The 57671-nt window shown below is 63.6% G+C and carries 49 protein-coding genes and 1 pseudogene (2 of these 50 cut by a window edge); 22 read left to right on the top strand and 28 right to left on the bottom strand.

Translation table 11 applies throughout. The features are described 5' to 3' along the window. The 9 genes from AC0L2H_RS04740 to AC0L2H_RS04700 all read right to left on the bottom strand — a co-directional run. Positions 1-1368: the 5' portion of a S8 family serine peptidase gene (locus AC0L2H_RS04740; protein ID WP_473589119.1), read on the bottom strand. It extends 93 nt beyond the left edge of the window; 1368 of the gene's 1461 nt are visible here — the first part of the coding sequence; it begins with the start codon at positions 1366-1368; the stop codon falls past the left edge of the window. A gap of 42 nt (positions 1369-1410) precedes the next feature. Then, the gene (locus AC0L2H_RS04735; RefSeq protein WP_473589118.1) at positions 1411-2079 is read right to left on the bottom strand and encodes an anti-sigma factor; all 669 of its coding nucleotides are present in this window, start codon (positions 2077-2079) and stop codon (positions 1411-1413) included. Beyond that, positions 2076-2642, bottom strand: coding sequence for a sigma-70 family RNA polymerase sigma factor (locus AC0L2H_RS04730; protein WP_107649250.1), 567 nt, complete (start codon positions 2640-2642; stop codon positions 2076-2078). The genes AC0L2H_RS04735 and AC0L2H_RS04730 overlap by 4 nt, the downstream gene beginning before the upstream one ends. Positions 2643-2922: 280 nt before the next feature. Beyond that, entirely contained in the window at positions 2923-3762 is an 840-nt protein-coding gene (locus AC0L2H_RS04725) for an alkaline phosphatase family protein (protein ID WP_473589117.1), read from the bottom strand. 87 nt (positions 3763-3849) lie between these two features. Further along, positions 3850-5505: an ABC transporter ATP-binding protein gene (locus AC0L2H_RS04720; RefSeq protein WP_473589116.1), complete on the bottom strand. Its 1656-nt coding sequence runs from the start codon at positions 5503-5505 to the stop codon at positions 3850-3852. Then, positions 5505-6329, bottom strand: coding sequence for an ABC transporter permease (locus tag AC0L2H_RS04715; RefSeq protein WP_107649114.1), 825 nt, complete (start codon positions 6327-6329; stop codon positions 5505-5507). The genes AC0L2H_RS04720 and AC0L2H_RS04715 overlap by 1 nt, the downstream gene beginning before the upstream one ends. Positions 6330-6339: 10 nt before the next feature. Further along, entirely contained in the window at positions 6340-7299 is a 960-nt protein-coding gene (locus tag AC0L2H_RS04710; protein ID WP_473589115.1) for an ABC transporter permease, read from the bottom strand. Between the two features lie 16 nt (positions 7300-7315). Next, positions 7316-8902 (bottom strand): ABC transporter substrate-binding protein, encoded by a 1587-nt coding sequence (locus AC0L2H_RS04705; RefSeq protein WP_473589114.1) that lies wholly within the window; start codon positions 8900-8902, stop codon positions 7316-7318. Positions 8903-9056: 154 nt separating this feature from the next. Next, positions 9057-11042, bottom strand: a complete 1986-nt coding sequence (locus AC0L2H_RS04700) for a CocE/NonD family hydrolase (protein WP_473589113.1) — start codon at positions 11040-11042, stop codon at positions 9057-9059. A 182-nt stretch (positions 11043-11224) separates the two neighbouring features. On the opposite strand from AC0L2H_RS04700, the pseudogene AC0L2H_RS04695 reads away from it, so the two are divergent. After that, a pseudogene (locus tag AC0L2H_RS04695) lies at positions 11225-11480 on the top strand (BrnT family toxin). Then, the gene (locus AC0L2H_RS04690) at positions 11467-11778 is read left to right on the top strand and encodes a BrnA antitoxin family protein (RefSeq protein ID WP_473589112.1); all 312 of its coding nucleotides are present in this window, start codon (positions 11467-11469) and stop codon (positions 11776-11778) included. Before AC0L2H_RS04695 ends, AC0L2H_RS04690 begins: the two are co-directional and overlap by 14 nt. Positions 11779-11802: 24 nt before the next feature. Here AC0L2H_RS04690 and AC0L2H_RS04685 read toward each other — a convergent pair whose 3' ends face one another. The 4 genes from AC0L2H_RS04685 to puuE are packed head-to-tail and all read right to left on the bottom strand — an operon-like array spanning position 11803 to position 15197. After that, positions 11803-12396, bottom strand: coding sequence for a nucleoside deaminase (locus AC0L2H_RS04685; protein ID WP_473589110.1), 594 nt, complete (start codon positions 12394-12396; stop codon positions 11803-11805). Next, entirely contained in the window at positions 12396-12899 is a 504-nt protein-coding gene (locus tag AC0L2H_RS04680; RefSeq protein ID WP_473589109.1) for an ureidoglycolate lyase, read from the bottom strand. The genes AC0L2H_RS04685 and AC0L2H_RS04680 overlap by 1 nt, the downstream gene beginning before the upstream one ends. Continuing rightward, complete coding sequence (locus AC0L2H_RS04675; protein WP_473589108.1) at positions 12896-13762, bottom strand: bifunctional allantoicase/(S)-ureidoglycine aminohydrolase; 867 nt, start codon at positions 13760-13762, stop codon at positions 12896-12898. The genes AC0L2H_RS04680 and AC0L2H_RS04675 overlap by 4 nt, the downstream gene beginning before the upstream one ends. A 10-nt stretch (positions 13763-13772) precedes the next feature. Beyond that, positions 13773-15197, bottom strand: coding sequence for an allantoinase PuuE (gene puuE / locus AC0L2H_RS04670; protein WP_473589107.1), 1425 nt, complete (start codon positions 15195-15197; stop codon positions 13773-13775). A gap of 196 nt (positions 15198-15393) precedes the next feature. Here puuE and uraH point away from each other — a divergent pair, with 196 nt between their 5' ends. The 4 genes from uraH (at position 15394) to xdhC (ending at position 20650) form a co-directional block, all read left to right on the top strand. Then, on the top strand, positions 15394-15768 hold the full coding sequence (gene uraH / locus AC0L2H_RS04665) for a hydroxyisourate hydrolase (protein ID WP_473589106.1): 375 nt from the start codon (positions 15394-15396) through the stop codon (positions 15766-15768). Between the two features lie 3 nt (positions 15769-15771). Further along, positions 15772-17253, top strand: coding sequence for a xanthine dehydrogenase small subunit (xdhA, locus tag AC0L2H_RS04660; RefSeq protein WP_473589105.1), 1482 nt, complete (start codon positions 15772-15774; stop codon positions 17251-17253). Next, the gene (gene xdhB / locus AC0L2H_RS04655; protein ID WP_473589104.1) at positions 17253-19604 is read left to right on the top strand and encodes a xanthine dehydrogenase molybdopterin binding subunit; all 2352 of its coding nucleotides are present in this window, start codon (positions 17253-17255) and stop codon (positions 19602-19604) included. The genes xdhA and xdhB overlap by 1 nt, the downstream gene beginning before the upstream one ends. 62 nt (positions 19605-19666) lie before the next feature. Continuing rightward, positions 19667-20650, top strand: coding sequence for a xanthine dehydrogenase accessory protein XdhC (gene xdhC / locus AC0L2H_RS04650; protein ID WP_473589103.1), 984 nt, complete (start codon positions 19667-19669; stop codon positions 20648-20650). Positions 20651-20710: 60 nt separating this feature from the next. Here xdhC and AC0L2H_RS04645 read toward each other — a convergent pair whose 3' ends face one another. From AC0L2H_RS04645 to AC0L2H_RS04635, 3 genes are read right to left on the bottom strand one after another with little or no spacing between them, the layout of a single operon-like run. Beyond that, entirely contained in the window at positions 20711-21976 is a 1266-nt protein-coding gene (locus tag AC0L2H_RS04645; protein WP_473589102.1) for an LLM class flavin-dependent oxidoreductase, read from the bottom strand. Further along, positions 21973-22932, bottom strand: coding sequence for an LLM class flavin-dependent oxidoreductase (locus AC0L2H_RS04640; protein ID WP_473589101.1), 960 nt, complete (start codon positions 22930-22932; stop codon positions 21973-21975). Before AC0L2H_RS04640 ends, AC0L2H_RS04645 begins: the two co-directional genes overlap by 4 nt. Before the next feature lie 59 nt (positions 22933-22991). Continuing rightward, positions 22992-23912: a LysR family transcriptional regulator gene (locus AC0L2H_RS04635; protein ID WP_473589100.1), complete on the bottom strand. Its 921-nt coding sequence runs from the start codon at positions 23910-23912 to the stop codon at positions 22992-22994. 236 nt (positions 23913-24148) lie between these two features. Here AC0L2H_RS04635 and AC0L2H_RS04630 point away from each other — a divergent pair, with 236 nt between their 5' ends. The 4 genes from AC0L2H_RS04630 (at position 24149) to AC0L2H_RS04615 (ending at position 28738) form a co-directional block, all read left to right on the top strand. Beyond that, positions 24149-25366: a urate hydroxylase PuuD gene (locus tag AC0L2H_RS04630; RefSeq protein WP_473589099.1), complete on the top strand. Its 1218-nt coding sequence runs from the start codon at positions 24149-24151 to the stop codon at positions 25364-25366. A gap of 1 nt (position 25367) precedes the next feature. Further along, the gene (gene guaD, locus AC0L2H_RS04625; RefSeq protein ID WP_473589098.1) at positions 25368-26681 is read left to right on the top strand and encodes a guanine deaminase; all 1314 of its coding nucleotides are present in this window, start codon (positions 25368-25370) and stop codon (positions 26679-26681) included. A 109-nt stretch (positions 26682-26790) separates the two neighbouring features. Then, the gene (locus tag AC0L2H_RS04620) at positions 26791-27297 is read left to right on the top strand and encodes a heme-degrading domain-containing protein (protein WP_473589097.1); all 507 of its coding nucleotides are present in this window, start codon (positions 26791-26793) and stop codon (positions 27295-27297) included. A gap of 175 nt (positions 27298-27472) precedes the next feature. Further along, entirely contained in the window at positions 27473-28738 is a 1266-nt protein-coding gene (locus tag AC0L2H_RS04615; protein ID WP_473589096.1) for a glycerate kinase type-2 family protein, read from the top strand. A 14-nt stretch (positions 28739-28752) separates the two neighbouring features. Here the strand turns inward: AC0L2H_RS04615 and AC0L2H_RS04610 are convergent, their stop codons facing one another. The 4 genes from AC0L2H_RS04610 to AC0L2H_RS04595 form a co-directional block, all read right to left on the bottom strand. Next, positions 28753-30237 carry a UdgX family uracil-DNA binding protein gene (locus tag AC0L2H_RS04610; protein ID WP_473589095.1) on the bottom strand — a complete coding sequence of 495 codons (1485 nt, stop codon included), beginning with the start codon at positions 30235-30237 and terminating at the stop codon, positions 28753-28755. Positions 30238-30240: 3 nt separating this feature from the next. After that, on the bottom strand, positions 30241-31476 hold the full coding sequence (locus tag AC0L2H_RS04605) for a putative DNA modification/repair radical SAM protein (RefSeq protein WP_473589094.1): 1236 nt from the start codon (positions 31474-31476) through the stop codon (positions 30241-30243). Positions 31477-31571: 95 nt separating this feature from the next. Beyond that, on the bottom strand, positions 31572-32993 hold the full coding sequence (locus AC0L2H_RS04600; RefSeq protein WP_473589093.1) for a glutamine synthetase family protein: 1422 nt from the start codon (positions 32991-32993) through the stop codon (positions 31572-31574). 14 nt (positions 32994-33007) lie between these two features. After that, positions 33008-34390, bottom strand: a complete 1383-nt coding sequence (locus AC0L2H_RS04595) for an aspartate aminotransferase family protein (RefSeq protein ID WP_473589092.1) — start codon at positions 34388-34390, stop codon at positions 33008-33010. Positions 34391-34554: 164 nt separating this feature from the next. Between AC0L2H_RS04595 and AC0L2H_RS04590 the strand changes: the two genes are divergently transcribed. Continuing rightward, positions 34555-35007, top strand: a complete 453-nt coding sequence (locus AC0L2H_RS04590) for a hypothetical protein (protein ID WP_473589091.1) — start codon at positions 34555-34557, stop codon at positions 35005-35007. A gap of 11 nt (positions 35008-35018) precedes the next feature. Here AC0L2H_RS04590 and AC0L2H_RS04585 read toward each other — a convergent pair whose 3' ends face one another. Both AC0L2H_RS04585 and AC0L2H_RS04580 read right to left on the bottom strand, forming a co-directional pair. Continuing rightward, on the bottom strand, positions 35019-35993 hold the full coding sequence (locus tag AC0L2H_RS04585) for a WD40 repeat domain-containing protein (protein WP_473589090.1): 975 nt from the start codon (positions 35991-35993) through the stop codon (positions 35019-35021). A gap of 248 nt (positions 35994-36241) precedes the next feature. Continuing rightward, positions 36242-37309 carry a CobW family GTP-binding protein gene (locus tag AC0L2H_RS04580; protein ID WP_473589089.1) on the bottom strand — a complete coding sequence of 356 codons (1068 nt, stop codon included), beginning with the start codon at positions 37307-37309 and terminating at the stop codon, positions 36242-36244. Between the two features lie 154 nt (positions 37310-37463). Here AC0L2H_RS04580 and AC0L2H_RS04575 point away from each other — a divergent pair, with 154 nt between their 5' ends. After that, a complete protein-coding gene (locus AC0L2H_RS04575) occupies positions 37464-37925 on the top strand; it encodes a RidA family protein (RefSeq protein ID WP_473589088.1) in 462 nt (153 codons plus the stop codon). 247 nt (positions 37926-38172) lie between these two features. After that, positions 38173-38643 carry a MarR family winged helix-turn-helix transcriptional regulator gene (locus AC0L2H_RS04570; RefSeq protein ID WP_008872554.1) on the top strand — a complete coding sequence of 157 codons (471 nt, stop codon included), beginning with the start codon at positions 38173-38175 and terminating at the stop codon, positions 38641-38643. A gap of 39 nt (positions 38644-38682) precedes the next feature. On the opposite strand, the gene AC0L2H_RS04565 is transcribed toward AC0L2H_RS04570, so the two are convergent. Next, positions 38683-39552, bottom strand: coding sequence for an AraC family transcriptional regulator (locus tag AC0L2H_RS04565; protein WP_473589087.1), 870 nt, complete (start codon positions 39550-39552; stop codon positions 38683-38685). A gap of 29 nt (positions 39553-39581) precedes the next feature. Here AC0L2H_RS04565 and AC0L2H_RS04560 point away from each other — a divergent pair, with 29 nt between their 5' ends. The 4 genes from AC0L2H_RS04560 to AC0L2H_RS04545 all read left to right on the top strand — a co-directional run bounded on the left by AC0L2H_RS04560 (position 39582) and on the right by AC0L2H_RS04545 (position 43196). Then, a complete protein-coding gene (locus AC0L2H_RS04560) occupies positions 39582-39989 on the top strand; it encodes a DUF2000 family protein (RefSeq protein ID WP_473589086.1) in 408 nt (135 codons plus the stop codon). Positions 39990-40238: 249 nt separating this feature from the next. Beyond that, complete coding sequence (locus tag AC0L2H_RS04555; RefSeq protein WP_473589085.1) at positions 40239-41123, top strand: DMT family transporter; 885 nt, start codon at positions 40239-40241, stop codon at positions 41121-41123. Between the two features lie 67 nt (positions 41124-41190). After that, entirely contained in the window at positions 41191-42213 is a 1023-nt protein-coding gene (locus AC0L2H_RS04550; RefSeq protein WP_097574511.1) for a LacI family DNA-binding transcriptional regulator, read from the top strand. Next, positions 42210-43196 carry a 2-hydroxyacid dehydrogenase gene (locus AC0L2H_RS04545; protein ID WP_473589084.1) on the top strand — a complete coding sequence of 329 codons (987 nt, stop codon included), beginning with the start codon at positions 42210-42212 and terminating at the stop codon, positions 43194-43196. Before AC0L2H_RS04550 ends, AC0L2H_RS04545 begins: the two co-directional genes overlap by 4 nt. 215 nt (positions 43197-43411) lie before the next feature. Here the strand turns inward: AC0L2H_RS04545 and AC0L2H_RS04540 are convergent, their stop codons facing one another. After that, positions 43412-44185, bottom strand: a complete 774-nt coding sequence (locus tag AC0L2H_RS04540; RefSeq protein WP_473589083.1) for a gamma-glutamyl-gamma-aminobutyrate hydrolase family protein — start codon at positions 44183-44185, stop codon at positions 43412-43414. Between the two features lie 359 nt (positions 44186-44544). Between AC0L2H_RS04540 and AC0L2H_RS04535 the strand changes: the two genes are divergently transcribed. Next, on the top strand, positions 44545-45654 hold the full coding sequence (locus AC0L2H_RS04535; protein ID WP_473589082.1) for a TRAP transporter substrate-binding protein: 1110 nt from the start codon (positions 44545-44547) through the stop codon (positions 45652-45654). A gap of 253 nt (positions 45655-45907) precedes the next feature. On the opposite strand, the gene AC0L2H_RS04530 is transcribed toward AC0L2H_RS04535, so the two are convergent. The 4 genes from AC0L2H_RS04530 to AC0L2H_RS04515 all read right to left on the bottom strand — a co-directional run bounded on the left by AC0L2H_RS04530 (position 45908) and on the right by AC0L2H_RS04515 (position 50502). Next, positions 45908-46936, bottom strand: coding sequence for a zinc-dependent alcohol dehydrogenase family protein (locus AC0L2H_RS04530; RefSeq protein WP_473589464.1), 1029 nt, complete (start codon positions 46934-46936; stop codon positions 45908-45910). Positions 46937-46955: 19 nt separating this feature from the next. After that, positions 46956-48737: a TRAP transporter large permease gene (locus tag AC0L2H_RS04525; protein ID WP_473589463.1), complete on the bottom strand. Its 1782-nt coding sequence runs from the start codon at positions 48735-48737 to the stop codon at positions 46956-46958. Next, entirely contained in the window at positions 48737-49342 is a 606-nt protein-coding gene (locus tag AC0L2H_RS04520; protein ID WP_473589081.1) for a TRAP transporter small permease subunit, read from the bottom strand. The genes AC0L2H_RS04525 and AC0L2H_RS04520 overlap by 1 nt, the downstream gene beginning before the upstream one ends. Before the next feature lie 254 nt (positions 49343-49596). Continuing rightward, positions 49597-50502: a branched-chain amino acid ABC transporter permease gene (locus AC0L2H_RS04515; protein WP_473589080.1), complete on the bottom strand. Its 906-nt coding sequence runs from the start codon at positions 50500-50502 to the stop codon at positions 49597-49599. 180 nt (positions 50503-50682) lie between these two features. Here AC0L2H_RS04515 and AC0L2H_RS04510 point away from each other — a divergent pair, with 180 nt between their 5' ends. From AC0L2H_RS04510 to AC0L2H_RS04495, 4 genes are all read left to right on the top strand, one after another. After that, positions 50683-51291 carry a CGNR zinc finger domain-containing protein gene (locus AC0L2H_RS04510; protein WP_473589079.1) on the top strand — a complete coding sequence of 203 codons (609 nt, stop codon included), beginning with the start codon at positions 50683-50685 and terminating at the stop codon, positions 51289-51291. Beyond that, the gene (locus AC0L2H_RS04505) at positions 51284-51823 is read left to right on the top strand and encodes a hypothetical protein (protein WP_473589078.1); all 540 of its coding nucleotides are present in this window, start codon (positions 51284-51286) and stop codon (positions 51821-51823) included. The genes AC0L2H_RS04510 and AC0L2H_RS04505 overlap by 8 nt, the downstream gene beginning before the upstream one ends. 221 nt (positions 51824-52044) lie before the next feature. Beyond that, positions 52045-55524 carry an indolepyruvate ferredoxin oxidoreductase family protein gene (locus AC0L2H_RS04500; RefSeq protein ID WP_473589077.1) on the top strand — a complete coding sequence of 1160 codons (3480 nt, stop codon included), beginning with the start codon at positions 52045-52047 and terminating at the stop codon, positions 55522-55524. Positions 55525-55668: 144 nt separating this feature from the next. Then, on the top strand, positions 55669-57671 hold the 5' portion of the coding sequence (locus tag AC0L2H_RS04495; RefSeq protein ID WP_473589076.1) for a putative bifunctional diguanylate cyclase/phosphodiesterase. It continues 310 nt past the right edge of the window; 2003 of the gene's 2313 nt are visible here — the first part of the coding sequence; the start codon lies at positions 55669-55671; its stop codon lies off the right edge, out of view.

Here is a 57671-nt window from a genome sequence, read left to right as displayed (position 1 = left end):
GGCTAGCGCCTTCTCGATCTCGTCGGCCGAACGGTCGGGCGCGACATGGATTAGATTGGCAATCGCGCCTGTCACGATCGCCGCAGCAAACGACGTGCCGGTGACCACATCCGAGCCGGCGCCGCTCGGCGCCACCATCTCAACGCCGGGGGCGGAGATGAAGACATAGGCGCCGCGATTGGCCTGCTCCATCAGTCCGTCCCTGGCATCGGTGGCGGTCACCGCGATGACGCCGTCGAAAGCAGCCGGATAGCCATAAGGCGCTTTCGGCCCGTTATTGCCGGCGGCGGCGACCAGCACGATGCCAAGCGCGCCGGCGTTGCGGCAGGCGATGCCGAGCAGGTCGTTTTTGGGTCCGACGAAGCTCATATTGATGATGCGCACGTCTTGGCTTGCCGCCCAGTCCAGCGCCGACAGGATGACGTCCATGGTCGACTTGCCGTCCTCGAAGGCGCGGGCATGGTAGATCCTGGCGCCCGGCGCCATGCCCTTCAGGGCACCGACGCCAGCGATCAGCCCGTCGATCGAAGTGCCGTGGTCGCGTTTCTCGGTCGGCACATCGGGCATGGCGTCGAACTGGTCGGCGATGACGCCGCTTAGTGCCGGATTGGTATCGTCGATGCCGGTGTCGATGACGGCGATGCGCACATTCTCGCCGCTGGCCGCTTTCGCGTCGAGCGCGATGCGCTCGAAGGCATAGTTGACGATGCTGGCCGCCTGCTGCAGCGAATAGACATGGTTGGGTTCGCGCCGCAGGGTGCGGCCGTCGGCGGCAAGCTGCGCCAGCACGACGCCGACCGGACGGCCGTCGGGAATGCCGAAGCGCACCAGCGTGGTGCCGAGCAGTCGCGACTGACGCTCGGAGCGCACTTCGAGGCCGAACGAGGCGGCGATCTGCTGGACCGCGCCGGCATCGCCGTCGACCGTCACCAGCACTTCGTCGGGAACGAATTCGCCGACGACGGCGCGCGGCGGCTCGGTCGCGACCAGATCGGTCGGCGAAACAATCGGACCGCCCGGTACGGCTGCCGGAATCACTTGCGCATCGGCGGGTGGCGTCGGCGATGGTAGAGCGCTCGCCGGATCGCGGCGCGGGTCGGGCGTCGGCAAGGGAGTGCCCGCCGCCGGATTGGGGAACAGGTCGACGATCAGCGCCGGAAGAAAGACGGCGCCTGTCGCGGTGGCACCTGCATCGGGCTTTTCGCCTGTGCCGTCCTCTATGCAATCTGCGCCGGCCGCGTTCGTCCGGTCGAGGCAGTCGGTTTTCGTCTGCGGCTGGGTGCTCTGCGCAAAAACGGGCGTGGCGGCGATCGCCGCCAGCAGAAATCCAGCAAATCCGATGACCGCTCGATTCTTTTGTTTGAGCATGATCTTTTCCAAAAACCGGATTCCACTTTTAGGGATCATGCTCTAGCCGCCACTGGCCGGTTTCCTTCCCTCGATCACAGCATCCGCGAAAGGCTGGGCGGCAATAAGGCCGAGCACCTTGCCGTAGTCGGCGGCGGTCGTGGCCGGGATGGCGATGCGGAACACGCCATCCGCGGTCGGCCCGCCTGATATTTTCAGCTCATTCTGGCCGAGAAAGGTCGAGATGTCGGACATCTTCGCGTCCGGCTTGAACTTGACCAGCGCGAACGGCATTTTCGCCAGATCGTCCTGCGCGCCGGCGATCTCGAAATCGCTGCCCTTGCCGCCGGGCGGCACAAGCGATTGCACCATGACCAGGGCAAGCAGTGCCGCCGCCGCGGTCCAGGCGACGCCGGCGGGCACTGCCGTGAAGCGGGCCCACGCCTGCGCCAGGAAGGACGATGCGGCTGGCTGGCGCGCCTGCCCGGCCTCGGCGTCAAGCGCCTTGGCGAAGCGGCTCAACGCATCGGCCGGCGGGCGGATCGCCTCATTGGCGGCGGCGGTGCCGGAGAATTCGGCTTCCGCCTCGCCCAATGCCGCGAGTGCTGCGGGATCGGTCGCCAGCCATTCCTCGACGGCTTCGAGATCCGAGCCCTCCAGCGAGCCGTTCAGGTAGAACGGCAGCAGCGTTTCCATCTCGTCGCGGCGCGACATCTTTTCAGCGGCGCTCATGGCCACCCCCTGTCGTAACCGGCGGCCTTCAAGGCTTCGCCGAGTTTCTTGCGGGCATAGAACATCCTGGTCTTGACGGTGGCTACCGGTATACCGAGCACCTCGCCGATCTCGGCCACCGACTGTCCATGGTAATAGGCAAGGTCGATCACCGTGCGGTGTTCCTCCGGCAAGGCGTCGACGAAGCTCCGCAAGGCAGCGCCCTTGTCTTGCTTCATGGTGACGACTTCCGGCGTATCGGCGCTGTCGGGCACCTGGGCCGCGTCATCGTCGTCGATCCAGTCTTCCTTCTTCTTGCGCAGGACCGACAGCGCCTTGAAGCGCGCAATGCCGAGCAGCCATGTCGAGACTTCCGAGCGTCCCTCGAAGCCGGGCGCCTGGCGCCAGAGTTCGAGGAAGACCTCGTTCGCGATATCGTCGGCCATCATTTCCGATCCCGTCTGGCGCGCCACGAAGCGGTAGACCCGCGCGTGATGGCGCATGAACAGGAGCCGCACGGCGGCACGGTCGCCCTTCGCGACCCGGTCGACAAGCGCGCGATCGGTCTCCGTCGCCGCCGTCATGGCCGATCGAGCCGCCTGGCTCCTGCTTGCTCTGTCGTTGATCGACCCAAAAAGGTTCATCCTCCGCCAAGGAATTTTCGAAAGCTAGCCGAAGAGCGGTGAGGTTGCCAGAGCGTCTCCCTTCTCCCCGTCACTATACGGGGAGAAGGTGCCGGCAGGCGGATGAGGGGCGGCGCCAGCGTTCGCTGTTCACATCGAACCTTCGCGCTGCCCCTCACCCTTACCCTCTCCCCGTAAGGGACGGGGAGAGGGGGGACGCGAACGTTGGTGGTCGCCTCCCTCACCCCAAAAACGGCTTGGCCTTCATCGTCACCGGCACCGGCACGCCGAGACGCTTCAGCACCGTCGGTGCGAGTTGCAATTGGTCCAGCAACGTATCGGCCTCCGGACCCTTGCCGGTACCAAAATAATACAGCGCGAAATCCTGCATCTCGTCGTCATGGCCGCCATGATGCCCGCGATCGGTCTGGCCGTGATCGGCGGTGACGATCACTTCATAGCCGGCCTCTCGCCAGCCCGGCAGGAAGGCGGCCAGCATGCCGTCCATCGCATAGACGGCGTGATCCATCTCGTGGCAGTCATGGCCGAAGCGGTGACCCATCGAGTCCAGCGTGCAGGTGTGCAAAATGCCGTAGTCGATGCCGTGGCGCCTGGTCAGCATGGTCAGCGTCGCGAACAGGTCGACGTCGCTCGGCGTCATCTGGTTGCGCAGATTGTAGCCGGTCATGGTGTGGAAGCGGCCATGCGTGATCGGCCCGCCCGGCTCGTCGAACTCCATGTCCTCGACCAGGTCGAACGGATAGGCCCGGAAGAATTCCGACCAGTAGGAATGGGTGACCGCTCCGGTCTTGCCGCCGGCCTTGGCGACTTCCGAAAAGATATCCGGCTGTTCGACGCGAAACCGGTTCTCATTGGACAGGATGCCGTGCACCTGCGGCGCAACCCCGGTGTGAATCGAGGCGTAGCAGCAGGCCGAGGTCGACGGCAGCACCGAGCGCATCTTCCAAACGCGCGCCTCCCCCGACTGCACCCAGCCTTCGAGATTGCCCATCAGCCGTCGCCAGTTCCGATAGGGCACGCCGTCAAGGATGATGAGCAGGAGTTTTGTATCGAGCGCCACGGTGGCTCCATGTGGGTCTTGCCAGAGAAATCAGCACCTGGAGCAAGCCAATCGGCAGCTCCGAATGTGCCGAGAGGAGCCTGGATCCTAGTTCCCCGCGCTAGCCATGCGCCGTCCCTTTATCGCCTTTTCCAGCCAGCCGATCTCCATTTCGGGAACGGAGGACAGGAGAAGGTCGGTATAGGCGTCGAAGGGCGGCGTCAGCACCTTGCTCTTGGCGCCATAGCGCACCACTTCGCCGCGATACATCACCGCGATCGAATCGGCGATCGACTTCACCGTCGCCAGGTCATGGGTGATGAACAGATACGCGACGCTTTCCTCCTTCTGCAGTTCGAGCAGTAGTTCGAGGATGCCATGGGCCACCAGCGGGTCGAGCGCCGAAGTCACCTCGTCGCAGATGATCAGTTTCGGCTTGGCGGCGAGCGAGCGGGCAATGCAGACGCGCTGCTTCTGGCCGCCGGAGAGCTCGGCCGGGTAGCGGTCGATGAAACCCTTGCCCATCTCGATCTTGTCGAGCAGGTCGGCGACGCGTTTGTCACGCTCGCGGCCGCGTATGCCGAAATAGAACTCCAGCGGTCGCCCGATGATGGTGCCGACGGTCTGGCGCGGATTCATCGCCACGTCGGCCATCTGGTAGATCATCTGCAGCTGGCGCAGATCCTCCTTCGGCCGGTCGGCAAGCTTGTTGGCAAGCGGCCTGCCATCGAAAGTGACGGTGCCTTCCTCGGGCGGCAAAAGCCCGGTGATGGCCCGCGCCAGCGTCGACTTGCCGGAACCGGACTCGCCAACGACGGCCAGCGTCTGGCCGGGATAGATGTCCACGGAAACGTTCTTCAGCACCTTGATATGGCTGCGGCCATAGGCGGCGGTAACGTTCTTGACCGACAGGAACGGCGTCGTGCCGGGTTGCTGCTCCTGGTGTTCGATCTCGTGCACCGACACCAGCGCATTGGTGTATTCCTGGCGCGGTTCCTTGATGATCTGGCGCGTGCCGCCCCATTCGACCAGCCGGCCATGGCGCAGCACCATGATCTCGTCCGACACTTGGGCGACGACGGCAAGGTCGTGGGTGATGTAGAGCGCCGCCACATGGGTGTCGCGGATGGCATCCTTGATCGCCGCCAGAACATCGATCTGCGTCGTCACGTCGAGCGCCGTGGTCGGCTCGTCGAAGACGATCAAATCGGGCTCCGAGCAGAGCGCCATCGCCGTCATCACGCGCTGAAGCTGGCCGCCGGAGACCTGATGCGGAAAGCGCTCGCCGATCGTTTCCGGGTTCGGCAGGCTGAGCTTCCTGAACAGGCCCACGGCGCGTTTCTCGGCCTCGGCTCGCGTCGCCGTGCCATGCAGCAGCGTGGCTTCGACAACCTGGTCCATCAACCTGTGCGCCGGGTTGAAGGCCGCCGCCGCCGATTGCGCGACGTAGCAGACCTCGCGGCCGCGCAATTTGCGAAAACCATCCTTGCCGCCCTTGAGGATGTCACGGCCATTGAGGATCACCTCGCCGCCGGTGATGCGCACGCCGCCGCGGCCATAGCCCATCGACGACAGGCCGATCGTCGACTTGCCGGCGCCGGACTCGCCGATCAGGCCGAGCACCTTGCCTTTCTCGAGCGTCAGCGAGACGTCGTGGACCAGCACGATGTTCTTCGGCGCCTCGCCCGGCGGATAGACCGTGGCCTCGATGCGCAGATTGCGGATGTCGAGCAGGAGGCCGGATTTTGATTTGCTGTCAGCCATCACCCGCGTCCTCCCTTCAGGCTCGTCGTGCGGTTGAGCACCCAGTCGGCGACCAGATTGACCGAGATCGCAAGGGCCGCGATCGCTGCCGCCGGGATCAGGGCTGCCGCAATGCCGAAGACGATGCCGTCCTTGTTCTCCTTGACCATGCCGCCCCAGTCGGCGTCAGGCGGCTGCACGCCAAGGCCGAGGAAGGACAGCGTCGACAGGAACAGCACCGCATAGATGAAGCGCAGGCCGAGTTCCGAGACCAGCGGCGACAGCGCATTGGGCAGGATTTCGCGGAAGATGATCCAGATCTCGTTTTCGCCGCGCAGCTTGGCCGCCTCGACATAATCCATGACGTTGATGTCGACGGCGACGGCCCGTGAGAGGCGATAGACGCGGGTCGAATCGAGAATGCCCATGACCAGGATCAGCGTCACCAGATTGGTCGGCAGCACCGAGAGCACGACGAGAGCCATGATCAGCGTCGGGATCGACATCAGGAGATCGACAAGGCGCGACAGGAGCGTGTCGAACCAGCCGCCGAAAACCGCCGCCGCGAAACCGAGGATGGAGCCGAGCGAGAAAGACAGCGCGGTCGCCAGCACGGCGATGAACAAGGTGATGCGGGCGCCATAGATCATGCGCGACAAGAGATCGCGGCCGAGATTGTCGGTGCCCAGCCAATGGGTCGCCGACATCGGCTCCCAGACATCGCCGACGATCTCGCCATTGCCGTGCGGCGCGATCCATGGCGCGAAGATCGCCGCCAGCACGAACAGTGCCGTCAGCACGATGCCGATCAGCGCCGGGATGGGGATGCGTTTTATATCGAGCATGCCCGCCCCCTCACTTCGGATGTCTGAGACGCGGATTGGCGACGATCGCCGCTATGTCCGCAATGATGTTCAGGCTGATATAGACGGCGGCGAAGATCAGGCCGACCGCCTGCACCACCGGCACGTCGCGCTTGGTGACATGGTCGACGAGATATTGCCCCATGCCGGGGTAGACGAAGATAACCTCGACCACGACGACGCCGACGATCAGGTAAGCGAGGTTGAGCATGACGACATTGATGATTGGCGCAATGGCGTTGGGAAAGGCATGCTTGCGGATGACATTGAAGGCTGAAAGCCCCTTCAACTCCGCCGTCTCGACATAGGCCGACTGCATCACGTTGAGGATCGCGGCGCGCGTCATGCGCATCATATGGGCGAGCACCACCAGCGTCAGCGCCGCGGCCGGCAGCGCGATCGCCTGCATGCGCTCGCCGAAGGGCATGCCGTCATAAACGGTCGAGATACCGGGAAAGATCTGCCACTTCACCGCGAAGAAATAGACGAGCACGTAGCCGATGAAGAATTCGGGAAACGAGGTCGAGGCGAGCGCCAGGCCGGAGATCAGCTTGTCGACCCAGCCATTGCGGTAGCGGACCGCGATCAGGCCGAGGATGATCGCCAGCGGTACGGCCACGATCGCCGCCCAGAAGGCGAGGAACAGCGTGTTCCACAACCGTCCCTTGATCGATGTCGCAATGTCCTGCCCGCTCGACATGGCGGTGCCGAGATCGCCGGTCAAGACGCCGCCAAGCCATTGGAAATACCTGACATAAGCCGGCTGGTTCAGCCCCAGTTGCTCGCGCAGATTGGCGAGCGACTCTGGCGTCGCCGACTGTCCGAGAATGGCTTGCGCGACGTCGCCCGGCAGGATCTGGGTGCCGGCGAAGATCAGGACCGAAACGGCCAACAGGAGAAGGATGCCCAGCGCAACGCGCTGGGCCACCAGTTTCACGATGGGTGAGGACATATCCGCAAGGCCAGGCTCAGGCTTCGAGCCAGCACTTCGCCAAAGCGTAGCCGTTCATCAGTTCCTGATGCGGGTCGTCGACCCAGCCGCCGACCTTGGCACCCGTCGCGTCGATGAACTGGTTGAACATCGGCAGGATCAGGCCGCCCTCGTCGCGCACCATGACAGCCATGTCGTGGTACATCTGCTTGCGCTTGGTCTCGTCGAGCTCGGCGCGCGCCGCCAGCACCATCTTGTCGAAGTCCGGGCGCTTGAAACGCGTGTCGTTCCAGTCGGCCGACGACAGATAGGCCGTCGAATACATCTGGTCCTGCGTCGAGCGGCCGCCCCAATAGGAGGCGCAGAAGGGCTGCTTGTTCCAGACCTCGTTCCAGTAACCGTCGCCGGGCTCGCGCTTGAGCTCGATCTTGATGCCGGCCTTGGCTGCGCTCTGCTGGAAGAGCTGGGAGGCGTCGACGGCGCCAGGGAAGGCGACGTCCGAGGTCCTGAGCAGCACGGTGCCGTCGTGACCCGACTTCTTGTAGTGGAACTTGGCCTTGTCGGGATCGTATTTGCGCTGCTCGATCTCGCTGAACAGCGGATAGGACGCGTTGATCGGGAAGTCGTTGCCGAGCGAGCCGTAGCCACGCAGGATCTTGTCCAGCATCTCCTCGCGGTCGATCGCCAGCTTCAGCGCGGTGCGCAGATCGTTGTTGTCGAAGGGCGCGGTGTCGCAATGCATGATGAAGACGTAGTGGCCGGGGCCGGCATGGTTGCGGATGGTGACACCCGGCAGACGCTTGATCAGGTCGACGATCTTCGGCTCGACGCGGTTGATCATGTTGACCTGACCGCCCTGCAGGGCTGACGTGCGCGCCGTGGCATCATTAATGACGATGACTTCGATCTGGTCGGCATGGCCCATCTTGTCGCCCTGCCAGTAATTGGCGAAGCGCTCGCCGCCATGGCGCACGCCAGGCTCGTTGGTCACGATCTTGTACGGGCCGGCGCCGATGCCGGCATCGGGCTTGTCCTTGCCGCCGTTCGGCTGGACGATCAGGTGGTAGTCGCTGAGCAGGTAGGGAAGGTCGGCGTTCGCCTCCTTCAAGGTCAGCACGACTTCCTTGCCGCTGGCCTTGATGGTCTCGATGCCTTTCATGTAGCCGAGCGCGCCGGACTTCGACTTCTCGTCTGAATGGCGTTCGAGCGTGGCGGCCACGTCCTCGGCGGTCACCGTCTTGCCATTGTGGAACTCGACGCCGTCGCGGATCTTGAGCGTCCACACCTTGGCGTCGTCCGACGAGCCGATCTCCTCGGCGATGCGGTTCTCGAGCTTGCCCTCGGGCGAGAGCTCGACGATCATTTCGCCCCAGCATTTGCCGAAGGCGAACGGCACCTGCGTCATCATCAGCGCCGGGTCGAGGCTGTTGGTGGATTCGCCGCCGACCAGGCCCGCCTTCAGCGTGCCGCCCTTGACCGGACCGGCAGCGCGGGCGGCACTTGAAAGCAGCGAATTGGCGAAGCTGGCGGAGACGCCGAGCGCGGCGGAGCGGCCGAGAAAGTCACGACGGCTGAGCTTGCCGAACGCGACGCGCCGGCTGAGATAGTCCAGTTCATTCGACATGTTGAGTTCCTCACTCTGTTGGTACGACCTTACGGTCGTTTTTCTTGTTTCTTGTGAGGAGAATAATGACCGCAAGGGAAAGCGGTAAGCAAGACCGAATGCGACATGCCGTGGCGTAAATCGTACGTCGCAATTGGACCAACCCGATAAGCGCTCAGACAAGGCTGCGCGGTATTCTCTCCTCGAAATCGCGCTCGAAAACCAGGATTTCGCCCTCATAGGCCTCGATTCTGGCCGTAACCACGAAGTTTTGTGCGTCAGAGCGCATTTCGGCGGATGTTTCGGTGCGCACGGACCATCCATTTCGCGACAGGGTTTGCGTCCAGTGGGTCTTGCCCGATGCTGACAAGGGATCGTCAGGATGGATCGTCCAGGTCTCGCGGGCGATGCTGCCATTGGCAAGGCCATGGGCGAGATCGCGCACTTCGCCGAAATCGTCTGTGATGGAGAGCGTGACGGTGCCGGTCTTCTCGTCGCGATCGACATGACGCTCGGAATTGGCGGGCCGAACCGTCTCGGTTGCCCAGGGCGTGGCTCCTTCGGGCGAGGAGAAACTGACTTCGTCGCCCTTCGCCAACGGGCGCAGCGGCAGCATCAGCGTCGCCGCCGACAGGTCGAGGCTTGCTGGCTCTGGCGAAGGCCAGATCATCGGCCAATAGGCGCTGGAGACGGCAATGCGCAGCCGGTGTCCGGCCGGCACGCGGTAGCCGCATTGGTCGAGCACGACCCGCGCCGAGACGGTCTCGCCCGGCACCAGTGCCTGTGGGAATTCATGCGAGTCGCGATGCGTCAGGTTGAGCACCCCGTAGGAGATCAGCTCCGAAGCGCCGTCCGGATGCACGTCGCACAGCCGCACAGCGATGTTCGCCTGGGGCCGGTCGGAGGCAAGCCTGACCAGAACCTCCGGTGCGCCTAAAATGTCGATCGCTTCGCTCAGCGCGGGCTGGTCGAAACACACCGACAGCGCATCGTCGGGCCGCTGGTCGCCGGGCAGTTCCGGGCCGAAGGTGAAGGGAAAATATTCGCCGCCGGCAAGGCCGCAGTTCTGCGGCGAAGCGACGATGGCCGGCTTGTTGCCTGCAGGGATGAGCTCGATCTTCAGCGTCTTGATGGCGGGCGACGGCCATTCGTGCTCCGCGACCCAGCGGCCCGTCCGCTCCGGATGCCAGCGCGCCGGGCGCACGCTATCCATCACATAGGCCCGGTAGGCCGGGTCGGCCTCGACGCCGGTGTCGATGCCCTTCAGCCAGCGATCCCACCAGCGCAAGGCTTCCTGCAGGAAACCGATGGCCGGCGTAGGTGCCGCGTAATGCGGGTATTTGTGGATCCAGGGACCGACGATGCCCTTGACCGGCGCCTCGATGTTGGTCACGAGGTGGGAAATGGTGTTGCGGTAGCCGTCATGCCAGCCGCCGATCGACAGCACCGCAGCCTTAACGGCGGAAAAATCCTCGCAGATCGAGCCGCGCTTCCAATAGGCGTCGCGATGCTGGTGCTTCAGCCACAGCGGCATCAGGAAATTCTGGTTCTCCAGCCGGGTCAGCCACAAATCGCGCCACCTATTATCGCCGGCGAGCAGCGGGTCCGGCGGCCGCGACGAATAGGACAGCATGGTCGAGGCCCAGCCGAAATTTTCGATCAACAGGCAGCCGCCCTTGTAATGGATGTCGTCGGCATAGCGGTCGACGGTCGAACACAGGCTGATCACCGCTTTCAGCGCCGGCGGCTGCTTGGCCGCCACCTGAAGGCAGTTGAAGCCGCCCCAGGAGATGCCCATCATGCCGACATTGCCGTTGCACCAGGGCTGGGCCGCTGCCCAGGCGATGACATCGCAGGCGTCCTGCAATTCCTGCTCGGAATATTCGTCGTCCATCAGCCCTTCGGAATCGCCATTGCCGCGCATGTCGACGCGGATCGAGGCATAGCCATGGCCGGCGAAATAGGGGTGCGTCAGCTGATCGCGAAAGATCGTGCCGTCGCGCTTGCGGTAGGGCAGATGTTCGAGGATGACCGGCACCGGATCGTCACCGGCATCTTCCGGCATCCACACCCGCGCCGACAACCGGCAGCCGTCCGGCATGACGATGCCCATATCAGGGAATTCGACGACCTTGCGGGGAAATTCGGTGACGGTTTTCATGCGGTTCTCTCCAGGATGTCAGTGACGCATGAAGCGCGCATGTCATGAAGTCAAACCGGCGACGGTCTGTGTCGCCGCGACGACGATTTGGCGGTGCCACGCTCGACGTCCATCTTGCACAGTTCCGTTAATTTATGTATTACGTTTATTCACTTGGATCCGACGCACTGAGGATGTCTCGCCTGAGAATCGTCTGGGATGAGCCGAAGCGTGTGACGAACCTCGAAAATCGGGGTCTCGACTTTGCCAAACTCGATATTGAGTTTTTCGCGACCGCGACCGTCCTTCCCAGCCAAAGCCGGCCGGCTCAAAGCGATTGGCGAATTCAAGGAGACCGTTCTCGCCGTTGTTTTCAAACCGCTTGGTTCCGAAGCGATTTCGGTGATCTCGATGCGTCGTGCCAGCCGAAAGGAAAGGTCAGTCTATGAGCAATCCTAAATCTCCCATTCGACCGCTCACCGATGAGGAGGAAGCGGAAATTCAAAGACAAATTGCTGCTGATCCCGACGACGCGGAGGCGACCGACGAGCAACTGGCGCAAGCCAAGCCTTTCGCGGAAGTGCTTCCGGAACTTTTCGAGAGCATCAGGCGTGCGCGTGGCCGGCCGGTCGTGGAGAAGCCCAAGCAAGTTGTGTCCATACGCCTGGATCAGGACGTCGTCAGCAAATTCAAGGCCACAGGCAAAGGCTGGCAGGCCAGGATAAATGAGGTGCTGAAGAAGGCGAAGGTAGGTTAGGCAACGGCCAACATCCGAACCGCGTCAATTCAGCGGAATGTCATTCTCGGCCTTGCTCGCCTGATAGGCGCCGGACAGCTCGTCATAGAGCGCGGAGATTGTCGCGATCCGTGCTTCCAACCGCAGGCACTCGGCTTCCGGCAGCGCCCGAACCATCCTGCGGATGGAAAAACTCTTCCAATAGGCGTTCTCGGCATTGTAGCCGCCGGGGTCGAGGGTGAAGACCTCCTTCAGGATCTTCAGATCGTGCGGAATGGCGAAGCTGTCGCGCGAATCCTCGTGGCTGAAAAGGTAGTAGAAATTGTCGAAGCCGGTCCAGGTGATCGCTGACAGGCAGAGCGAGCAGGGCTCGTGGGTGGCAAGGAAAATGGCGTCCTTGGTGTCGACATGCTCGGCCCTGGGCATCTCGTAGAAGCGCTTCAGGCAATGCACCTCGCCGTGCCAGAGCGGGTTTTCGATCTCGTTGTTGGTTTCGGCCAGCACCAGCGAGCGATCGTCCTTCCTCAGGATCGCCGCACCGAACAGCTTGTTGCCATGGGCGACGCCATCGGCTGTCTTCGGCACGATGTCGTGCTCGATCACGTCGAGCAGGCGGTCGATCAGCGATATGTCGGTCACTATGCAATCCTGTCGGGAAGATGGATCTCGTAAGGGTGCGAAAAATGACACTCCTCGAGGTTGGAGCCGTCGCCGCCACGATCGACGATCAGGAAATCCTGGGGCTCACCGATCGGCGTCAGCACGCCGTGCCAGAGGTTGCGCCGATAGTTGATGCCCTGCCCGGGTGCGGTGATGAAGGCATGCGGCTCGCCGGGGCCGTCCTTGCCGTCATGGCAGACCACGACCAGGAACGGGCGCGGCGACAGCGGGATGAAGGCCTGGCTGCCGAAGGGATGGCGCTCGACCATGGTCAGCTTCAGCGGCAATTCATACGGCGTGCCGCGCACCATGGAGATCAGCACGCGCGCATTCGGTCCCCGGGCTTCGGCGGTGGCGAGATCGTGGTAGCGCTCGGCCTTGCCGCCATTGATCGGGTAGTGGTTGTCGCCGCCCATGTCGACGACGTCGCCGAATTCGGCAAAGTTCTCGCGGGTCAGCGGCCGCGCGACGATGCGGGTCACCGCGCACGACCCCCGACACCTGCCCCGCCGAGCTTGGCGTGGCGGTTGACGTCCTTGTAGAGCAGGTAGCGGAATTTACCCGGCCCGCCGGCATAGCAGGCCTGCGGGCAGAAGGCGCGCAGCCACATATAGTCGCCGGCCTCGACCTCGACCCAGTCCTGGTTGAGGCGGTAGACCGCCTTGCCTTCCAGCACATAGAGGCCATGCTCCATGACATGGGTCTCGGCGAAGGGGATGACGGCGCCCGGCTCCAGCGTGACGATGGTGACATGCATGTCGTGGCGCATGTCTTCAGGATCGACGAAGCGCGTCGTCGCCCAGCGGCCCTCGGTGTCGGGCATCGGGCTCGGTGCAACGTCCTGCTCGTTGGTGAAGAAGGCTTGCGGCGTATCGATGCCGTCGACCGCCTCATAGGCCTTGCGTACCCAGTGGAAGCGTACAGTCGCCGCCCCGCTCTCATTGCGGACGGTCCAGCCGCTGGCCGGCGGCAGGAAAGCATAGCCGCCCGGCCTCAAGCTATGCTTTTTGCCGGCAAGCGAAACGCTGAGCTCGCCCTCGACCACGAACAGCACGGCTTCGGCGCCGGCATCCAGTTCCGGCCGGTCGCTGCCGCCGCCTGGGGCGATCTCGACGATGTATTGCGAAAAGGTCTCGGCAAAGCCGGACAGCGGGCGCGCGATGATCCACACCCGGGTCTTGTCCCAGAACGGCAGGGCGCTGGTGACGATGTCCTGCATCACCCCCCTGGGAATGACGGCATAGGCCTCGGTGAAGACGGCGCGGCCGGTCAACAGCTCGCTCTGGCCGGGATGGCCGCCATGCGGCGCGTAGTAGGTTCGCTCGGGCGTCTTGATCGTATCCATGGGTTTCAACCTATTGCGGCAGCATGTCTCTCAGCCGAAGCAGCGCGATGCGCTCGACCTGTTTGCAGGCGGTCTCGAATTCGGCGCCGCGGCTGTTGCCGATGCGCGCCTCGAACTCCGCCAGGATTTCTTCCTTGGTCTTACCCTTCACCGCGATGATGAAAGGGAAGCCGAATGTGGTGACATAGGCGGCATTGAGCTTCGAGAAGAGGTCGCGCTCCTCGTCGGTCAGCGCATCGAGCCCGGCGGACGCCTGCTCTTTCGTCGACTCTGCCGTCAGCCGCCTGGCCTTTGCCAGTTTGCCGGCAAGGTCGGGATGGGCGTTGAGCACGGACAGCCGCTCGGCCTCCGTCGCCGCGCGGAAGACCCGGCAGAGCGCATTGTGCAGGCCTCCGGCACTGTCATGCGCCGCGCCGAGTTCCAATTCATAGGCGCGCTCGGCAATCCACGGCGAATGTTCGAACACGCCACCGAAAGCGTGGACGAAGGGCTCGAATTCCATTTTCGAAGGACGCAACGCCGGCGGCTGGTACGGATGTGTCTCCCGCCAGTGTCGTGCGATGTCGATGCGCCGAGCCAGCCAGACCTTGTCGTGCGACTTCACATAGTCGACGAAGCGCTTCAGCGCCGCGACCCGCCCCGGCCGGCCGACGAGCCGGCAGTGCAGGCCGATATTCATCATGCGCGGCCGCCCTTCTTTGCCCTCGGCATAGAGCGTGTCGAAACTATCCCTGAGATAGGCAAAGAACTGGTCGCCGGAGTTAAATCCCTGCGGCGTGGCGAAACGCATGTCGTTGGCGTCGAGCGTATAGGGGATGACGAGCTGCGGCTTTTCGGCTCCGTCATGCTCGAACCAATAGGGCAGCTCGTCGTCATAGGTGTCCGACACATAATCGAAGCCGCCCTCCTCGGCCACCAGCCGCACGGTGTTGACCGAGGTGCGGCCGGTATACCAGCCGGTCGGGCGCGCGCCGGTCACCTCGTAGTGCAGCTTGATCGCCTCTTCGAGGTCGCGGCGCTCGTCCTCCGGTGCATGGTCGCGATAGTCGATCCATTTCAGCCCGTGCGAAGCGATCTCCCAGCCGGCCTCCTGCATCGCGGCGACCTGGTCGGGCGAGCGCGCCAGCGCGGTGGCGACGCCGTAGCAGGTCACCGGCACCCCCACCTCGGTGAACAGGCGATGGAGCCGCCAGAAGCCGGCGCGGGCGCCATATTCATAAATCGATTCCATGTTCCAGTGGCGCTGGCCAAGCCAGGGTGCGGCGCCGACGATCTCGGACAGGAAGGCTTCCGAAGCCTTGTCTCCATGCAGCACGCAGTTCTCGCCGCCTTCCTCGTAATTGACGACGAACTGCACCGCCACATGCGCGCCGCCGGGCCATTTCGGATCGGGCGGATTGGCTCCGTAGCCGCGCATGTCCCTGATGTAACGCATTGTCACTCCTGCCGGATGGTCGAGGTGAAGATATCGAAAGGAGCGCGCGCGCATTCCCCCGAAAATTTTTGAAAGTGCTTTTTGCCGCGATCCGCTCGACCGGGACTTATGCATGGCCTTTAATGGGCGCACAATTCATCACTATGTTCGATTGTACCGGGCCAATTCGTTCATATCGGAAACAGGAGACGGCTAGGTGGCAGAAACGTCGAAAGCCGATGGCGGGTGTCTGACGACCCATGTCCTCGACACCGCGACCGGCCGCCCGGCTGCAGGCCTGTCGATTGCGCTCTACCGTCTCGACGGCGCCACGCGCACCCATCTGAAGACGGTCCTCACCAACGATGACGGCCGCTGCGATGCGCCGCTGCTTGCCGGCGCCGACTTTCACACCGGCCAATACGAGCTGGTCTTCGCCGCCGGCGATTATCTGCGCCGGCAGGGAACAAAACTGCCGGAACCGGCCTTTCTCGACAGTGTGCCGATCCGCTTCGGCATGGCCGAGGCAGTGCACTATCATGTGCCGTTGCTGATCTCGCCCTATGGCTATTCGACCTACAGGGGGAGCTGAGACATGGCCAGGCTCAAGACCCGCAACGAGATCCGCTTCATCCTGAACGGTGAGGATGTGGCGCTGACGACTGTCGCGCCTGACGCGACCTTGCTCGACTGGCTGCGGCTCAACCGCTCGCTGCGCGGCACCAAGGAAGGCTGCGCCGAAGGCGATTGCGGCGCCTGCACCGTGCTGGTCGGGCGGCTTTCCGCCGGCAGGCTGGTCTATGAAGGCGTCAATGCCTGCATACGTTTCCTCGGCTCGCTCGACGGCGCCCATGTCGTCACCGTCGAGCATTTGCGCGGCGAGCCCGGCAAATTGCACCCCGTGCAGCAGGCGATGGTCGATTTCCACGGCTCGCAATGCGGCTTCTGCACACCGGGCTTTGTCATGTCGCTCTATGCGCTCTGGATGAGGTCGCCGGAGCCGTCGGACGCGGCCATCGAGAAAGCCTTGCAAGGCAATCTCTGCCGCTGCACCGGCTATGAAGCGATCGTGCGCGCGGCACGCGCCATCTCCAGCTACGGCAAGGCGGCCAAGGACCCGTTGGCGGCGGAGCGCAAAGCAATCACCGCGAAGCTTGCGGCGATGAAGGACGGTGCGCGCGTCGAGATCGGCTCTGGCAAGCAGCGGCTGGTCGTGCCGGCCGATGCCGACGATCTGGCAAGCGTGCTCGACAAGGAACCGGGCGCCACCATCGTTGCCGGCTCGACCGATGTCGGCCTTTGGGTCACCAAGCATATGCGCGACATCGCGCCGGCGGTCTTCGTCAACAATCTCGACGGGCTGTGCACGATTTCCGAGGAAAAGGGCGTCATTTCGATCGGCGCCGGCGTCACCTACAGCGACGCCTTCGCGTTGCTGTCGAAGCGCATCCCGGCGCTGGGACCGCTGTTCGACCGCATCGGCGGCGAGCAGGTGCGCAACATGGGCACGATCGGTGGTAACATCGCCAACGGCTCGCCGATCGGCGACACGCCGCCGCCGCTGATCGCGCTCGGAGCACGGCTGACGCTGCGTCGCGGCAAGAAGCGGCGGACGATCCCGCTCGAGGATTTCTTCATCGCCTATGGCAAGCAGGACCGGCTATCAGACGAATTCGTCGAGGCCGTGCATGTGCCGGTGCCGGCCAAGGGCACAAAGTTTGCCGTCTACAAGCTCACCAAGCGCCGCGACGAGGATATCACCGCGGCCCTCGGCGCCTTCAATCTGACGCTCGCCAAGGACGGCAGCGTGGCCGATATCCGCATCGCCTATGGCGGCATGGCGGCAACCCCGAAGCGGGCTTCCGCGGTCGAGAAGGCGCTGCTCGGCAAGCTGTGGACGGAAGCAACGGTGGAGGCGGCGATGGCCGAGTACACCAGCGACTTCACGCCGCTGACCGATATGCGGGCAAGCGCTGAATATCGGGCGCTGGCGGCGAGGAACCTTTTGCTGCGTTTCTTCGCCGAAACCAGCGGCACCAAGGCGCCGATCCAGGTGACGCGGTACGAGGCAGCCTGATGAACAAGCACGCGACCCCCGACCTCAAGGCGCAGAAGATCAAGGGTGGCGTCGCCACCGACCAGCGCCATGATTCCGCGCACAAGCATGTCAGCGGCACGGCCGTCTATATCGACGACATGCCGGAACCGGCAGGCACGCTGCATGGCTGCCTCGGGCTTTCCAATGCAACGCATGCCACCATTACGAAAATGGACCTGTCGGCGGTGCGCGCCGTACCCGGCGTCGTCGACGTGCTGACGGCCAGGGATGTTCCCGGCGAGAACGACATTTCGCCGACCGGCCGTCACGACGAGCCGGTGCTTGCCGACGGCAAGGTGCAATTCCATGGCCAGCCGATCTTCTGTGTTATCGCCGAGACGCGCGAACAGGCGCGCCGCGCCACCAGGCTGGCCAAGGTCGAGTACAAGGAATTGCCTTTCGTCACCGACATCGGCGAGCTCGATCCCCACAAGGACAAGCTGGTCACGCCGCCGCTTACTCTCAAGCGCGGCGATGCCGCCGCGGCGATCAAGGCGGCACCGCGTCGGCTCAAGGGGCAGATGCGCATTGGCGGCCAGGAGCATTTCTATCTCGAAGGCCATATCGCCATGGCCATTCCCGGCGAGGACCAGGACGTCACCATCTATTCCTCGACCCAGCATCCGAGCGAAGTCCAGCATATGGTCAGTCACGCGCTCGGCGTGCAGAGCAATGCCATCACCGTGGAAATCCGCCGCATGGGCGGCGGCTTCGGCGGCAAGGAAACGCAAGGCAACCAGTTCGCCGCGCTCGCGGCAATCGCTGCGAAGCGGCACCACCGCGCGGTAAAAATCCGCCCCGACCGCGACGATGACATGATCGCAACCGGCAAGCGCCACGACTTCCTCGTCGACTACGAGGTCGGCTTCGATGACGAGGGCAATATATCAGGCGTCGACTTCATGTTCGCGGCGCGCTGCGGCTTCTCGTCGGACCTGTCCGGCCCGGTCACCGACCGCGCCCTGTTCCACTGCGACAACACCTATTTCTGGCCAGCGGTGCATGCGCAGTCGGCGCCGCTCTACACCAACACCGTGTCGAACACCGCCTTTCGCGGCTTCGGTGGCCCGCAAGGCATGGTCGGCGCCGAGCGTGTCATCGACGAGGTCGCCTTTGCCGTCGGCAAGGACCCGCTCGAGATCCGCAAGAAGAATTTCTACGGCACCTCGGATCGCAACATCACGCCCTATCACCAGACGGTCGAGGACAACATCATCCATCGCATCGTCGCCGAGCTGGAGGCGAGCTCAGACTATGCACGCCGCCGCCGCATCATCCGGGCCTTCAACGCCAACAGCCGCTTCATCAAGCGCGGCCTGGCGCTGACGCCGGTCAAGTTCGGCATCTCCTTCACCGCCACGCATTACAATCAGGCTGGCGCGCTGGTGCATGTCTACACCGACGGCTCGGTGCATCTGAACCATGGCGGCACCGAGATGGGGCAGGGTCTCTATCTCAAGGTCGCGCAAGTGGTGGCCGAAGAGTTCCAGATCGATCTCGACCAGGTCAAGATCACCGCGACGACGACCGGCAAGGTGCCGAACACTTCCGCCACCGCTGCCTCATCCGGCACCGACCTCAACGGCATGGCGGCGCAGCACGGCGCCCGCCAGATCAAGGAGCGGCTGATAGATTTCGCCGCCGAAAAATACCAGGTGCCGCGCGACCAGGTGCTGTTCCTGCCAAACCGGGTGCGCATCGGCAATCAGGAGATCGCCTTCGCCGACCTCGTCAAGCAGGCCTATATGGCCCGCATCCAGCTTTCGGCGGCGGGTTTCTACAAGACGCCGAAAATCCACTGGAACCGCGACAAGGGCCAAGGCCGTCCCTTCTACTATTTCGCCTATGGCGCTTCCTGCTCGGAAGTCTCGGTCGACACGCTGACCGGCGAATATGTGGTCGAACGCACCGATATATTGCACGAGACCGGCCGCTCGCTGAACCGCGCCATCGATCTCGGCCAGATCGAGGGTGGCTTCATCCAGGGCATGGGCTGGCTGACGACGGAGGAACTGTGGTGGGACGCCAAGGGCCGGCTGCGCACCCATGCGCCGTCGACCTACAAAATCCCCTTGGCTTCCGACCGGCCGAAGATCTTCAACGTCACGCTGGCCGACTGGCCGGAGGCGCATGAACCGACCGTGCATCGCTCCAAGGCCGTCGGCGAGCCGCCGTTCCCGCTCGGCATGTCGGTACTGCATGCGCTGTCGGACGCGGTGGCCAGCGTCGCCGGCCACAAGGTCTGCCCGCGCCTTGATGCACCGGCGACACCAGAACGGGTGCTGATGGCGATCGAGCGGCTGAAAGCGGAGGCCAAGGCGGGGACCTGATCCGGTCAAACGGTGCAAATCCAGCCTGAAAAGCCTATATTTCCCCTTCGGGAACGTGAGCCATGAACTCGAAAGTGCAAAGCCTGAAAGACTTCCTTGCTGGGCAAGGCCGCATTGCGCTGGTCGAGGTCGCCGGGACAAAAGGCTCGACGCCGCGCGAGAAGGGCGCCTTCATGCTGGTCTCGGCATCGGCGATATCAGGCACGATCGGCGGCGGCCAGCTCGAATACATGGCGATCGACAAGGCACGGCAGATGCTCTTCTCCCCCCTTGAGGGGGAGATGGCCGCGAAGCGGCCAGAGGGGGTCGTCTCAGAAGGCACCGCCAAAGCGTCGAGCGCTGCCGCAGCGACCCCACCCGACGGCTTCGCCGCCACCCTCCCCTCAAGGGGGAGGGAAAGCCGCGCCACGCTCGATGTGCCGCTCGGGCCGGAGATCGGCCAATGCTGCGGTGGACGCGTCGAAGTGCTGATCCGGCTCGTCGATGCGGCGCTGGCGCGGGAACTTGTCACAGCGGCGGAAACCGAGGAGGCCAACCTGCCGCACGTCTACCTCTTCGGTGGCGGCCATGTCGGCCAGGCGCTGGCGTCGGCGGCGGCCTTGCTGCCGGTGCATGTCGTCGTTGTCGAGACGCGTGCCGAGGCGTTGGAGGGCATGCCGGAAACGGTCGAAACAAGGCTGACTCCGATGCCAGAGGCAGTGGTGCGCGAGGCGCCCGCGGGAGCCGCCTTCGCCATCCTAACCCATGACCACGCGCTGGATTTCCTGATCGTCGCCGAGGCGCTGAAGCGCGGCGACACCGCCTATGTCGGCATGATCGGCTCGAAGACCAAGAAGGCGACGTTCAAAAGCTGGTTCCTGAAGTCGGCGGAAGGCAGCGAGGCGGAGTTCGCCCGCCTCGTCTCGCCAATCGGCGGCGATGCCGTCAACGACAAGCGCCCGCAGGTGATCGCGGCACTTGCCGTCGCCGAGATCATGACGGCGCTGGTGTCCCATTCGACAGCAATGCCAAACCCGGCTTTCCACGGGAAAGCGATGGCCGAATAACTCAACTATTTAACCGGCGTCTTCCTAAGCGAACGGCATCGATGCGTGCGGTGCTTGCTCCTATGCGGGCAGTTTCAGACCGAGATGTTCTCGCAGAGTGCGGCCTTGGTATTCCTTGCGGAACAGCCCACGTCGTTGCAGTTCCGGCACGACGAGCGTCGCAAAGGCGTCGAGTTCGCCAGGAAACCAGGAAGGCATGACGTTGTAGCCGTCGGCAGCGCCGCCTTCGAACCGTGCCTGCAACTCGTCCGCGACCTGCGCGGCTGTCCCGACGATGCGCCAGTGGCCGCGTGCGCCGGCGAAATGACGGGCAAGCTGGCGGATGGAAAGACCGTCGCGGCGTGATTGCTCGACAACCAGCGCCTGTCGGCTTTTCATGCCCTCTGTCTCAGGCAACTCCGGCATCGGTCCATCAATCGGATAGCGTCCGAGATCGGAGATGCTGAGATAGCTGGAGAGCAGCGCGACGCCGACATCGTCGGGGATCAGCTCCTGCAGTTCCTCATATTTCTCGCGGGCTTCCGCTTCCGTTTCTGCCACCACCGGGGAAACGCCCGGCATGATCTTGATGTCGTCCGGCTCGCGCCCGTAAGCCGCCAGCCGCCCCTTGAGATCGTCGTAAAAGACCTTTGCTTCCTCGAAAGTCTGCGCCGCCGTGAACACCACATCGGCGGTACGGGAGGCAAGGTCCCGGCCGACGTCCGAGGCGCCGGCCTGGACCATCACCGGCGCGCCCTGCTGCGAGCGCGGCAGATCGAGCGCATACTTCACCGAAAAGCTCTGGCCTTCATGGTTTGGGTCAGTCGCGTCCGCGCCGTGCCAAAGCCCGGTGACCACTTCAGCGAATTCCCGCGCCCGCACGTAGCGGTCGGCATGGGGCTTGAGGCCTGTGGAGCCGAAATTGGCGGCTTCGATGGGACTGGCCGAGGTGACCAGGTTCCAGCCCGCCCGCCCACCGCTCAGACGGTCGAGCGACAGGAAGGTCCGTGCCAGCCCGTAGGGCTCGTTGTAGCTGGTCGAAGCCGTGGAAACGAGGCCGATGCGTTCGGTCTGGACCGCGAGAGCCGAAAGCAGGCTGATCGGCTCGAAGCCGATCGAACGCGAGGTCTGGCTGGCTATGCCGACATCGGCTTCGCGCAGGCCGGCCGCGTCCTCGCAAAAGATCATGTCGAACTTCGCCGCCTCCGCCATGCGCGCCAGCTGGATGTAGTGGTCGATGTCGATACCCGCCGTCACATGCGCCTCGGGATGGCGCCAGGCGGCGATGTGGTGGCCGGTTGCCCAAAGGAAGAGGCCGAGCTTCATCTGGCGTGAGGTGCCGGTCATCGGTCGCCTCCGGCAAGTCCGAGATGCGAGCGCAGCGTCGTCCCGGGATAGTCCTGTCGAAACAGGCCGCGGCGGCAAAGGTCCGGCAGCACGCGGTCGACGAAATCGCGGAGCGCCGAAGGCAGAGGCGGCATCAGGATGTTGAACCCGTCGCAGCTTTCCGTCCGGAAAAATGTTTCGAGCCTGTCGACGATGACATCGCCCCCGATAGTGATCAGCAGCTTGACTGCGTCCGGTTCACGTCCGCATGCCGCGACACGGCGCTTCAGATCGTCGTGGCGCAGCTTGACGTCCTCCGCCGAACCTTCCAGCAGGACGACATCGGCGGTGCGGGCGGCGAAATCGAGGTCGTCCTCCGTCAGGCCGGATAGCACGAGCACCGGCGTATCCTGCGGTGAGCGCGCCACATTGAGCGGCCCGCGCACCGAGAAAAACTCGCCCTTGTGGTCGAGCAGATGCATCTTTTCCGGGTCGTGGAAGCGGCCATTGCTTTTGTCGAACAACAGCGCGTCCGCCTCCCAGCCGTTCCACAGGCCTTGAACGACGCCAATATATTCTTGCGCGCGGCGGCGAAAATCGTCAGGGGAAAACCCGTCCGGCCGGCTGAAATTGGCCGCCTCGCGCGGATCCTGGGCCATGGTCGCGCTCCAGCCGGCCCGGCCGTGGCTGATGATGTCGAGCGAAGCAAAACGGCGCGCCAGATTGTAGGGCTGGTGGGCGACCGTCGATGCCGCTGCGACGAGGCCGATCCTGCTTGTCACCGTCGCCAGGGCCGCCAGCAAGGTCGTTGCTTCGAACGGGCTTCTCGATCCGCCGTTGCCGGGCATGCGATCGGCAAGGACAACCATGTCCAGCCCAGCCGCTTCCAGCTGCCGGACAAAGCTGGCTATGAAGCTGAAGTCCGGACCGGCCTGTCCGGGCGCGGAAGTGATGTTGAGCGAAACGGCGAGATGCATGACGCGAACCTAAGTCCGCCTTCGCGCAAGGCAAGCCCATAGAGTGGGCCAGCTGCCCTTCACTTGCCGGCCAGAATATCCCTGATCAGCCGCTGGCAGCGCTCGGCCATGAAGTCGAGCAGCAGCCGCACTTTCGGGTCCTGCAGCTTCTTGTGCGGGTAGACGGCGGCGAACTGTACCGGTGTCGGCGGCGCATTGGCGAGGATCACCTTCAGCCGCCGGTCGCGAATGAACGGCTCGACCTCGAAGCGCGGCTTGTTGATGATGCCGCGGCCCGACAGCGCCCAGCCGGTCAGCACATCGCCATCGTCGGTGTCGTAGGGGCCGTGCACCTCGAATTTCCGCGGGCCGTCCGCGGTCTGCAACGTCCACACATATTCGCGCGCGCCGGAATAGCGCAGCATCAGGCAGTCGTGCTTCTTGCCGATCAGCTCCTGCGGCTCGGCTGGTTCGCCGCGCGCCTCCAGATATTTCGGCGCCGCCACCAGCACCCGTTCGCATTCCATGATGCCGCGCATCCTGAGGCTGGAATCCTCGATGATGCCCAGCCGGAAGGCGACGTCGATGCCTTCCTTCATGATGTCGACATTGTGATCGGAGAGCCGGAGCCGCACCTCGATGTCAGGGTACTTGTCGTGGAAATCGGGAATGCCCGACGCCACCAGCCGGCGGCCAAGACCCAAGGGCGCCGTGACGCGAATGGTGCCGCGAGGCTGGCCCGACAAGGCGCTGACCGCGGCTTCCGCCTCGGTGATCGCCTCCAGCACCTGCTTGGCGCCCGAGTAAAAAACCGTGCCGTGCTCGGTGGGCATCAATTGCCTGGTCGTGCGGTTGAACAGCCTGACGCCGAGGTGTTTCTCCAGCTCCTTGATGCGGTTGGAGGCGACCGCCGGCGAGATGCGCATATCGCGGCCCGCCGCCGACAGATTGCCGAGTTCGACGACGCGCACGAAAACGGCGATGTTGTCGAGATAGGCCATAAGGAGCACCTTCGCCGGTTTGCGGTGATCAGCCTAGCGCATGACCCCGAAAATCGGAATCGATTTTCGGAAAGGATCATGCGCCAGATAAAAAGTGCGACAGCGTCCTTTGCGCGTCCGAGTGGACGCGCGGCGCTGTAGTATTTTCCATTTTTTTTTGAAAGTCATCGTGCGCCTCGCCCCTTTTCGTTTGCGCTCCACACCGTAAAGTCAGCCAATCGGCAGGGACGACTTCAATGATGGATTTCGCGATTTTCTGGGACTGGCTGAGTTTCGCCGTGCGCTGGTTGCACGTCGTCACCGGCATCGCCTGGATCGGCTCGTCCTTCTATTTCGTCGCGCTTGACCTTGGCCTGCGCCAGCGTCCGGGCATGCCTGCCGGCGCCTTTGGCGAGGAGTGGCAGGTACATGGCGGCGGCTTCTACCACATCCAGAAATATCTGGTGGCGCCGGCCGAAATGCCCGAGCATCTGACCTGGTTCAAATGGGAGTCCTACGCCACCTGGCTCTCGGGCTTCGCCATGCTGTGCGTCGTCTACTACGCCGGCGCCGACCTGTTCCTGATCGATCCGAATGTGCTGCCGATGTCGGTGCCTACAGGTATCCTGCTGTCGCTGGCCACGATCGGCGTCGGCTGGGTAGTCTACGATCTCCTGTGCCGCTCGCCGCTCGGCAAGAGCGACACCGGCCTGATGCTGGTGCTCTATGGCGTGCTGGTGTTTATCGCCTGGGGGCTCACCCATCTGTTCACCGGCCGCGCCGCCTTCCTGCATCTCGGCGCTATCACCGCCACGATCATGTCGGCCAATGTCTTCATGGTCATCATCCCCAACCAGAAGATCGTCGTCGCCGACCTGATCGCCGGCAGGAAGCCCGATCCGAAATATGGCAAGATCGCCAAGCAGCGCTCGTTGCACAACAACTACCTGACGCTGCCCGTCCTGTTCCTGATGCTGTCGAACCATTATCCGCTGGCATTTGCCACTGAGTTCAACTGGGTCATCGCCTCGCTGGTATTCATCATCGGCGTGCTGATCCGGCACTATTTCAACACCGTCCATGCGCGCAAGGGCAACCCGACCTGGACCTGGCTCGCCGCCGCCATCCTGTTCGTCGTCATCATCTGGCTGTCGACGGCGCCCAAGGTGCTGACTGGCGAGTCCAAAGCATCGGCAGCGGCGCAAGTCTACATCGCATCGGCGCATTTCCCTGCCGTGCGCGACACCGTGCTTGGTCGCTGTTCGATGTGCCACACGCAGGAGCCGGTCTATGAAGGTATCTATCACGCGCCGAAAGGGGTGATGCTGGATACCGATGCGGCCATAGCCGAGCATGCCCGCGAAATCTATTTGCAGGCCGGCCGTAGCCACGCCATGCCGCCTGCCAATGTCACAGAGATCAGCGACAAGGAGCGGGCGCTGCTGGTGACCTGGTTCGAAGGCGCGGGAAAATAGCATGACATCCATACTGCTGCGCGGCCGCACGCTGTCCTTCCTGCGCTGGCCCGAGACCATCGACGATCATGCCGCCTGGCGCTACGAGGAGGATGGCGGCCTGCTCATCCGCGACGGCCGGATCGTCGCTGCCGGCGCCTATGCCGAGATCGAGAAACAGGCCGGCGAGCGGGTAAAGAAGATCGATCACCGGCCGCATTTGCTGTTGCCGGGCTTCATCGACGCGCATGTGCATTTTCCGCAGATGCAGGTCATCGCATCCCATGGCGCTGAGCTGCTCGACTGGCTGAACACCTACACGTTTCCCGAGGAAACGAAATTCCAGAACGCCCAGCATGGCCGCCGCATCGCCAGGCTGTTCCTCGACGAGATGGTGCGCCATGGCACGACGACGGTCGCCGCCTATTGCTCGGTGCACAAGGCTTCGGCCGAGGCTTTCTTTGCCGAATCGCATCACCGCAACATGCTAAACATCGCCGGCAAGGTGATGATGGACCGCAACGCGCCTGAAGGCGTGCTCGACACGCCGCAGTCGGGCTATGACGACACCAAGGCGCTGATCAAGGAATGGCATGGCAAGGGGCGCCAGCTTTATGCCATCACGCCGCGCTTCGCCATCACTTCGTCGCCCGAGCAGTTGGAGATGGCGGGCGCGCTCTGCCGCGAACATCCCGATCTGCACATGCAGACGCATCTGTCGGAAAACCACGCCGAGATCGCCTTTACCCGAGAACTTTACCCGCAACTGCGCGACTACACCGACGTCTACGAACATTACGGGCTGCTTGGGAAAAAGAGCCTGCTTGGCCACTGCATCCATCTGTCGGAACGCGAGGCCGATGCGATTTCGGATGCGGGGTCGATTGCGGTCTTCTGCCCGACGTCGAACCTGTTCCTCGGCTCCGGCCTGTTCGACTATCAGCGCTTCCGCAGGCGCGACAAGGCACTCCGCATCGCCACCGCCACCGATGTCGGCGGCGGCACCAACTATTCGATGCTGCGCACCATGGATGAGGGCTACAAGGTCATCGCGCTGAACGGCGAGAAGCTCAACCCGTTCCAGTCCTTCTGGCAGCTCACCCGCGGCAATGCCGAGGCGCTGTCGGTCGTGGAAAAAGTCGGCACGCTGGACCAGGACACCGACGCCGACATTGTCGTGCTGGACGCTCGCGCCACGCCGGCGATGCGGCTCAGGATGGAAACCATTGAGACTCTGGCGGAGGAACTGTTTCTGCTGCAGACATTGGGCGACGACCGCGCCGTGCGCGAGGTTTATGTCGCGGGCCAGGCGGCGAAGAGCGACATGGCGACTTAGCGCGTTCCCTACCGGTCACCTGACACCACTCGTCGCTTGACACTACTCATCGCTTGACCTGGCGGCAGCCATCGGTCAAAGCGTGCGGCGAAATTGACAGGGAAACGACATGGCCGTTGCGGATGACATCGCTCTGATCAAGAAACAGGAAGCCACGCTCGTCTTCCCGGCCTTCGACGAGGCCGTCGCCTTCAAGATCGGCTCGGCGATCCGCGATCGGGCGCTCAGGCAAGACCTGCCCATCATCGTCGATATCAGAACCTTCGACCGGCCGTTGTTCTATGCCGCCATGCCTGGCTCCAACGCCTCCAATCCGGATTGGGCGCGGCGCAAGATCAATGTGGTGCGACGCTACCTCAGAAGCACCTATCGCATGGTTCTGGAGCAGCAGCGCCCCGAGCGCAGCTTCAAGGTCGGCGAAGGGCTGGATATTGCAGATTATGTGCTTGCCGGCGGCGGTTTTCCCATAAATGTCAAGGGCGCCGGCGTCATCGGCGTGATCGCCGTCTCCGGCCTGCCGGAGCGCGAGGACCATGGCGTTGTCATCGACGCATTGTGTGAGCATCTCGGCATTGACGGGCGCGATTTGGCATTGCCGCACGAAGAAAAATCGTGACGTTGACGCCGCCCCTCATCCGCCTGCCGGCACCTTCTCCCCGTATAGGGACGGGGAGAAGAGAAGCGCTCCAACGCCGGCGATCCCCTCTCCCCGCATCTATACGGGGAGAGGGTAAGGGTGAGGGGCAGCGCCAGCCTCGGAAAAATTCGCAAACCACTGATGGCGGGCAGATATGACCGTGCTCGACCCCAAATCCTTCCTCACCGCCATCTTCAACGCCGCTGTCGCCGCCGCCGATCCCGAGAAAACCATAAGGGATCATTTGCCGGCAAAACCAAAGGGGCGCACCATCGTCATTGGCGCTGGCAAGGGTTCGGCGCAGATGGCGGCGGCTTTCGAGAAAGTCTGGGATGGGCCGATCGACGGGCTGGTCGTCACCCGCTACGGCTATGGCGCGAAATGCGAGCGCATCGAGATCATCGAAGCGGCGCATCCGGTGCCGGACGCTGCAGGTCTGGAAGCCTCGCGTCGGCTGCTGGCGAAGGTCCAGGGCTTGACCGAGGACGATCTGGTCGTGGCGCTGATTTCGGGTGGCGGCTCGGCGCTGCTGCCGTCGCCGGCCGAAGGTCTCACGCTGGCCGACGAGATCGCCGTCAACGAGGCATTGCTTGCCTCGGGCGCGCCGATCGCGGCGATGAACACCATCCGCAAGCATGTTTCCACCATCAAGGGCGGCAGGCTGGCGGCCGCTGCTCATCCGGCCAAGGTGGTGTCGCTGGTCGTTTCCGACATCCCCGGCGACAACCCTGCGCTGGTTGCCTCCGGCCCGACCGTGCCGGATGCCGGTAGCCGCGAAGACGCCCTGGCCTCGATATCGGCCTATGGCATGGAACTGCCGGTTTCCATCATGGCGCATATCAGTTCGCCGGCAGCCGATGCACCACGCGCCGACGATCCGCGTTTTTCTCGCAATGAAGTGCATTTGATCGCCTCGGCCGGTGTCTCGCTGGAGGCGGCGGCAGGGGAAGCCCGGCGCCAGGGCATCAAGACGGTCATCCTGTCCGATTCCATCGAGGGCGAAGCGCGCGAGGTCGGCGGCGTCCATGCGGCGATCGCGCGCGAGGTGGCGACACGCAACCGGCCGTTCTCGAAACCGGTGCTGATCCTGTCCGGCGGCGAGACCACGGTGACGTTGCGGGCAAAAGGCAAGGGCGGACGCAACTCGGAATTCCTGCTTGCTTTCGCCATCGGCATCAGTGGCGTGGACGGCATCGACGCACTGGCCGCCGACACCGACGGCATCGACGGTTCGGAGGACAATGCCGGCGCCTTTGCCGACGGCTCCACGGTTTCACGCATGCGAGCAGAAGGCGTCGATGCCAAGGCCATGCTTGCCTCCAACAATGCCTGGACGGCCTTCAATGCCGTCGGCGGTCTTTTCCGGCCTGGCCCGACCGGCACGAACGTCAATGATCTCAGGGCGATACTGATCCGGTAGGCTCGTCCAAACCCTCAGGCGGCCATCAGCTTCTTCACCGCCTTCATGTCCTGCAGGAACCGCTCGCGTTCCGCCTGTTTGTCCGCCGGCTCGCGGATGCGCAGGATGAAGGACGGGTGGATCGTGACGAACACGCGCAAGCCATCGTCGCGCTCGACGATCTTGCCGCGCATTTTCATGATCGGTACCACCTTGCCGAGCAGCGACTGCGCCGCGGTCGCGCCGAGCGCCACCACCAGATTGGGTTTGATCAGCTCGAGTTCCTTGTCGAGCCACCAGCGGCAGGCCTGCACCTCACCGGCATTCGGCTTGGAATGGATGCGTCGCTTGCCGCGCGGCTCGAATTTGAAATGCTTGACCGCGTTGGTGACATAGACTTTCTGGCGGTCGACGTCCGCATCATCCAGTATGGCGTCGAAGACCTTGCCGGCCGGGCCGACGAAAGGCTTGCCGGCGAGATCCTCCTGATCGCCTGGCTGTTCGCCGACGAAGATCACCTTGGCCTTGTCGGGTCCTTCGCCGAACACGGTCTGCGTGGCGTCGCGCCACAGCGGACAACGGCGGCAGGCTTTCGCCACCTCGCGGAGTTCAGGAATCGTGCTTGCGCCATCGTCCTCGGTGGTTTCGGCGAGCCCACCCCTTGGCCAGTGCTTGGCCTGCACCTTGGCATGATGAGGGGCCGGCGCGGTTGGCATTCTGGCAATCATATCCTTGGCGGCCTTGTCCGCTCCTGCGATCATCTCTGGAATGAGCGAGGCCTCGGGAAGGTTCCGCCAATATTTCTTCGGCATCTCCTTCCGCATCGCTTTCACCTTCAGCCGTGCCGGATTGAAGATGTTTTCGAAATAGGTGCGCCACAGCGCTTCGGTATCGTCCTGCGCCGGCGCATCGCCTTTGGCCGCACCTGACCCGATCGCCAGCCTTTCACCGTCCCAGTCGGCGGACGCCTGTGGCGTCAGAATGGTCCAGCGCATGCCAGTGAAGCGTCGGACGAAGAAAGCCGCATTGCGCTCGACGATGAAATGATCGGGCTCGAACCAGGCGACGTAGCGCTCATTGGCGCCATCGCCGACCTTTCGGAAGCGCACAAACGCCCGCATTTTGTGGATATCGCGACGCACCGCTTTTTCCAGGGTCTCAAGGCGCCTTGTATCGCCATCGGATGCAATGGCAAGGAGCTTCGGTTCCGTGCGCAGCCGCCAGAGGAACCGGTAGAGGAAAGCGAAACGGTCAGGGTCGGAGTGGCAGAAGGCCGTTTCGGCATGTTCGATGAATTCACGCGGTACGACAAGCCGCGCCTCCGAAGGAACAGCCGGTAAACTGTTCCGGCGCTGACCGGAGCCTGATGCGACTTGCCAACTGATGTCCTCAGGTCGGATCCCGTTCAATGCCAGTCGCCGTGCCGCATCGCGCCAACCGGCGAAGTCGGTCTGGCTGTCGAGCCACACAACATGTGGGGCAAGGTCTAGCTCATCGGTTCGGATTGTGGGTCTCTGCATGGGTTAAAACAGCGAGAGTTGCTCGCAGGATCGCTCGATCTTGTTGCGCAGGTCCTGCGTGTCGGTGAGTGCGCCGGGCGACCAGCCTTCAGCTACGATGAATGGCCTCAGCTTGGCGATCGAATGGCAGAGGCGTCCGACATCCTCGAGCCGCAGCCGCCGGTGGCGCCGGGTCTCCAGGATTTTCGCGATCACCTTTGTGCCGAGACCTGGAACGCGCAGCAGCACTTCGCGGTTGGCGCGATTGATGTCGACCGGATACCGGCCGCGGTTGCGCAGTGCCCAGGCCAGCTTTGGATCGATAGCGAGATCAAGCATGCCGTCACTGCTCCCCGCCAGGATTTCCGGCTGTGAAAATCCATAGAAGCGCATCAGCCAATCGGCCTGGTAAAGCCGGTGTTCGCGCATCAGCGGCGGTTTTTGCAAGGGCAGGGACGGTGACGAATCCGGAATCGGGCTGAAGGCGGAGTAGTAGACGCGCCGCAGATGATAGCTTCCGTAGAGCCGCGCGCTGGTCTGCAAGATGCCGTCATCGGAAGTCTTGTCGGCCCCGACAATCATCTGCGTTGACTGCCCGCCCGGCGCAAAACGCTCGCGCTTTTTGGTTCTCAGCGTCGGCTCGGCTTTAGCCTCCATTTTCTGGCGCAGCCTGGCCATCGAGAGTCGGATCGCTTCCGGCTTCTTTTCCGGCGCCAATTTTCTCACGCCTTCATCTGTCGGCAGTTCGACATTGATCGACAGCCGGTCGGCATAAAGACCTGCCTTTTCGACCAGTTCCGGTGAACTTTCAGGAATGGTCTTGAGGTGGATATAGCCGGAGAATTTCTCGTGAAGCCTGAGCCGCCGTGCCACCTCCACCATCTCGCCCATCGTTTCGTCCGGTGAGCGGATGACGCCCGAGGACAGGAACAGGCCTTCGATGTAGTTGCGCCGGTAGAAATCCATGGTCAGCTTCACCACCTCGTCGATGGTGAAGCGGGCGCGGCGCACATTCGAAGATGAGCGGTTGATACAATAGCTGCAATCGTAGATGCAGAAATTGGTGAGGAGTATCTTCAACAACGAGATGCAACGGCCGTCCGGCGCATAGGAGTGGCAGATGCCCATGCCTTCGGTGGAGCCGATGCCGCCGGATTTCAGCGAATCGCGCTTGGCCGAACCGGACGAAGCGCAGGAGGCGTCGTATTTGGCCGCGTCGGACAGGATTGCAAGCTTTTCGCGAACAGGAAGCGCTGACATATGTTCATGATATGTTCTAAAACGCAGCTACGCTATCACATTTGATATAGGGCGCGAAAAAGTGATCGCTGCCCGACCAGTCAGGTCGTCCGGAACTACACCTCGTGCAGGTAGAGGTGGTAATCCAGTTCACTGACCGTGCGCGCGACCCGCAGATACTCGGATTGCTTGATCGCCACGAAGGTGCGGTGGAGGTCTTCGCCGAGCGCGCCCTTCAGGAAGCTTGATGCCCGCGCCGCCTCGATCGCGGCGCGCCAGTCGACCGGCATGCTCGTCTGGGTCTCGGACGACTCATAGCCGTTGCCGGTGGTTTCGGGGCCGGGATCGAGGCCTTCATCCAGCCCCTTCACGATTGCTGCCAGCACCGTCGCCGCCACCAGATAGGGGTTGGCGTCGACGCCCGATGGCCGATGTTCGATGCGCCGGTTCCTGGCGTCGCCCGCCGGCACGCGCAGCGCCACCGAGCGGTTGTTGACGCCCCAGCTCGGCGCCACCGGCGCGTAGGACTGCGAGACGAAGCGCCGCCAGGAATTGGCGTGCGGCGCAAACACCAGCATCGATTCCGCCATGGTCTGGATCAAACCGCCGAGCCCGTTGAGCAGCGGCAGCGACCAGCTCTCGCCGCCGGCCTCGGCAAAGAGGTTGCGGCCCTCCTTGTTCTGCAGCGAGACGTGGAAATGCATGCCGGAACCGGCATATTTCTCGATCGGCTTGGCCATGAAACAGGCGGTGACGCCATGGCGGCGCGCCTGCGCCCGCACCAGCCGCTTCAGCATGACGAGGTCGTCGGCCGCCCGCATCACATCCTTGCGGTAGTTGAGCGTCAATTCGTATTGGCCTGGCGCATATTCGGAAATCACGGTTTCGGCCGGAATGCCTTGCGCTTTGGCTGCGGCGTAGATGTCGGAAAACAGCGGTTCCATGCCGTGCAGATGGTCGACGGAATAGACTTCCGTCTTGGCCGAGCGGCGGCCGTCGAGCACGGCATGCGCCGGCTGAACCTTGCCGTCGGCATCGCGCTCATTGGCGAGCAGGAAGAATTCGAGCTCGAAGGCGCCGGCCGGATAGAGGCCTTTTGCCGCCAGTATGTCGACCTGCCTGGCCAGCGCCAGCCGTGGATCCGACGGCATCGGCTGGCCGTCGAGATGGTACATCGCCATCAGCACCTGGCCGCGCGGCGGCTGCGTGCCGTAGAGCGGCACCAGCGTGCCGGGGATCGGCCATGCCCTGAGATCGCCGTCGCCGGTCGCCCAGATCAGCCCGGTCTCGTGCACGTCCTCGCCGGTGATATCGAGGCCGAGGATCGAGATCGGCATATGCCGGCCGCCTTCGAAGATGCTCATCAGCTCGTGCCGGCGCACGATTTTGCCGCGGCCGACACCATTGGCGTCGGTCAGCACGATATCGAAGGCTTCGATTTCCGGATGTGCGTCGAGAAAGGCCTTCGCCTCGGCGGGTGTGGAACCCGAAGGCGAGGTGATGATGGAACTCAAGTCCGGCTTGCGTGCTTCTCTCATGCCGCAAGCTTGTCTCACGCCGTGAGCCTCGCCGCAACCGCCGCGAAGGCGGTGATCAGCCGGTTCACCTGGGCCGCACTCGTCGCCGGCGAGATCAGCATCATGTTGTGGAAGGGCGCAATCAGCACGCCCAGATTGACCAGCGCGACATGGATCGCCGCTTCGAGCTCGGGCGCGTGCGCCGCCTCCGCTTCGCCGCCATTCCTCAGCGGGCCGGGCGCGCAGATGAACTCGACACGGGCGCCGACACGCGCCACATGCCAGGGCAGGCGGTAGCGATCGATGACGGCGGTCAGCCCGGCGTCGAGCCGCCACGCCAGCCGGTCCATATGGGTATAGGCCTCGTCGGTCATCACCTCTTCCAGCGTGGCGCGCATTGCCGCGAATTGCAGCGGATTGGCCGACAGCGTCGTGCCCATGCCGGAATAGCCTGGCTCCTTGGTCCTGATATAATCGGCATAGCGCGTGGCGACGTCTGCGCTCATCCCCCAGACGCTCGCCGGCACACCGCCGGCGATCGGTTTACCCAATACGAACAGGTCCGGCTCCAGCCCGTACGCCTTGGTGTAGCCGCCGGGACCGGTCGAGATCGTGTGCGTCTCGTCGATCAGAAGCAGTGTACCAGCCGCACTTGTGAGCCGCCGCAACGCCACGTGGAAGCCGCGTTCTGGCAGCACCATGCAGGAATTGGTCAGCACCGGCTCGGTGATGACGCAGGCGATGTCACAGGTCCGGAGCGCGGCCTCCAGCGCCGGCAAGTCGTTGAACTCGATGATTTCGGTCGCCCGGGTCAGGTCGCGAAATTCGCCGGCAAGCCCCGGCCGGTTGGCCGGCCTGCCGTCGACCAGCCGCACCATGGTCTCGTCGACGGAGCCGTGATAGCAGCCGTTGAAGACCAGGATCTTCTCGCGGCCGGTGACGGCGCGGGCAACGCGCAGCGCAAAGCGGTTGGCGTCGGTCGCCGTCGTGGCGATCTGCCAGAATGGCAGGCCGAAGCGCTGTTGCAGCAGCGGGCCGATGGCCAGCGCATCTTCGGACGGCAGCATATAGGTCAGGCCGCGTCCGGCCTGCCGACGGATGGCGCGGGCAACCGGCGGCGGCGAATGGCCGAACATCGAGCCGGTGTCGCCAAGGCAGAAATCATCCAGCCGGTTGCCATCGATATCAGTGATCGTGGCGCCTTTGGCGCTTTCGACCAGGATTGGAAACGGCGTCGGCCAGTCGTTCATCCAGTGCATCGGCACCCCGCCGAAGAAGCCGGGCAGGCCGTTGCCGGCCTTAGCTGCCGATTTCGGCCGCGTCTGGCGGAAGATGGCCGCTTCGCTCTCGCGCAACTCGGCGATGCGGGCAGCGCTGATGCCGCCGGCCGCGGTCTTCGAATGGTCGATCGTATCCATGAGGGCTCTCTCTCGTGCGTCATTCTAGCCAGTTGGCATCCGGAACCGCAATTGGCCGCGCGGCCCTGTAATAGTTCAGCGACCACGGTGAAGAGAACTGATGCTTGACCCCGGATCGTCTTCCGGCGTCAATGGGACAGGGTTCGTGGTTTTGGGGGAAGAAAATGCGGGGAATGATCTGCGTAACAGTGCTGCTGTCGTCGGTCGGCACGGCCTTCGCGAGCGGCGGCATCTGGTGTTCCGCCGACGATACGGCGGTGGAATTTCAGGTCGAGGCCGGCGTTACAAGGGGCATGGGCGGGCCGACCTTCAATTTTCGCGGCGATCTCGAAATCAAGGCCCGACCGGCTGGCGACAGTCTGCGCAAGACGGTCTTTGAGGATTCAAACCTGGCGCAATACTGGCTCGACGGCAAGGAATTGCGGCTGAACATCTATCGCGAGCACCAGGTCGCGGACACCTACAATCATGTCGAACTGACAATCCTGACCAAGACCAGCGACGAGGGCGTCTATGACGGCCAATATACGCTGGCTATCTATGACGCCGCGGCGGACGCGGACAAGGATGGCAAGCCGGTTGAACTCAAAGGCAAGGTATCCTGTAGAGCCGAATAACTTTTCTCGAACTAGGCGGAGATATCGATGACGCCGCAGTCGCCAGCAGCGCTGCCAAAGACGACGCGGCGCTCTTGCTTGTCCCACATCATCGCGGTGATGGCGCCCTTGCCCGGCCGGCGCAGCAGCACTTCCTTGGCATCGGCAAAGCGCACCGCCATCACCATGCCGTCGTCATAGCCGATGGCGACCACATCCTGGCTTGGATGGCAGGCGACTGATGTCACCATGGCGTTGCCGCGCGTGCCGAGTTCCAGCGGCGCCTTGCCCATCGGTCCGTCCTTGCTCGAAAACGGCCAGACGATCGCCGCCGGCGCGCCGGAACTCGCCAGCCATTTGCCTTTGACGCTCCACGACAGGCTTTTGACCTTGCCGGGATAGCCGCTCATGCGCATGTGCTTGCCGTCGGCGAGCTTCCAGCCATGCAGCGCGTTCTCCTGCATGGTGGTCACAAGAAAGGCGCCGTCCGGCGAAAAAGTGATGCCGGTATGGGCGCCGGCCCATTCGAGCTCCACCGGCTTGCCCTCTGCCGCCGGAAAATGCAGCGTCGCGCCATTGTAGCGGGCAACGCCGAAACGCATGCCCTTGGGCGAAAAGGCCAACCCCTCGACCGAGCGCGGATGCACAAATTCCTTCGTCTTGCCGTCGGCGAAGCGCACGAACGCAGCCTTCCCCGAGGCGAACGCTATGGCGCCTTGCGGCCCGGCGGCAACGCTGGTGATCCATTTCCTGCCGGCGCTCGCCAGTTCCGTCACCTCGCCGCCGGCTTTGACGGCAAACACCTTGCCGTCCTCGCCACCGGTGATCAGCCGGTCGTTGGCCGCATCATGGAAGGCGGCGAGCAGCCCGTCATTGGCCGGCACCGTCTTGCGGCCGTGGTCGAGCCGGTGAACGGTGCCGTCGGCCAGCGCGAAATGCGGCACGTCGCCGAGGAAGACGGCGGCGATGCAATGGCCTTCGAGATCAAGCGGAGCGACGGTCGGCATGCGAACTGGTCCATTCGAGATTGTTGCTTGCCGGCCGTCTACGCCAGCGTGGCTAGGTGCGCTCCGCCTTCTCCCCTTGTGGGAGAAGGTGGATTGGCGCGCAGCGCCAAGACGGATGAGGGGTGTTGGACGGATCGCCGCCGGTGCCAAGCTGGAACACCCCTCATCCGACCGAGCTTCGCTCGGCCACCTTCTCCCACAAGGGGAGAAGGAAGAAGGGGCAGCGCTAACGTTATAAGGTTCGGAAATCAAGCCGCCTGGCAGGCCTCGAAACTCTTCTTCAGCCGCTCGCCGTCGAGTTCGCGGCCGATGAACACCAGCCGGCTCTCATGTTTCTCGCCATCCTTCCAGGCGCGCTGGTGGTCGCCCTCGATGATCATGTGCACGCCCTGGATCACATAGCGCTCGTCGTCGCCCTTGAGCGCGATGATGCCCTTCAGCCGCAGGATGTTAGGGCCTTCCATCTGGGTGATCTTCTCGATCCACGGGAAGAATTTCTTCGGATCCATCTCGCCGCCGCGCAACGACACCGACTGCACCGTCACGTCATGGATGTCGGAAGCGTGGGCGTGATGGTGGTGCCCCTCATGATCATGGTGGTGGTGATCATGGCCGTCATGATCGTGATGGTCGTGATCATGATGATCGTGTTCGTCATGCGCCTCGAGAAAATGCGGATCGTTCTCCAGCGCCCGGGCAAGATCGAAGGCGCCGCGATCGAGAACCTCCGACAGCGCCACGCCGGCGCGCGTCGTGCGATGGATCCTGGCCGCCGGGTTGATGGCGCGGATCGTCGCCTCGACCTTGGCGAGCTCTTCCGGCGTTACCAGGTCGGTCTTGTTGAGCACGACGACATCGGCAAAGGCGATCTGGTCTTCGGCTTCCCGGGAATCCTTCAGCCGCAACGGCAGATGCTTGGCGTCAACCAGCGCCACCACTGCGTCGAGCTTGGTCTTGGAGCGCACGTCGTCATCCATGAAGAAGGTCTGCGCCACCGGCACGGGATCGGCGAGGCCGGTCGTTTCGACCACGATGGCGTCGAAGCGGCCGGGCCGGCGCATCAGGCCTTCGACGACACGGATCAGGTCGCCGCGCACCGTGCAGCATACGCAGCCATTGTTCATCTCGTAGATTTCCTCGTCGGATTCCACGATCAGCTCATTGTCGATGCCGATCTCGCCGAACTCGTTGACGATGACGGCATAGCGCTTGCCATGGTTTTCCGAGAGGATGCGATTGAGCAGCGTCGTCTTGCCGGCGCCGAGATAGCCGGTGAGAACGGTTACAGGTATCTGCGTCGTCTGTGCATCGCTCATGTTTGGGCCTCGAAAAGGAGATTGTCGGCTCCATATAGGATGTGTGCCGGGCATTTGCACGCTGCAAACCGCCAGGCCAAAAAATCGATGCAGGGCCTCGATCGCCACAGGTTTCGCGGTCTGGCAGGAATTCTTGAGGGGACGGGAGAACAAAATGAACCTTGTCACCCATAAGAAATTCAAATGCGGCCGGCTTATGCCATGGGGGAAAGGCACAGTCGTCAGCGGAGCGAAAGGGTTCGTCTATCTTTGCGGAAATACGGCGACGGCTGGCGACTACGATCCGGCCGGTAAAAAGGGCGGCGGCTTCGCGGGCGATTCGGCCGCGCAGTGGCGCGAGATTCTGACGAATATCAAATCCGATCTGGAAGAACTCGGCAGCGCGCTCGATCATCTCATCAGGATGACTTTCTTCATCAAGGGACCATTTCCGGATGGAGGCGTCCTCAGTTCCCCCAATTTTCGCCTGGACGTGCTGGACGAGTTCTTTGCCGAGCATTGTCCGAAACATTGCAGCTATAACAATCCGCCGCCGTCGGAAGTGATCGGCGTTGCAGCGCTGGCCCAACCCGATATCGTCGTTGAAATCGTTGCGGTCGCGGCGCTGCCGGACTAACCGCCGGTAAGCGACAAGCCTGACGTCCTGGCGCGGCCGCGCGTCGTCCATCGGCTGCGCTCGAAGCTGCGTTGCCGCCAAAGTCCTTTGTCATCTAACTGAAATAAACATCTGGCATCACCACGGCGGACATCGCAATGCTTGCCGGCAAAGCTGTTTCTCGGCGCCGGATTCTTTTGATCGTCGATTGCCAACCGGCCGGCAGCTTCTATGCTGCTCGCACCGGTTCGGCCGAAGAGGGATGACCATGGCCAAGGCGGACAAGACTGCGACAATGAGCCGGCTGCATTCGGCGGCGCGGCTGGCGCGAACGGCACTCGCCGCGCGGCTTCTGGCGCACGGCTTCTATGCCGGGCAGGACCAGATCATGCTGGCGCTTGACCGCGAGGACGGCCAGACGCCCGGCAATCTCGCCGGCCGCCTCGGCGTGCGCCCGCCGACCATCACCAAGACCATCAACCGGTTGCAGGCGCAGGGCTTCCTGGAAAAGCGCGCCTCGGTGAACGATGCCCGTCAGGCCCACATCTTCCTCACCGATACCGGCCGCGAAATCATCCACGCCATCGAGAAATCGGTGAAAAAGACCGAAAAGCAGGCGCTGAAAGGCCTCGACAAGAAGGACCAGAAGGCGCTGTTCAAATTGCTCGCCCGCATCGAGGCGAATCTTTCCAACGAGGAGATGGTGCTCCTCGACGACGACACCGACCTCGACGACTGATCGAGGGCCTGCAGTCTGCACACTGTTGGGCGACCTGCATTAGCTCGCAATTGGCGATCGGCGGATCAGCGACGACCAACGTCCCGGCGTGACGCCGAACGCCTTCTTGAAATGCCTGATAAAATGGCTCTGGTCGCTGAAACCGGCGGCGATAGCGATCTCCGCCAGCGGCTCGTTCGCCTCGATCATCCGGCGCGCCCGTTGCAACCGCCGCATGAGCAGGAAACGGTGCGGGCTGGTCGAGAAGGTGGCGCGGAAGTGCCGTGACAGCCTGTAGCGATCGAGCCCGGTGATCGCCTCCAGCTCCTCGGAGCGTACAGTGCGCCCGGCATTCTCCTCCAGATAGTCGCGCGCCAGGCTGGCGGCGCGCCAGGCCGTCTTTGCCACAGGCTTAGCCGGCTGGCCGGCGTGCCGCGCAAGGCATTGCGTGAGCTGCGCCATGAAATCGGCGACAAACAGCTCGTCCAGTTCCCGGTCCAGCGGTGCTAGCGCCGAAAGCAGCGTCGTGCAGAAAGCGTGGTCGCTCACCACGGCCTCCCTGACGAAAGGCAGTGACGCGCCGCCAAGGCAGTCCAGCATCAGCGACGGCTCGAGATAGAGCATTCGGTAGCGCAAACCATCCTCGGTGCCGGCGCCGCCATCGTGCAATTCGTCGGGATGGAGCACAATGACCTGGCCTGGCAGGCTGTGCTGCATCGCGCCGCGATAGCGGAAGCGCTGCACGCCGGAGAACGTCACCCCGATCGCATAGGTGTCGTGGCGGTGGAGATCGAAGGCGCTGCCATGGAACCGCGCCTCTATGCGCTCCATGCCGGCAGCGCCGGGCGCCGAGACGATGCAATCTTCGGCCGCGTTCGTGCACAAACGTTCAAGACCCTGGCGGGCCTGCTGGCCTAGATCGTGCGGCATCGCTTCAATCATGTTCTGGTGACTGTCTCATGTTCGATACGAAATTTGCAATCGTGCTCAGGGATGACCTTCCCGTCTGGCAGAAGCTCAATGTCACCGCTTTCTTGACCAGCGGCATCGTCGCACAATTTCCCCAGATCATCGGCGAGCCCTACCGGGACCGAGCCGGCAATCTCTACAACCCGCTCTCGATCCAGCCGGTCATCGTGCTTTCGGCCGACCAGCCGACGCTTGCCGCGATCCACCGGCGGGCGCTGGAGCGTGGCGTGACGACGTCGCTCTATGTCGAGGAGATGTTCTCGACCGGCCACGATGTCGCCAACCGCGCCGTCTTTGCCGAATTCGCCCCCGACGACGCCAAGGTCGTCGGCATCGCATTGCGTGCCGAGAAGAAGCAGGTCGACAAGATCACCAAGGGCTCCCGCATGCACGCTTAGAACCGCCCTACGTCATGATCCTGGGGTCTGCGCCGCGTCGCTTCGCTCCTTGCTCCGCCCCAGGACGACGATTACGAAGGACGTTCAGGCTAATCTCCAGTTGGCGGCTCCTGTTGTACCAGCCTCTTTTGGCTTGCCGGCAGGTCACAATTGCCGCAAAGGTGAGGCTCTACCTCGGTACCCGGCCTGAAATTGAGTCCTTCCCCAAAACAAGACGAAAGCGCGACGCCTCCGGCGGCGATTCTCTGCATGCTTTCGGTCTATGTATTCTTCACCTTCCTCGACACCTCAAGCAAATATCTTGTCCTTGCCGGCGTCTCGGCGCTGATCGTCGCCTGGGTTCGCTTTGCCGTACATGTCCTGCTGGTCGGCACGTTTCTGCGCGGATGGCGCGAGCCGGCGCGCTTCCGCCCCGCCAACCTGCCGGCGCAGGTCGCGCGCGGTCTGTTCCTGTTCGGCTCGACCATTTTCAACGTTCTGGCGCTGCAGACCTTGCAGCTCGCGGAAACCACGTCGATCTATTTCTTCGGGCCGATGATAATCACCGCGCTCGCCGGTCCGTTGCTTGGCGAATGGGCGGGCTGGCGCCGCTGGTTGGCGATCCTGACCGGCTTTGTCGGGGTTCTCATCATCACCCGCCCCGGCGTCGGCGCCTTCGGCATCGGACATGTCTTCGCCATCTGCTCGATACTGTCGAACTGCTTCTACGTCATCATGACGCGTCGCCTGGCGGCGACCGAAACCGCCGAGAGCCTCATCCTTTTTTCGGCGCTGGCGCCGGCCGTCGTGCTTTTGCCCCTGCTGCCGTTCTCATTTTCCCTGCCCCATGATGGATGGCATTGGTTCATCCTGCTGATGCTCGGCGTCTTCGGCGGCATCGGCCACTGGCTCCTGGTGCAGGCCTATCGGCTTGCGACCACCACGGCGCTCGCCCCCTATCCCTATTCGCAGATGATCTGGATGATCATTTCCGGTTGGCTCGTCTTCAACCAGTTTCCCGACCGCTGGACGCTTATTGGCGCCGCCGTCATCGTCGCCAGCGGCCTCTATATCGTCCATCGCGAACACCGGCTTCGCCTGCGCAATCACGCAGCACTGGACGCGGAGGCGGAAACGCTGGCGAAAAAACTTTGATTTGCTGCCGATCGATGGCATATAGGCCGCCTTTAAACAGTTTAAAAAACGATCGGGGAGCGAAGGGCTGGCACAGAAGATCAAGCTTTCGACGATCGCGGATGCGCTGGGCGTGTCCACGGCGACGGTTTCGCTGGCGTTGCGCGACAGTCCGCTGGTCGCCGGCGCCACCCGCGACCGCATCAAGGAGCACGCCCGCGCCATCGGCTATATCTACAACCGCCGCGCCGCCAGCCTGCGCACCTCGCGCTCGGGCATTGTCGGCGTCGTCGTCCACGACATCATGAACCCCTTCTTCGCCGAGATCCTGCGCTCGATCGAAAGTGAGCTCGACCGCAGCCGGCAAACCTTCATCCTGTCGAACCATTACGACCAGCTCGAAAAGCAGCGCACCTTCATCGACACGCTTTTGCAGCTCGGCGCCGACGGCGTCATCATGTCGCCGGCCATCGGCACGCCGGCCGCCGACATCCTGATGGCCGAGGAAAACGGTCTGCCGGCGGTGCTGATCGCGCGCACCGTCGAGGGCGCCGACGTGCCGGTGTTTCGCGGCGACGACGCCTATGGCACAGGGCTTGCCACCAACCATCTGATCTCGCTCGGCCACAAGCGCATCGCCATGATCGGCGGCACCGACCAGACCTCGACCGGCCGCGATCGCTACCAGGGTTATGTCAACGCCATGGAGGCGGCCGGGCTGGAGGTCAGACCGTCCTGGCGCATTGCCGGCCCACGCACCAAGCAGGCCGGCTTCGAGGCCGCCGGCCAGTTCCTGGCATTGAAGGACAAGCCGACCGCCGCCTGCTGCTGGAACGACCTCGTCGCCATCGGCCTGATGAACGGCATTGCGCGCGCCGGGCTGGTGCCCGGCATTGACATATCCGTGACCGGCTACGACGATCTCGAGGAAGCGGCGATCGCCACCCCGGCGCTGACCACCGTCTGGAACGGCCAGCGCGAGGTCGGCCGCCGTGCCGCCAGCGCCCTGCTCGACAAGCTCAACGGACAGACGGTGCGGCCGTCGCAGGAACTGATCAAGCCGGAGCTGCATGTGCGCCAGTCGACCGGCAAACCGGTGGAACGTGCATGACAAAGACCGAAGAACTGCGGGCGGTTACCATCCTGGTGCCGGGCCAATTCAACGACCATGCCGTTGGCCGCATCGACCGGACGTTGCGGCAGGTCAAGATCGAACGCGCCGACCCCTCGCTGGTCACCGATGATATGCGCCGGACAGTGCGCGGCATCGCCTCGTTCGGCGGCATCAATGCTGCCTTCATCGACGCGCTGCCAAACCTCGAGATCATCGCCAATTTCGGCGTCGGCTATGATTCGGTCGATACCCGCCATGCCGCGCAGCGCGGCATCATGGTCACCAACACGCCCGACGTGCTGACCGAGGAGGTCGCCGACACGGCGCTCGGGCTCTTGATCAACACCATCCGCGAATTGCCGCGCGCCGAAACCTGGCTGCGCGACGGCAGCTGGGTGCGCGAGGGCAACTATCCCTTGAGCCGGCTGACCTTGCGCGGCCGCGCGGTTGGCATTTTTGGCATGGGCCGTATCGGGCTGGCCATTGCCCGGCGGCTGGAGGCGTTCGGCCTGCCGTCGATCGCCTATCACAACCGGCGCCGGGTTGAAGGCCTGCCCTACGACTACCACCCGACGCTGAAAGGCCTGGCTAGCGCGGTCGACACGCTGATCTCGGTGGCGCCAGGCGGCGCCTCGACCGAAAAGGCGGTCAATGCCGAAATCCTTGAGGCGCTCGGCCCGAACGGCGTCTTCATCAATATCGGCCGTGGCAGCACGGTGGACGAGGCAGCACTTGCCGCGGCACTCGCCAACAAAACCATCGCCGCAGCCGGGCTCGATGTCTTCGCCGACGAACCGAACGTGCCTCGGTCGCTGCTCGACGCGCCCAACACGTCGCTCTTGCCACATGTCGGCTCGGCTTCCGAGCACACCCGCCGCGCCATGGCGGATCTGTGCGTCGACAATCTGGTTTCCTGGTTCTCGCAAGGACGGGCGCTCACCCCCGTGCCGGAGACTGAAAAGGTCAAGGCGCGGCGCTAGCAAGGGCCTGCCACACCTGTTAACGCTGGCCGCCGGATTTTACCCGGCATCGAGCGTGCGAAATTCTGGCGAGAGCAGGATGACGGCACGGTCACCTTCAGCACCGATGGCATCGACCCGATCGTCACTTTCTCGGTCGCCGACGGCGATGGCTACGGATCCTACGAGCCGGCCTTGCCGCTACTGTCGCTGGCCACCGCTCCCTGAGTTCTGGCTTACTCAGCCGCCGCCCGCGCACCGGCCCTCGCCGCCGCGTGCAGGCGCACCGCGTCGCCGAAGGCACGGAATATCTTGGCTGAGGCGCTATCCGACTTGACCCAGTATTCGGGATGCCACTGGACGCCGACTGCGAACGCACGGGCATCGCGAACCGAAACCGCCTCGACGGTGCCGTCGGCGGCGACCGCCTCGACCTCCAGCTTCGGGCCGAGCCGGTCGATCGCCTGGCGGTGCAATGAATTGACCTTGATGTCGCCGGCGCCGAACACACCGGCGAGGCAACTTCCGGGCTTGATTGATATGGTCTGGTTGATGGCGAAGCGCTCATCCTGGTTGTCGCTCACCGCTGCGCGGTGGTCGAGGGAGCCTTCGCGCTCGTGGATCTCGGTGGCTAGCGAGCCGCCCAGCGCCACATTCATCTCCTGGATGCCGCGGCAGATGGCAAGCAATGGCACGCCGCGCTCGATCGCCCTGCGGATCAGCGGCAGCGTGGTGGCGTCCCGGGCCGGATCGTAGGGGCCGTTGGCTTCGCTGGCGTCGCCGCCATAAAGCGACGGGTGCACATTGGACTTCGAGCCGGTGACCATGACGCCGTCGACCGAGGACAGCAGCTCGTCGAAGTCTAGCCGGTCGCCGAAGGACGGCACCAGCACGGGGAACACGCCGGCGCCCGAGAGGGCCGCCTCCAGATATTGCTGCGGGGCGGCATGCCAAGTGTAGTTGTCGAACTGGCGGACGTCGGTCGATATGGCGACGAGCGGCTGCTGCATTTTTGATCCGGGTTCCATTCAGTGCAACGTCATATTCTGCCTCTAAAATAGGCGATCCGAGGGCGCTTTGCCATGGCAAGTTTTGGCGTGTCGCTGGGCCACGGCATTAGAGCGACGTGCGTTCAATTGGACGCACAAAGTGCGCTCCAACGCTTTTGAACCTACGCATCGTGCTTTCCAAAAATCGATTCCGATTTTCGGGCCGATGCGGTGCGTTAGACTATAGTTGCAGGAGCAGCGCTCGGTTCGGCTGCCGTGCTGGACTCGACTTCCTGCCCGTGTATTGTTTGCGCCAAGCCGGTCGGGGGCAAAGAGGATTTCCCCAACGCCGGTCTGTTGATCCAAAAGGGAGGAAGTGCATGGATCGTCGATCGTTCATCCGCAAGGCAGGCGTAACCGGCATCGGCGCCGCGGCCGCTACCGCAGCGCTTGCCGCGCCGGCAATCGCCCAGTCCAATCCGAAGGTGACGTGGCGGCTTGCGTCGTCCTTCCCGAAATCGCTCGATACGATCTATGGCGGCGCCGAGGTGTTTTCCAAGATGCTGTCGGAAGCGACCGACGGCAACTTCCAGGTTCAGGTCTTCGCCGCGGGTGAACTCGTGCCCGGCCTGCAAGTCGCGGATGCCACCACTGCCGGTACTGTCGAAGCCTGCCATACGGTGGCATATTATTACTGGGGCAAGGACCCGACATGGGCGCTGGGCGCCGCCGTGCCGTTCTCGCTCAACGCGCGCGGCATCAATGCCTGGCATTATCATGGCGGCGGCATCGACCTGTTCAATGAGTTCCTGGCCACGCAAGGGCTTTTCGGCCTGCCGGGCGGCAACACCGGCGTGCAGATGGGCGGCTGGTTCCGCAAGGAGATCAATACCGTCGCCGATCTTTCGGGCCTCAAGATGCGCATCGGCGGCTTTGCCGGCAAAGTGGTGCAGAGGCTCGGCGTCGTGCCGCAGCAGATCGCCGGCGGCGACATCTATCCGGCGCTGGAAAAAGGCACGATCGACGCCGCCGAATGGGTCGGCCCCTATGACGACGAGAAGCTCGGCTTCTACAAGGTCGCGCCCTATTACTACTACCCCGGCTGGTGGGAAGGCGGACCGACGGTCCATCTGATGTTCAACAAGGCGAAATACGAAGAGCTTTCGCCGGCCTACAAGTCGCTGGTGCACACCGCCGCGCAGGCGGCCGACGCCAACATGCTGCAGAAATATGACTATCTCAATCCGGCGGCGGTGAAGCGGTTGGTGTCCGGCGGCGCCAAACTGCGTCCGTTCAGCCAGGACATCATGGCGGCCTGCTTCGAAAAGGCGAACGAGGTCTATGCCGAGATGGAGGCCACGAATGCGCCATTCAAGAAGATCTGGGACTCCATCAAGGCCTTCCGCAAGGAGCACTATCTCTGGGCGCAGGTGGCCGAATACAATTACGACACCTTCATGATGGTCCAGCAGCGCAACGGCAAGCTTTAGGCGCAAGCCGCAGATTGTTCGACAAACCCCGGGGCCGTCGCTCCGGGGTTTTCTTTGCCCGGCGTCGGAGACGGCAATCACTGAGGTTGCGCCGCCCCTCATCGCCCTGCCGGGCATGGCCGTAACCTCGCACTGTTCCTGCAACGTTGGCGATTGGCGAAACCATCGATGAGAGCGTCCCCGTCGCTATACGGGGAGAGGGTGCCCGGCAGGGCGGTGAGGGGCGGCGCAAACGCCCGAAAATGCAGGCGACTCAGCCGCGGCCTGGCACCATCAGCACCTTGACCTCGCCGGGCGCGGGTGGGTTTGCGATCACGGCCGCGGCCTCCTCAAGCAGCACCTGCCTCGAGATCAACCTGTCGATCTCGATCGCGCCAGTGGCGATGAGCTCAGCCGCGCGGCCATGGGTGTAGGGATTGAGGAAGGAGCCCAGCACCTTCAATTCCCGGAACAAGAGGTCGAAGGGCTCGAACGCCGCTTTCATGCCTTGCGGTGTCACGCCGACGATGATGACCGTACCGCCAGCCTTGGCCAGCCGCATGGATTGTTCGACAGTGTCGCGCACGCCGGCGCATTCGAACACCACGTCGACGCCGCCGGGCATCAGGCCCGACGGACCGGTGACCGCTTCGATGACACCGCCCGCGTCCGGATCGACCGTCGCCGTGGCTCCCAATTCCTCGGCAAGCGCGCGCCGCGAGGCCTGGCGTGTCGACAGGATGATGGTCCTTGCTCCGGCGAGCTTCGCCAGTTGCACGGTAAGCAGGCCGATCACGCCGCCGCCCAGCACGACAACCGAGGCGCCGGGCCAGATTTCGGCCAGGTCCACGCCGTGCAGGCAGCAGCCAAGCGGTTCGCAGAACGCGCCATGCGTGGGGTTGAGGTCTTTGGGCAGCAGGAAGGCCTGCTTCTGCGGCAGCAGGACGTAGTCGGCGAAGCCGCCGTCACGATGGATGCCGATGGCGCTGAGATTGCTGCACAGATTAACCCGGCCGGCCCGACAATGCGGGCAGCGCCCGCAAGCGATGTTGGGATCGCCGGTCACCCGGTCGCCGACGGAGTATCCCGAGACAGCACCTCCCATTGCCTCGACGATGCCCGAAAACTCATGTCCCGGCGTCACCGGCGGTGTGCAGGGGAACTCGCCGTGGAACAGATGGCGGTCGGTGCCGCAGACGCCGCAGGCTTCGACCCGCACCAGGAGATCGTCCGGTCCGGGGGTGGGTTTGTCGACCTCGCGCAGGACGATGCTGCCCACCGCCTCCAGGCGCACCGCTTTCATCATGGTCATCCGGGCCACCTCAATTGAAGCTTGGCGGCTGCGACAGATCGGTGGCCGGCGCCGCCGGTTTGGCAGGTGGTGCATCGCCGAAATTCGGCGGCTGCGACAAGTCCGGCGCCGCCGGCGCGGCCGGGGCGGTGCCGCCATTGGCTGGCGGCGGTGTGCCGAGCGGCGACAGGCCGGTGCCAGGCGTTTCCGGCACCTGGTAGTCGATGGTGCCGGGGTCGACCGGCGTGCCCTTGTAGCGCATCACCATCTGCGGGAAGGCTATGGTCAGCCCGATCATGATGACCTGGATGCAGACGAAGGGCACTGCGCCCCAATAGATCTGGCCTGTGGTTACTGGCGCGATCTGCTTGCCGGTGAGCCGATCGAGATAGGGCACGCGCGCTGCGACCGAGCGCAGATAAAACAGCGCAAAGCCGAAGGGCGGATGCATGAAGGAGGTCTGCATGTTGACGCCAAGCAGCACACCAAACCAGATCAGGTCGATGCCGAGCTTGTCGGCGGCCGGCGCCAGCAGCGGCACGATGATGAAGGCGAGCTCGAAGAAATCGAGGAAGAAGGCGAGCAGGAAGACAAGGATGTTGACGCCGATCAGGAAGCCGACTTCGCCGCCGGGCAGCGAGGTCAGAAGGTGCTCGACCCAGACCTGTCCATTGACGCCGTAGAAGGTGAGCGAAAACACCCGTGCGCCAATCAGGATGAACAGCACGAAGGATGACAGCCGTGTCGTCGAGGCCAGCGCCTGCTTGATCACATCGAGCGACAACCGGCCTTTCATCGCCGCCATGGCCAGTGCGCCGACAGCGCCCATGGCGCCGCCCTCGGTCGGGGTGGCGATGCCGAGGAAGATGGTGCCGAGCACCAGGAAGATCAGCGCCAGCGGTGGGATCAGCACGATCACCACTTGCTGCGCCAGTCGCGACATCATGTTGATATTCAGCCGCTGGTCGGCGATGGCCACGATATAGATGAAGATAACGCCGATGGTGGCTCCGAGGATGTCGGCATTGTCGCCGTGCGCCGGCGCCAGGTAGCGGTAGGCGGCGTATGACACCACGACCGAAGCCAGCACCGCCACCAGCAAGGACAGCACACCGTGGCCCAGCGTGCGTGCTTCCAGTGGCAGGGCCGGCATCGACTTCGGCCGGACGATCGACATGAGCAGGATGTACGAGGTGTAAAGGCCGGTCAGGACCAGCCCGGGGATCAGCGCTCCGGCATACATGTCGCCGACCGAGCGGCCAAGCTGGTCGGCGAGAACGATCAGCACCAGCGACGGCGGGATGATCTGGGCGAGCGTGCCCGATGCGGCAATGACGCCGGATGCCACTCGACGGTCATAGCCGTAGCGCAGCATGATCGGCAGCGAGATCAGCCCCATGGCGATGACCGAGGCCGCCACCACGCCGGTGGTCGCGGCCAGCAGCGCGCCGACGAAGATCACGGCATAGGCAAGCCCGCCGCGGATCGGCCCGAACAACTGGCCGATCGTGTCGAGCAGGTCCTCGGCCATGCCGGAGCGTTCGAGCACGATGCCCATGAAAGTGAAGAAAGGGATGGCCAGCAGCGTGTCGTTCGACATCACCCGGCTGCCGTAGAAATTGTCCGGCAGCGCATAGAGCAGGGGCCAGGCGAGATTGATCGCTCCGCCCGAATAGGGCGTCAGCAGCACGCCAATGAAGAAGAACAGCAGGCCGTTGGCGGCGAGCGAGAAGGCGACGGGATAGCCGATCAGCAGGAAGATGACCAGCGAGGCGAACATGATCGGCGCCATGTTCTGGGCGATGAACTCGATCACGGGCGCACCTCTCCGGTGAGCGTCTTCGCTTCGTCAGCGAGCGCTTTGGCTTCGAGTTCGGCCTGTTCATGCACCGATATGAACGGGTTGGGATCGTCCATATCGCCGCGCATGATAGCGATCTTCTTGATGATCTCGGAGATGCCCTGGAGCGCCAGCAGGAAGAAGCCGGCCAGCAGGATGGCCTTGGCCGGCCAGATGATCAGCCCGCCGGAATTGTTCGACATTTCGCCGCTGCGGAAGGACAGCGACACGTAGGGGACGAAATAGATCACCATCAAGGTCACGAACGGCATCAGGAAGAAGAGGTGACCGAGAAGGTCGATCCAGTGCTGCACGCGGCGCGGGAACATCCCGTAGACGATGTCTATGCGGATATGGTCGTTCTGCTTCAGGGTGTAGGCTGCAGCGAGCATGAAGGCGGCGCCGAACAGATACCACTGCAGTTCCAGCCAGGCGTTCGAAGACGTATCGAACACCTTGCGGATGATGGCGTTGGCGGCACTGACCAGTATCGAAATCAGGATCAGCCACGACACCCATTTGCCGATGAACTCGTTCACACGGTCAATGGTTCTGGATAGAGCGAGAAGCCCTGCCATGCATTCCTCCCTTTTCGCATCGGCCCGAAATCGGCGTCGATTTTCGGAAAGCACGATGCGCAACTCAAAGCATCAGCACGCGCCAATTCCTTCTTTGTTTTCCGGCGCCGCTGTGGCCCAACGGTATGCCGTGCGTGGCCCGGCGGGTCAACACGGTGCGCGCCGGGTAAACAATCTTGTGAGGTGGGATGGTGAGGTGGAATGGGCAAAAACGGCCGGCTGACGGAACGTCATGCATCCAAAGTCTATGCCGTTCAGGCAATCTTGCTCTGGTCGCGGCCGGCGCCGATCAGCACCAGCATGGCGACGAGGAACAGATACATCCAGGCGTCGCGCCACTCGACCGGGAAATAGCCGGCCCACAGTGATTCGGCCATGCCGAAGGCGGCCGCACCCAGTGCCGCCCGTGGCGGCGAGAGATAGCCGCCCACCGCCGTCACGAACAGGATCTTCAGCCCGTAAACCAGGCCGGAGCCGAAGCTGATATTGCCGTAGTAGAGGCCGGCCATTATGCCGGCCAACGCCGCGCAAAACCCGCCGGCGAGCACCGCCTGCCGGAACACCGCGCGCACGTCGACGCCGCACATGGCCGCGGCTTTGGGGTCGTCGGACACGGCCCGCCAGCGCCGGCCGAAGCTGGAGCGCGCGAAGGCAAAGGTGGCGAGCGCGATCGCTGCCATGACCACAGCGCAGTCGAGCAACTGGATGAGCGTCAGCGTCGCCTTGAAACGGGCATTCTGCGCAAAGACGATCGGCTGGGCCAGCATCGGCGGCAGCCACAGATCGTGCGTATCGGCGGCGATACGGCTTGCCTCCGACAGGAACAGCAATATGCCCAGTGTCGTCACCACGATTGCGTTGGGCGTGCGGTCGGCCAGCGGCTCGAAGACGCTGCGCGACAAGATATGGCTGATCAGCGCCGCATAGAGGAAGGCGGCGACGATGCCGAGGGCGACCGCCGCGAACAGGGTCAGCCACAGCGCTTGATAGCCGAAGGCCGCGGTCAGGATCATCGTCTGCCCGCAAAAGGCGAACAGCGCGCCATAGGCGAGGTTCGTGCGGTGCAGGATGCCGTTGGTCAAGACATAGCCGAAGGCGAGCAGCGCATAGAGCGCGCCCGAATGCAGCCCGTTCAGGACCTGCTGGAAGAAATACAGCATGCGCCATCCCAGAGCATGTCGCCCAAAAAGGCTGCCCTCGGGCCTGACCCGAGGGTGCCAAGCGGTCTTTGGGGCAACGACATACTCAACAACAGGGGCTGCGATGATCCGCCCCCAAGCAAGGTTTGCATCGTGGGATCTAACTTGTCAAATGCGATTTATCGGTTAGAAATTGTGCTCATGACGGTTTCCTGGACCCCGCACCGCTTCACCGGCGGCCTTCTGGCGCTCGACACGGCGAACACCGTCGTGCTGCGTGGCGATCCCCGGAAAACCTTCGACCGGTTCAAGGATCCGGGCGAGATCGCCCGTTTCGCCGACGCGGCAAGTGGCTTTCGCGCCGCCGAGCTTGGCGGCAGGCGGTTGGCGACGCCGTCGCCGGTGAGAATTGCGCCGGTCGTGCTGTCGATCCGCGAGGCGACCGACCGGCTGTTTCGCGGTGCGGTGTCGAAGGGCGCGGTCGCCACCGCCGATCTGCCCGAATTCCTTGGTGCTTGCGCCGATGGCCTGGCCGGCAGCCGCACCGAAATCGGTGCGGTGGGAAAGCCGTTCGGCGATCCGGCGACGCCGATTGCCTTCGAAGCGGCGCTGGCGGTTTCGGCGCTGTCGCTGCTGCAGGGCGACACCATCGCAAGGCTGAGGATCTGCCCCAATTGCACCTGGCTGTTTGTCGACAGAAGCCGCAATTCCAGCCGTCTTTGGTGCGACATGGCGGTTTGTGGCAACCGTCGGAAGGCAAGCCGGCACTATCGCCGCCGGAGGGGGGCCAATGAGGTCGACAATGTCTAGAAATCGTTTGCGCCGGGTCCTGCTGGCGGCCACGCTGATTGCGGCTGTTGGGCTCGGGGCTTGCCGCGAAACCGGCAAGGACGGCGAAGGCAGGCTGTTCGAGGTTTCCGGCAAGCTGTTCGTCTTCAACTACCGTCTCGCCAGGGCGACCTATGTCGTGACGCTGCGGCCCTTGCAGCCGATGGGCGACGGCCAGGTCGCGGTAGCCAGCTTCCAGGATCCCGCCGGCGGCGCGCCATTGGTGGTCGAGCAGAAGGTCTGGCCCAAGCTCGACAAGGTGACCCTGGAAAGCCCGGCGCTGACCTGTGTCGTCAAGAACAAGCCCTATGCGATTGCCATCAGCATCAAGGGCTCCGATGGCGCGGTTTTGCAGAAAATCGACACCACATTGATGTCGACGCAGGACCAGTCCATCCTGCCCGACCGGCCGCTGGTCATCGACCAGCTCTATACAGCCAATCCCGACCTTGCCGGCCATCCCGATGGCAAATTGCCGGGCGAACCGAAGCCTGATTGCTCGAAGGGCATCTGACGCCGCTTCGCAGGTTCAGGCCAGAGCCGGAATTTTCGTGCGGCGGCTGGGCAAACCGCATGCGGTTTCTTATAGCATTGGGCGCGGACAGGATTGTTCGTTGCGCATTGGCTGGCAGCTTCGATTTCGTTTGACCTGCCCGGCAAGGGAAGAAACACTGCACCATCCAGCTCCGACGTTGGCTGCGCTTGCAAGTGTGGCCTCCGCAGAGGAAGTGCCTGATGACACTGCTTGAAGTTGCGCTCGACGACAAGTTCGACCTCGGAAAGGAGCGCATCTTCCTTTCCGGTGCGCAGGCGGTCATCCGCATGCTTCTGATGCAGCGTGAGCGTGACCGACAGGCTGGCCTGAACACCGCCGGTTTCGTTTCCGGCTATCGCGGCTCGCCGCTCGGCGGCCTCGACATGCAGCTGTGGCGGGCCAAAAAGCAGCTGGCGCAGTCCGACATCGTCTTCCAGCCCGGCCTCAACGAGGAACTCGCCGCCACCGCCTGCTGGGGCTCGCAGCAGGCCGAATTGCTGGGCGAGGGCACGCATGACGGCGTCTTTTCGGTCTGGTACGGCAAGGGACCGGGCGTCGACCGTTCCGGCGACGTGTTCCGCCACGCCAACCTTGCCGGTTCGTCGAAGCACGGCGGCGTGCTTGCCCTGATGGGCGACGACCACATGGCCGAATCCTCGACCAATGCGCACGCCACCGAATTCCTGTTCGTCGACACGATGGTGCCGATCCTCAATCCGGCCGGCGTCCAGGAGATCATCGACTATGGGCTCTACGGCTTTGCCATGTCGCGTTTTGCCGGCACCTGGGCGGCGATCAAATGCGTCAAGGACAACATCGAATCGACGGCCTCGGTCGATGCCTCGCTCGAGCGGCTGAAAATCGTCGTCCCGGATTTCGACATGCCGCCAGGCGGCCTCAACATCCGCAACGAGATCGACATGCTGGGCCAGGAGGAGCGCCTGCATGAGTACAAGCGCGCCGCCGCTTCCGCCTTCATCCACGCCAACGGACTGAACCGGATCGTCTATCCGGGCGGCCGCAGCCCGAAGCTTGGCATCGTCACCATCGGCAAGAGCTATCTCGACGTTCGCCAGGCACTGGAAGATATCGGCGTCGACGAAGCCGCGGCCAACCGCATCGGCATCAGGCTGTTCAAGGTCGGCTGCCCATGGCCGCTCGACTTCCAGCACATCGCCGATTTTGCCCGCGGCCTCGACACCATCGTCGTCGTCGAGGAGAAGCGCTCGCTGATCGAAGTGCAATTGCGCGAGAACCTCTATGGCGCCGCCGCGCGGCCGGTCATCGTCGGCAAGAAGGACGAGCGCGGCGACTGGCTGTTCCCGGCCAAGGGCGCGCTCGATCCCAACGATATCGCCATTGCGCTCGGCGACCGCATCCTGCGCACCATCGGTCCGTCCGAGGAGATCGCCGCGCGGGTGGCGAAACTGCGCCAGTTCCAGGCCATGCTCGCCGACACCAAGGATATAGCCTCGCGCACACCCTTCTTCTGCTCCGGCTGTCCGCACAATTCCTCGACCAAGGTTCCGGACGGCTCGCTCGCCGCCGCCGGCATCGGTTGCCATTTCATGGCGCTGTGGATGGACCGCAACACCGTCGGCTTCACCGCCATGGGCGGCGAGGGCGCGCAATGGGTCGGCCAGGCGCCGTTCTCTAAGCGCGACCACATCTTCCAGAATCTCGGCGACGGCACCTACAATCACTCCGGCGCGTTGGCGATCCGTTTCGCGCTGTCGACAGACGCCAACATCACCTACAAGATCCTCTACAACGACGCTGTCGCCATGACCGGCGGCCAGCCGCACGAAGGCGGCCTGACCGTGGACATGATCGCCAGGCAGGTGCGGGCCGAAGGCGTCGAGCGCATCGCCATCGTCACCGACGAGCCGGACAAATATGCCGGAAAGGCGGAATTCCCCGCCGGCGCCACCATCCATCACCGCGACGACCTCGACCTCGTCCAGCGCGATTTGCGTGCGGTCAAGGGCATATCGGTGCTGCTCTACGACCAGACCTGCGCCGCCGAAAAGCGCCGCCGCCGCAAGCGCGGCACGTTTCCCGATCCCGACAAGCGCGTCTTCATCAACGAGCTGGTCTGCGAGGGCTGCGGCGATTGCGGCGTGCAGTCGAATTGCGTTTCGATCCAGCCGGTCGAGACCGAGTTCGGCCGCAAGCGCAGGATCGACCAGTCGAGTTGCAACAAGGATTTCTCCTGCGTCAACGGCTTCTGCCCGTCCTTCGTCACCGTCCACGGCGCCAAAATCCGCAAGGCCGAGGGCATCGCCGGCACCGCCGATCCGCTCGACGGCGTGCCGGCGCCGGCCGAATTCCCGCTTGGCGAGCAAGGCTGGGCGGCGATCATCGACGGCGTCGGCGGCACCGGCGTCGTCACCATCGGCGCGGTGCTCGGCATGGCCGCCCATCTCGAGGACAAGGGCTGCGGCATGATCGACATGGCCGGCCTTGCCCAGAAGGGCGGCTCGGTGTTCACCCATGTCCGCATCGCGCGCAGCCCGGATGATATCCACGCGATCCGCGTCTCGGCGGGCAAGGCCGACCTTGTGCTCGGCTGCGATCTCGTCGTATCGGGCGCCCAGAAGGTGCTCGCCGCGGTGCGCGAGGGCCACACCATCTTCCTTGCCAACACCGCCGAGATCATGCCCGGCGAGTTTACCCGCTCGGCCGATTTCTCGCTGCCCGTCGAGCGGCTGAAAAAGGCGATCCGCGCGGCCGCCGGCGACGACAAGGCGCATTTCTTCGACGCCACCCGCACCGCCGCGGCACTTTTCGGAAGTTCGCTTGGCGCCAACATGTTCATGCTCGGCTTCGCCTTCCAGCATGGCGGGCTGCCGCTGTCGGCCGAGGCGGTCGAAAAGGCGATCGAGCTCAACGGCGAAGCGGTGGCGATGAACGTCTCGGCCTTCCGCTGGGGCCGTCGTGCCGCCCATCAGCCGGATTTCGTCCGCCGCCTGATTGCCCAGCCCGGCAAGGCCGCACAGACGGTCGCGATTGCCGGCACGCTCGATGACATCATTGCCCGCCGCGTCGCTTTCCTCACCGCCTATCAGAACGCCGCCTATGGCAAGCGTTATGCCGACAGACTGGCCGCGTTGCGCCAGGCCGAGGTGAGGGCAGTACCCGGTTCCGCCGATGTGACCGCGGCCGCCGCGAGGAACCTGTTCAAGCTGATGGCGATCAAGGACGAGTACGAGGTGGCACGGCTCTACAGCGACGGTTCCTTCGCCGCGGAACTGTCAAAGCAGTTCCAAAGCTATGAGAAGCTCGAATTCCATCTGGCGCCGCCGATCATGGGCAGGCGCGGCAATGACGGCAAGCCGCGGAAATCGAGCTTCGGTCCCTGGATGATGAAGGGTTTTCGCGTGCTGGCAGCGATGAAGGGCCTGCGCGGCACTGCCCTTGATCTCTTCGGCTACAGCGCCGAGAGGCGCATGGAGCGCCAGCTTCTGGCCCAGTATGAGGCCGATCTGGACGTGATTGCCGCAGCACTGGCACCCGGCAGGATCGAGGCCGCGACAGCGCTTGCCTCGGTGCCGGCGCTCATTCGCGGCTATGGCCATGTCAGGCAAGCCAGCGCTGAAAAGGCCGCGGGTGAGCGCCTGAGGCTGCTCGAACGCCTGGCAAAGGCCCCGCTGCGGCCCGAACTCCAGGCCGCCGAATGACCGATACGGCTTGTTTACCTGATCGACAGTTTCCAGGCTTTCCCTTGGGTCAACGGGCTTGGCGGCGGCCACCAAAACGGCCATTCTAAACCTTTCTTAAGGCGGATGTGACACTGCTTGGCTCCCCAGGGTTGGGATTCAGGCGTGAATCTGAGAAGAAAAAACGAGATCCCGGTCGACGTCTACATCCCGTTCGTGGAAACTCTGTTTCGCGACGGGTTGACGCTTTCGATCGGCATTTTCGCGCAGACCTTCCTGATTGGCCTCGTCTGGTGGAAGAACGGCGATCCGCGCTACCTGATTGTTGCGATCGCGATGATCCTTGTCGGCATTTTCCGGATGAGGAACTTCCGCAAATACAACAGCCTGCCTTCGCCGAAGACCTGGGAGGAAGCGCACAAGCGCGAAAACGACTACATCCTGTACGGCTCCTTGCATGGGCTGACGCTGGGCGCGTTTTGCTTGCTCGGCATCTATTTTGCGCGCGACAATTTCGCCGAGATCGCCTCCGTCTGCCTGACGTTGGCGACGGCGACCTCCATTGCCGGCCGCAATTATGGCTCGCCGCGCATGGTGACCATCCTGACCCTGGCCCTGACCTGGCCGATCTCGCTGGGGTTCCTGCTGCGCGGCGATATCTATCACGTTCTTCTCGGCCTTCTGTCCGCGCCATTCCTGTTTGCGATCCGCAAATTCGCCAACACGGTTCGCGACGTGCTTTTCGCGGCCGTATCGGAGGAGAAGAAGGCGAACCGCATCGCCCAGCGTTTCAACCGGGCGCTGAACACCATGTCGCACGGTCTTGTTATGCTCGGTCCCGACGGCCGGGTGGCGGTTGCCAATGCCGAAGCCGCGCATCTGATGTCGCTCAAATCGCCCGATGCGCTGCTTGGACGGTCGATCCATGGTCTCCTGATGCGCGGCGTTGCCGGCGGCATGCTGGCGCCGAAGGACTGCCGCTATATCGAAGCCCAGCTGACGCGCGCCCTGCGTGAGGGCCGCGACCGCAAGGTCCTTGTCTCGCTCGCCAACGGCCAGCACTATGAGTTTTCGGCTCGCGAAGGCAGCCAGGAACTGGGCGTCATCACCTTCGAGGATGTGACGGCCCGCGTCGAGGCGGAAGACAAGATCCGCTTCATGGCGCGTTACGACAACCTCACCGGCCTGCCCAATCGCGCCTATTTCCACGAGTTGGTCGGAGAGGCCATGGCGTCCGGCGACCATGATCGTCTGTGCGCGCTCGCCGTGCTCGATCTCGACGATTTCAAGAGCGTCAACGACACGCTTGGCCATCCGATCGGCGACGGGCTGATCTATGCCGTGGCGGAACGGCTGGGAGCGGTGGCGGGACCAGGTATCACCGTCAGCCGCTTTGGCGGCGACGAGTTCATGGTCTTCTTCGACCGCGTCGAGGACGAAAGTCATCTGAAAAGCAAGCTCGACGAGATCTTCCTCGACATGCAGGGCGAGGTCGATGTTGCCGGCCACGGGCTGCGCATCCAGGCCAGCGGCGGCGCCGTGCTGTCCCGAGTGAAGGACACCGATGTCGACGCCATGATCGTCAAGGCGGATCTCGCGCTCTACAAGGCCAAGGAGCTCGGCAAGAACAGCTGGCGGCTGTTCGAGGCGTCGATGGATGCCGCCTTCCGCAATCGCCAGCTGATGAAGGCGGACCTGCGCAGCGCGGTGGAAAGCAAGGGGTTGCGGGTGGTCTACCAGCCGATCGTGGCGATGACCACCATGCGTATTGCCAGTTGCGAGGCGCTGTGCCGTTGGGACCACCCCGATCTCGGGCCGATCTCGCCCAGCATCTTCATCCCGCTGGCGGAAGAAATGGGCATTATTTCGGAGATCAGCACCTTCGTGCTCAATGCGGCGTGCATCGAATGCGCCAAATGGCCGGTCCAGACCAGTGTCTCGGTCAATCTCTCGGCCAAGGATTTCCGCAGCCGCGACGTTATCCAGAAAGTTCGCGATGCATTGGCGAGCTCCGGTTTGGCTGCTGACCGCCTGGAGATCGAAGTCACCGAGACCGCGCTGCTCGACGACAAGTCGCTGACACGCCAATATATCGAGGAATTGAAGCGGCTTGGCGTGCGCATCGCGCTGGACGATTTCGGCACCGGCTATTCGAGCCTGAGCTACCT

It is taken from the genome of Mesorhizobium sp. WSM4871 (genome assembly GCF_055811295.1).
This window is presented reverse-complemented; position numbering and strand designations above follow the sequence as displayed.

Excerpts from the sequence above, each read along its gene's own strand:
- AC0L2H_RS04735 (WP_473589118.1), bottom strand. The coding sequence starts at position 2,079 with ATGAGCGCCGCTGAAAAGATGTCGCGCCGCGACGAGATGGAAACGCTG.
- AC0L2H_RS04730 (WP_107649250.1), bottom strand. The coding sequence starts at position 2,642 with ATGACGGCGGCGACGGAGACCGATCGCGCGCTTGTCGACCGGGTCGCG.
- AC0L2H_RS04720 (WP_473589116.1), bottom strand. The coding sequence starts at position 5,505 with ATGGCTGACAGCAAATCAAAATCCGGCCTCCTGCTCGACATCCGCAAT.
- AC0L2H_RS04715 (WP_107649114.1), bottom strand. The coding sequence starts at position 6,329 with ATGCTCGATATAAAACGCATCCCCATCCCGGCGCTGATCGGCATCGTG.
- AC0L2H_RS04710 (WP_473589115.1), bottom strand. The coding sequence starts at position 7,299 with ATGTCCTCACCCATCGTGAAACTGGTGGCCCAGCGCGTTGCGCTGGGC.
- AC0L2H_RS04705 (WP_473589114.1), bottom strand. The coding sequence starts at position 8,902 with ATGTCGAATGAACTGGACTATCTCAGCCGGCGCGTCGCGTTCGGCAAG.
- AC0L2H_RS04700 (WP_473589113.1), bottom strand. The coding sequence starts at position 11,042 with ATGAAAACCGTCACCGAATTTCCCCGCAAGGTCGTCGAATTCCCTGAT.
- AC0L2H_RS04690 (WP_473589112.1), top strand. The coding sequence starts at position 11,467 with ATGAGCAATCCTAAATCTCCCATTCGACCGCTCACCGATGAGGAGGAA.
- AC0L2H_RS04675 (WP_473589108.1), bottom strand. The coding sequence starts at position 13,762 with ATGGATACGATCAAGACGCCCGAGCGAACCTACTACGCGCCGCATGGC.
- puuE (WP_473589107.1), bottom strand. The coding sequence starts at position 15,197 with ATGCGTTACATCAGGGACATGCGCGGCTACGGAGCCAATCCGCCCGAT.
- xdhA (WP_473589105.1), top strand. The coding sequence starts at position 15,772 with ATGGCCAGGCTCAAGACCCGCAACGAGATCCGCTTCATCCTGAACGGT.
- xdhB (WP_473589104.1), top strand. The coding sequence starts at position 17,253 with ATGAACAAGCACGCGACCCCCGACCTCAAGGCGCAGAAGATCAAGGGT.
- xdhC (WP_473589103.1), top strand. The coding sequence starts at position 19,667 with ATGAACTCGAAAGTGCAAAGCCTGAAAGACTTCCTTGCTGGGCAAGGC.
- AC0L2H_RS04645 (WP_473589102.1), bottom strand. The coding sequence starts at position 21,976 with ATGACCGGCACCTCACGCCAGATGAAGCTCGGCCTCTTCCTTTGGGCA.
- AC0L2H_RS04640 (WP_473589101.1), bottom strand. The coding sequence starts at position 22,932 with ATGCATCTCGCCGTTTCGCTCAACATCACTTCCGCGCCCGGACAGGCC.
- AC0L2H_RS04635 (WP_473589100.1), bottom strand. The coding sequence starts at position 23,912 with ATGGCCTATCTCGACAACATCGCCGTTTTCGTGCGCGTCGTCGAACTC.
- AC0L2H_RS04630 (WP_473589099.1), top strand. The coding sequence starts at position 24,149 with ATGATGGATTTCGCGATTTTCTGGGACTGGCTGAGTTTCGCCGTGCGC.
- guaD (WP_473589098.1), top strand. The coding sequence starts at position 25,368 with ATGACATCCATACTGCTGCGCGGCCGCACGCTGTCCTTCCTGCGCTGG.
- AC0L2H_RS04620 (WP_473589097.1), top strand. The coding sequence starts at position 26,791 with ATGGCCGTTGCGGATGACATCGCTCTGATCAAGAAACAGGAAGCCACG.
- AC0L2H_RS04615 (WP_473589096.1), top strand. The coding sequence starts at position 27,473 with ATGACCGTGCTCGACCCCAAATCCTTCCTCACCGCCATCTTCAACGCC.
- AC0L2H_RS04610 (WP_473589095.1), bottom strand. The coding sequence starts at position 30,237 with ATGCAGAGACCCACAATCCGAACCGATGAGCTAGACCTTGCCCCACAT.
- AC0L2H_RS04605 (WP_473589094.1), bottom strand. The coding sequence starts at position 31,476 with ATGTCAGCGCTTCCTGTTCGCGAAAAGCTTGCAATCCTGTCCGACGCG.
- AC0L2H_RS04600 (WP_473589093.1), bottom strand. The coding sequence starts at position 32,993 with ATGAGAGAAGCACGCAAGCCGGACTTGAGTTCCATCATCACCTCGCCT.
- AC0L2H_RS04595 (WP_473589092.1), bottom strand. The coding sequence starts at position 34,390 with ATGGATACGATCGACCATTCGAAGACCGCGGCCGGCGGCATCAGCGCT.
- AC0L2H_RS04590 (WP_473589091.1), top strand. The coding sequence starts at position 34,555 with ATGCGGGGAATGATCTGCGTAACAGTGCTGCTGTCGTCGGTCGGCACG.
- AC0L2H_RS04585 (WP_473589090.1), bottom strand. The coding sequence starts at position 35,993 with ATGCCGACCGTCGCTCCGCTTGATCTCGAAGGCCATTGCATCGCCGCC.
- AC0L2H_RS04580 (WP_473589089.1), bottom strand. The coding sequence starts at position 37,309 with ATGAGCGATGCACAGACGACGCAGATACCTGTAACCGTTCTCACCGGC.
- AC0L2H_RS04575 (WP_473589088.1), top strand. The coding sequence starts at position 37,464 with ATGAACCTTGTCACCCATAAGAAATTCAAATGCGGCCGGCTTATGCCA.
- AC0L2H_RS04570 (WP_008872554.1), top strand. The coding sequence starts at position 38,173 with ATGGCCAAGGCGGACAAGACTGCGACAATGAGCCGGCTGCATTCGGCG.
- AC0L2H_RS04565 (WP_473589087.1), bottom strand. The coding sequence starts at position 39,552 with ATGCCGCACGATCTAGGCCAGCAGGCCCGCCAGGGTCTTGAACGTTTG.
- AC0L2H_RS04560 (WP_473589086.1), top strand. The coding sequence starts at position 39,582 with ATGTTCGATACGAAATTTGCAATCGTGCTCAGGGATGACCTTCCCGTC.
- AC0L2H_RS04555 (WP_473589085.1), top strand. The coding sequence starts at position 40,239 with ATGCTTTCGGTCTATGTATTCTTCACCTTCCTCGACACCTCAAGCAAA.
- AC0L2H_RS04545 (WP_473589084.1), top strand. The coding sequence starts at position 42,210 with ATGACAAAGACCGAAGAACTGCGGGCGGTTACCATCCTGGTGCCGGGC.
- AC0L2H_RS04540 (WP_473589083.1), bottom strand. The coding sequence starts at position 44,185 with ATGCAGCAGCCGCTCGTCGCCATATCGACCGACGTCCGCCAGTTCGAC.
- AC0L2H_RS04535 (WP_473589082.1), top strand. The coding sequence starts at position 44,545 with ATGGATCGTCGATCGTTCATCCGCAAGGCAGGCGTAACCGGCATCGGC.
- AC0L2H_RS04530 (WP_473589464.1), bottom strand. The coding sequence starts at position 46,936 with ATGAAAGCGGTGCGCCTGGAGGCGGTGGGCAGCATCGTCCTGCGCGAG.
- AC0L2H_RS04520 (WP_473589081.1), bottom strand. The coding sequence starts at position 49,342 with ATGGCAGGGCTTCTCGCTCTATCCAGAACCATTGACCGTGTGAACGAG.
- AC0L2H_RS04515 (WP_473589080.1), bottom strand. The coding sequence starts at position 50,502 with ATGCTGTATTTCTTCCAGCAGGTCCTGAACGGGCTGCATTCGGGCGCG.
- AC0L2H_RS04510 (WP_473589079.1), top strand. The coding sequence starts at position 50,683 with ATGACGGTTTCCTGGACCCCGCACCGCTTCACCGGCGGCCTTCTGGCG.
- AC0L2H_RS04505 (WP_473589078.1), top strand. The coding sequence starts at position 51,284 with ATGTCTAGAAATCGTTTGCGCCGGGTCCTGCTGGCGGCCACGCTGATT.
- AC0L2H_RS04500 (WP_473589077.1), top strand. The coding sequence starts at position 52,045 with ATGACACTGCTTGAAGTTGCGCTCGACGACAAGTTCGACCTCGGAAAG.